The organism is Pseudomonas sp. Irchel s3f10 (assembly GCF_900187515.1).
GTDB classification, from domain to species: domain Bacteria; phylum Pseudomonadota; class Gammaproteobacteria; order Pseudomonadales; family Pseudomonadaceae; genus Aquipseudomonas; species Aquipseudomonas tensinigenes.
The window spans coordinates 115344-171650 of record NZ_FYDZ01000008.1; the positions used below are offsets into that span (position 1 = coordinate 115344).

General features: G+C 57.5%; 55 protein-coding genes and 2 pseudogenes (2 of these 57 running past the window's edge). 34 read left to right on the forward strand and 23 right to left on the reverse strand.

Going from position 1 to position 56307, the window contains the following annotated elements; all coding sequences use genetic code 11:
- From CKW17_RS18240 to CKW17_RS18260, 5 genes are all read left to right on the forward strand, one after another.
- Positions 1-1787, forward strand: partial view of a toxin VasX gene (locus tag CKW17_RS18240; RefSeq protein ID WP_256586255.1) — the 3' portion only. It extends 928 nt beyond the left edge of the window; the window shows 1787 of its 2715 coding nt (coding positions 929-2715); its start codon lies beyond the left edge, outside the window; the stop codon is at positions 1785-1787.
- On the forward strand, positions 1778-2734 hold the full coding sequence (locus CKW17_RS30400) for a hypothetical protein (protein WP_176470088.1): 957 nt from the start codon (positions 1778-1780) through the stop codon (positions 2732-2734). Before CKW17_RS18240 ends, CKW17_RS30400 begins: the two co-directional genes overlap by 10 nt.
- A 115-nt stretch (positions 2735-2849) precedes the next feature.
- Positions 2850-3776, forward strand: a complete 927-nt coding sequence (locus CKW17_RS30595; RefSeq protein WP_256586256.1) for a hypothetical protein — start codon at positions 2850-2852, stop codon at positions 3774-3776.
- A 344-nt stretch (positions 3777-4120) separates the two neighbouring features.
- Positions 4121-4459 (forward strand): DUF3304 domain-containing protein, encoded by a 339-nt coding sequence (locus tag CKW17_RS18255; protein WP_256586258.1) that lies wholly within the window; start codon positions 4121-4123, stop codon positions 4457-4459.
- Positions 4460-4484: 25 nt separating this feature from the next.
- A complete protein-coding gene (locus tag CKW17_RS18260) occupies positions 4485-4904 on the forward strand; it encodes a DUF3304 domain-containing protein (protein ID WP_256586257.1) in 420 nt (139 codons plus the stop codon).
- A gap of 52 nt (positions 4905-4956) precedes the next feature.
- Here the strand turns inward: CKW17_RS18260 and CKW17_RS18265 are convergent, their stop codons facing one another.
- A complete protein-coding gene (locus tag CKW17_RS18265; protein ID WP_007912147.1) occupies positions 4957-5253 on the reverse strand; it encodes a hypothetical protein in 297 nt (98 codons plus the stop codon).
- 497 nt (positions 5254-5750) lie between these two features.
- On the opposite strand from CKW17_RS18265, the gene CKW17_RS18275 reads away from it, so the two are divergent.
- Both CKW17_RS18275 and CKW17_RS18280 read left to right on the forward strand, forming a co-directional pair.
- Entirely contained in the window at positions 5751-6020 is a 270-nt protein-coding gene (locus tag CKW17_RS18275) for a DUF2790 domain-containing protein (protein ID WP_016985200.1), read from the forward strand.
- Positions 6021-6109: 89 nt separating this feature from the next.
- Positions 6110-6508 (forward strand): hypothetical protein, encoded by a 399-nt coding sequence (locus CKW17_RS18280; RefSeq protein ID WP_095120898.1) that lies wholly within the window; start codon positions 6110-6112, stop codon positions 6506-6508.
- On the opposite strand, the gene CKW17_RS18285 is transcribed toward CKW17_RS18280, so the two are convergent.
- Entirely contained in the window at positions 6505-6774 is a 270-nt protein-coding gene (locus tag CKW17_RS18285; RefSeq protein WP_007912157.1) for a DUF1652 domain-containing protein, read from the reverse strand. The genes CKW17_RS18280 and CKW17_RS18285 overlap by 4 nt on opposite strands.
- A 367-nt stretch (positions 6775-7141) precedes the next feature.
- On the opposite strand from CKW17_RS18285, the gene eco reads away from it, so the two are divergent.
- Together eco and CKW17_RS18295 are read left to right on the forward strand one after the other, a co-directional pair.
- Positions 7142-7627, forward strand: a complete 486-nt coding sequence (gene eco / locus CKW17_RS18290) for a serine protease inhibitor ecotin (RefSeq protein WP_095120899.1) — start codon at positions 7142-7144, stop codon at positions 7625-7627.
- Positions 7628-7648: 21 nt separating this feature from the next.
- A complete protein-coding gene (locus tag CKW17_RS18295) occupies positions 7649-7954 on the forward strand; it encodes an NIPSNAP family protein (RefSeq protein WP_095120900.1) in 306 nt (101 codons plus the stop codon).
- 30 nt (positions 7955-7984) lie between these two features.
- Here the strand turns inward: CKW17_RS18295 and ilvA are convergent.
- Positions 7985-8974 (reverse strand): annotated as a pseudogene (ilvA, locus tag CKW17_RS18300) (threonine ammonia-lyase, biosynthetic); the annotation flags it as partial.
- A gap of 249 nt (positions 8975-9223) precedes the next feature.
- Between ilvA and CKW17_RS18305 the strand changes: the two are divergent.
- A complete protein-coding gene (locus CKW17_RS18305) occupies positions 9224-9562 on the forward strand; it encodes a DUF2834 domain-containing protein (protein ID WP_095120902.1) in 339 nt (112 codons plus the stop codon).
- A gap of 120 nt (positions 9563-9682) precedes the next feature.
- On the opposite strand, the gene CKW17_RS18310 is transcribed toward CKW17_RS18305, so the two are convergent.
- Positions 9683-10456, reverse strand: coding sequence for a class I SAM-dependent methyltransferase (locus CKW17_RS18310; protein WP_095120903.1), 774 nt, complete (start codon positions 10454-10456; stop codon positions 9683-9685).
- Between the two features lie 159 nt (positions 10457-10615).
- Between CKW17_RS18310 and CKW17_RS18315 the strand changes: the two genes are divergently transcribed.
- The 3 genes from CKW17_RS18315 to CKW17_RS18325 are packed head-to-tail and all read left to right on the forward strand — an operon-like array spanning position 10616 to position 12457.
- Positions 10616-11149, forward strand: a complete 534-nt coding sequence (locus CKW17_RS18315) for a tetratricopeptide repeat protein (RefSeq protein WP_095120904.1) — start codon at positions 10616-10618, stop codon at positions 11147-11149.
- Positions 11150-11168: 19 nt separating this feature from the next.
- A complete protein-coding gene (locus tag CKW17_RS18320) occupies positions 11169-11699 on the forward strand; it encodes a sigma-70 family RNA polymerase sigma factor (RefSeq protein WP_342212676.1) in 531 nt (176 codons plus the stop codon).
- Positions 11696-12457 carry an anti-sigma factor gene (locus CKW17_RS18325; RefSeq protein WP_095120906.1) on the forward strand — a complete coding sequence of 254 codons (762 nt, stop codon included), beginning with the start codon at positions 11696-11698 and terminating at the stop codon, positions 12455-12457. The genes CKW17_RS18320 and CKW17_RS18325 overlap by 4 nt, the downstream gene beginning before the upstream one ends.
- 321 nt (positions 12458-12778) lie before the next feature.
- On the opposite strand, the gene CKW17_RS18330 is transcribed toward CKW17_RS18325, so the two are convergent.
- Both CKW17_RS18330 and CKW17_RS18335 read right to left on the reverse strand, forming a co-directional pair.
- Entirely contained in the window at positions 12779-12958 is a 180-nt protein-coding gene (locus CKW17_RS18330; RefSeq protein ID WP_095120907.1) for a hypothetical protein, read from the reverse strand.
- Between the two features lie 251 nt (positions 12959-13209).
- Entirely contained in the window at positions 13210-15477 is a 2268-nt protein-coding gene (locus CKW17_RS18335) for a hypothetical protein (protein ID WP_095120908.1), read from the reverse strand.
- 298 nt (positions 15478-15775) lie between these two features.
- On the opposite strand from CKW17_RS18335, the gene pncA reads away from it, so the two are divergent.
- Positions 15776-16402: a bifunctional nicotinamidase/pyrazinamidase gene (gene pncA, locus CKW17_RS18340; protein WP_095120909.1), complete on the forward strand. Its 627-nt coding sequence runs from the start codon at positions 15776-15778 to the stop codon at positions 16400-16402.
- 67 nt (positions 16403-16469) lie between these two features.
- Here the strand turns inward: pncA and CKW17_RS18345 are convergent, their stop codons facing one another.
- Positions 16470-17771, reverse strand: a complete 1302-nt coding sequence (locus CKW17_RS18345; RefSeq protein ID WP_095120910.1) for an ATP-binding protein — start codon at positions 17769-17771, stop codon at positions 16470-16472.
- 4 nt (positions 17772-17775) lie between these two features.
- Positions 17776-18477 carry a response regulator transcription factor gene (locus CKW17_RS18350; protein WP_016984459.1) on the reverse strand — a complete coding sequence of 234 codons (702 nt, stop codon included), beginning with the start codon at positions 18475-18477 and terminating at the stop codon, positions 17776-17778.
- A gap of 266 nt (positions 18478-18743) precedes the next feature.
- On the opposite strand from CKW17_RS18350, the gene CKW17_RS18355 reads away from it, so the two are divergent.
- From CKW17_RS18355 to CKW17_RS18390, 8 genes are all read left to right on the forward strand, one after another.
- Positions 18744-19901 (forward strand): efflux RND transporter periplasmic adaptor subunit, encoded by a 1158-nt coding sequence (locus tag CKW17_RS18355; protein ID WP_095120911.1) that lies wholly within the window; start codon positions 18744-18746, stop codon positions 19899-19901.
- Between the two features lie 15 nt (positions 19902-19916).
- Positions 19917-23015 (forward strand): efflux RND transporter permease subunit, encoded by a 3099-nt coding sequence (locus CKW17_RS18360; protein WP_095120912.1) that lies wholly within the window; start codon positions 19917-19919, stop codon positions 23013-23015.
- Positions 23016-23156: 141 nt separating this feature from the next.
- Positions 23157-23798 carry a DUF1345 domain-containing protein gene (locus tag CKW17_RS18365; protein ID WP_007912177.1) on the forward strand — a complete coding sequence of 214 codons (642 nt, stop codon included), beginning with the start codon at positions 23157-23159 and terminating at the stop codon, positions 23796-23798.
- A 141-nt stretch (positions 23799-23939) separates the two neighbouring features.
- Positions 23940-24968 (forward strand): LacI family DNA-binding transcriptional regulator, encoded by a 1029-nt coding sequence (locus CKW17_RS18370; protein WP_095120913.1) that lies wholly within the window; start codon positions 23940-23942, stop codon positions 24966-24968.
- A gap of 151 nt (positions 24969-25119) precedes the next feature.
- Complete coding sequence (locus CKW17_RS18375) at positions 25120-25902, forward strand: sugar phosphate isomerase/epimerase (protein ID WP_095120914.1); 783 nt, start codon at positions 25120-25122, stop codon at positions 25900-25902.
- On the forward strand, positions 25895-26893 hold the full coding sequence (locus tag CKW17_RS18380) for a sugar kinase (protein ID WP_095120915.1): 999 nt from the start codon (positions 25895-25897) through the stop codon (positions 26891-26893). The genes CKW17_RS18375 and CKW17_RS18380 overlap by 8 nt, the downstream gene beginning before the upstream one ends.
- An 81-nt stretch (positions 26894-26974) precedes the next feature.
- Entirely contained in the window at positions 26975-28273 is a 1299-nt protein-coding gene (locus CKW17_RS18385) for an MFS transporter (RefSeq protein WP_095120916.1), read from the forward strand.
- A gap of 13 nt (positions 28274-28286) precedes the next feature.
- Complete coding sequence (locus CKW17_RS18390; protein ID WP_095120917.1) at positions 28287-29264, forward strand: D-glycerate dehydrogenase; 978 nt, start codon at positions 28287-28289, stop codon at positions 29262-29264.
- Positions 29265-29395: 131 nt separating this feature from the next.
- On the opposite strand, the gene CKW17_RS18395 is transcribed toward CKW17_RS18390, so the two are convergent.
- Positions 29396-30583 (reverse strand): pyridoxal phosphate-dependent aminotransferase, encoded by a 1188-nt coding sequence (locus tag CKW17_RS18395; protein WP_095120918.1) that lies wholly within the window; start codon positions 30581-30583, stop codon positions 29396-29398.
- 232 nt (positions 30584-30815) lie between these two features.
- On the opposite strand from CKW17_RS18395, the gene CKW17_RS18400 reads away from it, so the two are divergent.
- Positions 30816-31547 (forward strand): hypothetical protein, encoded by a 732-nt coding sequence (locus CKW17_RS18400; RefSeq protein WP_095120919.1) that lies wholly within the window; start codon positions 30816-30818, stop codon positions 31545-31547.
- 69 nt (positions 31548-31616) lie between these two features.
- Here the strand turns inward: CKW17_RS18400 and CKW17_RS18405 are convergent, their stop codons facing one another.
- The 3 genes from CKW17_RS18405 to CKW17_RS18415 form a co-directional block, all read right to left on the reverse strand.
- On the reverse strand, positions 31617-33242 hold the full coding sequence (locus CKW17_RS18405; RefSeq protein ID WP_095120920.1) for a methyl-accepting chemotaxis protein: 1626 nt from the start codon (positions 33240-33242) through the stop codon (positions 31617-31619).
- 201 nt (positions 33243-33443) lie between these two features.
- Positions 33444-34586 carry a glycerate kinase gene (locus CKW17_RS18410; protein WP_095120921.1) on the reverse strand — a complete coding sequence of 381 codons (1143 nt, stop codon included), beginning with the start codon at positions 34584-34586 and terminating at the stop codon, positions 33444-33446.
- Positions 34587-34800: 214 nt separating this feature from the next.
- Complete coding sequence (locus tag CKW17_RS18415) at positions 34801-35922, reverse strand: sugar diacid recognition domain-containing protein (protein ID WP_095120922.1); 1122 nt, start codon at positions 35920-35922, stop codon at positions 34801-34803.
- A gap of 171 nt (positions 35923-36093) precedes the next feature.
- On the opposite strand from CKW17_RS18415, the gene CKW17_RS18420 reads away from it, so the two are divergent.
- Complete coding sequence (locus tag CKW17_RS18420) at positions 36094-37404, forward strand: MFS transporter (RefSeq protein ID WP_095120923.1); 1311 nt, start codon at positions 36094-36096, stop codon at positions 37402-37404.
- A gap of 237 nt (positions 37405-37641) precedes the next feature.
- On the opposite strand, the gene CKW17_RS18425 is transcribed toward CKW17_RS18420, so the two are convergent.
- On the reverse strand, positions 37642-38010 hold the full coding sequence (locus CKW17_RS18425; protein ID WP_095120924.1) for a hypothetical protein: 369 nt from the start codon (positions 38008-38010) through the stop codon (positions 37642-37644).
- Positions 38011-38144: 134 nt separating this feature from the next.
- On the opposite strand from CKW17_RS18425, the pseudogene CKW17_RS18430 reads away from it, so the two are divergent.
- The 3 genes and pseudogenes from CKW17_RS18430 to rarD all read left to right on the forward strand — a co-directional run.
- Positions 38145-38545 (forward strand): annotated as a pseudogene (locus CKW17_RS18430) (substrate binding domain-containing protein); the annotation flags it as partial.
- A 68-nt stretch (positions 38546-38613) separates the two neighbouring features.
- The gene (locus CKW17_RS18435) at positions 38614-39627 is read left to right on the forward strand and encodes an aldo/keto reductase (protein ID WP_095120925.1); all 1014 of its coding nucleotides are present in this window, start codon (positions 38614-38616) and stop codon (positions 39625-39627) included.
- 281 nt (positions 39628-39908) lie between these two features.
- Positions 39909-40790, forward strand: a complete 882-nt coding sequence (gene rarD, locus CKW17_RS18440) for an EamA family transporter RarD (RefSeq protein WP_095120926.1) — start codon at positions 39909-39911, stop codon at positions 40788-40790.
- Positions 40791-40969: 179 nt separating this feature from the next.
- Here the strand turns inward: rarD and hppD are convergent, their stop codons facing one another.
- Together hppD and CKW17_RS18450 are read right to left on the reverse strand one after the other, a co-directional pair.
- Positions 40970-42046 (reverse strand): 4-hydroxyphenylpyruvate dioxygenase, encoded by a 1077-nt coding sequence (hppD, locus tag CKW17_RS18445; RefSeq protein ID WP_016984437.1) that lies wholly within the window; start codon positions 42044-42046, stop codon positions 40970-40972.
- 244 nt (positions 42047-42290) lie between these two features.
- On the reverse strand, positions 42291-43238 hold the full coding sequence (locus tag CKW17_RS18450) for a DMT family transporter (RefSeq protein WP_095120927.1): 948 nt from the start codon (positions 43236-43238) through the stop codon (positions 42291-42293).
- A gap of 78 nt (positions 43239-43316) precedes the next feature.
- Between CKW17_RS18450 and CKW17_RS18455 the strand changes: the two genes are divergently transcribed.
- The 3 genes from CKW17_RS18455 (at position 43317) to CKW17_RS18465 (ending at position 46440) form a co-directional block, all read left to right on the forward strand.
- On the forward strand, positions 43317-44186 hold the full coding sequence (locus CKW17_RS18455) for a LysR family transcriptional regulator (RefSeq protein WP_095120928.1): 870 nt from the start codon (positions 43317-43319) through the stop codon (positions 44184-44186).
- Positions 44187-44304: 118 nt separating this feature from the next.
- A complete protein-coding gene (locus CKW17_RS18460; protein WP_095120929.1) occupies positions 44305-45840 on the forward strand; it encodes a cyclic diguanylate phosphodiesterase in 1536 nt (511 codons plus the stop codon).
- Between the two features lie 234 nt (positions 45841-46074).
- Entirely contained in the window at positions 46075-46440 is a 366-nt protein-coding gene (locus CKW17_RS18465) for a histone-like nucleoid-structuring protein, MvaT/MvaU family (protein WP_077573093.1), read from the forward strand.
- A gap of 218 nt (positions 46441-46658) precedes the next feature.
- Here the strand turns inward: CKW17_RS18465 and CKW17_RS18470 are convergent, their stop codons facing one another.
- Positions 46659-47177 carry a DUF4946 domain-containing protein gene (locus CKW17_RS18470; RefSeq protein WP_095120930.1) on the reverse strand — a complete coding sequence of 173 codons (519 nt, stop codon included), beginning with the start codon at positions 47175-47177 and terminating at the stop codon, positions 46659-46661.
- Positions 47178-47316: 139 nt separating this feature from the next.
- Here CKW17_RS18470 and gloA point away from each other — a divergent pair, with 139 nt between their 5' ends.
- The gene (gloA, locus tag CKW17_RS18475; RefSeq protein ID WP_038368197.1) at positions 47317-47838 is read left to right on the forward strand and encodes a lactoylglutathione lyase; all 522 of its coding nucleotides are present in this window, start codon (positions 47317-47319) and stop codon (positions 47836-47838) included.
- A gap of 253 nt (positions 47839-48091) precedes the next feature.
- Here the strand turns inward: gloA and ahpF are convergent, their stop codons facing one another.
- From ahpF to CKW17_RS18490, 3 genes are all read right to left on the reverse strand, one after another.
- Positions 48092-49654: an alkyl hydroperoxide reductase subunit F gene (ahpF, locus tag CKW17_RS18480; protein ID WP_095120931.1), complete on the reverse strand. Its 1563-nt coding sequence runs from the start codon at positions 49652-49654 to the stop codon at positions 48092-48094.
- Positions 49655-49778: 124 nt separating this feature from the next.
- Positions 49779-50342: an alkyl hydroperoxide reductase subunit C gene (gene ahpC / locus CKW17_RS18485; protein WP_007912224.1), complete on the reverse strand. Its 564-nt coding sequence runs from the start codon at positions 50340-50342 to the stop codon at positions 49779-49781.
- Between the two features lie 137 nt (positions 50343-50479).
- Positions 50480-51418, reverse strand: a complete 939-nt coding sequence (locus tag CKW17_RS18490; protein WP_095120932.1) for a site-specific integrase — start codon at positions 51416-51418, stop codon at positions 50480-50482.
- Between the two features lie 177 nt (positions 51419-51595).
- Between CKW17_RS18490 and CKW17_RS18495 the strand changes: the two genes are divergently transcribed.
- The gene (locus tag CKW17_RS18495; protein WP_095120933.1) at positions 51596-52612 is read left to right on the forward strand and encodes a DNA-binding protein; all 1017 of its coding nucleotides are present in this window, start codon (positions 51596-51598) and stop codon (positions 52610-52612) included.
- On the opposite strand, the gene gorA is transcribed toward CKW17_RS18495, so the two are convergent.
- Both gorA and galU read right to left on the reverse strand, forming a co-directional pair.
- Positions 52609-53967, reverse strand: a complete 1359-nt coding sequence (gene gorA, locus CKW17_RS18500; RefSeq protein ID WP_095120934.1) for a glutathione-disulfide reductase — start codon at positions 53965-53967, stop codon at positions 52609-52611. The two genes, CKW17_RS18495 and gorA, sit on opposite strands and share 4 nt — an antisense overlap.
- A gap of 128 nt (positions 53968-54095) precedes the next feature.
- Positions 54096-54935, reverse strand: a complete 840-nt coding sequence (gene galU / locus CKW17_RS18505; protein ID WP_053120371.1) for a UTP--glucose-1-phosphate uridylyltransferase GalU — start codon at positions 54933-54935, stop codon at positions 54096-54098.
- 258 nt (positions 54936-55193) lie between these two features.
- Between galU and CKW17_RS18510 the strand changes: the two genes are divergently transcribed.
- Both CKW17_RS18510 and CKW17_RS18515 read left to right on the forward strand, forming a co-directional pair.
- Entirely contained in the window at positions 55194-55379 is a 186-nt protein-coding gene (locus CKW17_RS18510; protein WP_090283267.1) for a hypothetical protein, read from the forward strand.
- A 137-nt stretch (positions 55380-55516) separates the two neighbouring features.
- Complete coding sequence (locus tag CKW17_RS18515; RefSeq protein WP_095120935.1) at positions 55517-55804, forward strand: hypothetical protein; 288 nt, start codon at positions 55517-55519, stop codon at positions 55802-55804.
- A gap of 3 nt (positions 55805-55807) precedes the next feature.
- Here CKW17_RS18515 and CKW17_RS18520 read toward each other — a convergent pair whose 3' ends face one another.
- Positions 55808-56038 carry a hypothetical protein gene (locus tag CKW17_RS18520; RefSeq protein WP_008082673.1) on the reverse strand — a complete coding sequence of 77 codons (231 nt, stop codon included), beginning with the start codon at positions 56036-56038 and terminating at the stop codon, positions 55808-55810.
- A 71-nt stretch (positions 56039-56109) separates the two neighbouring features.
- Positions 56110-56307 carry the 3' portion of a hypothetical protein gene (locus CKW17_RS18525; protein ID WP_095120936.1) on the reverse strand. 159 nt of this gene lie beyond the right edge of the window, so only the last 198 of its 357 coding nucleotides appear in the window; its start codon lies beyond the right edge, outside the window; it ends in the stop codon at positions 56110-56112.

Sequence of the window (56307 nt, forward strand, 5' to 3'; positions counted from 1 at the left end):
ACACGGCAGCTGGTCACTTCGACATCACCACTCCAGACTCGCGAACAACTCTTGAGATAAATTTCGCTTCTGCATGCCTTGGCCCCTCTAGTTGCAGTCTTAGCGCAAAAGCATTGAGTGAAGCGCTTGATCCTGATAAACAAGGGGCAGGGAAGCCTTGGTTGCTGTGGGCGTTACTGGGACTGAGTCAGCGCTTAACAATTGCGGAAATTAAATCTATCGTAGATCTCGCAGATGCAGCTAGAGATAATATACCTGGCCTTGCCAGCGCTTCAGTAAAAACAAGCAAAGCGATAGCTCTTGCAGCCGCAATCAATAACGCCGCAAAAAACTTAACAACGCACAACCCTGCAAAGTCACAAGAAGCTTTACTACTAGCACTTTCACCAATACTAGGTTCAAACTTACAAAACCCTGCGCCAGCAGAACAAAAAATATCAAAAATTTATTTGAGCGCTGCACTTGGCCGCAGCCAACAAAAATTAAATATCGAACAGGTTAATTCAAGACAAATCGGGAAGTGGATTAGCGACCTACTCGAAACAACGCCCTCCCACTCCCTAGATAAAAGTGTATCCTCCTCTTCAATGGCATTAGAAGATAGACTTCCATTTTACTCTTTAGCGCCAACTGCTAGCACTGACGCATCAAAAGTCAAGCTTCCTTCTGTTTCCAACATAGTTAAAAGTGAAACAAACTTAACAAACCTATTAAGCCTAAGCAAAGCCTCACTAGATAAAGCGCCAATCAAATGCCTCGTTGCAATTTTTGCAGCACTAAATCTCAGATCAGCTGCTAATGATGCTTGGAATACACCTTCTGCGAAAACAATTCTCAGCTCTATAGGTGGAGCTTTTGGTATGGCGGCCGCGTCTGCCGCGATTTGGCAAAAAGTCGCGGAAACTAACTGGGAGGCAGCACTAACCGCATCAGGCAAAGAATCTTCTGTAGCACGTGTCGCACTGGCTGACGCATTAGGTTTTGGCTGGAAAGCCGCAGGACTACAGACTCTTACGGCGGCCGTGGACGTACTCGCATATGGATTAGACACTTTTGAGGCATATCAGGCGGGTGATTATGACACTGCAAGCGTCAATGCAGGACTAACTGCTGCCTCGTCAGCAAATATCTCTCTTTATGTAAAAACATTCCGTGCAGTACGTGCCGCTCGGGCGGCAGTTATTGCTGGAGACGCTGCCGCGATTGGACGAGGCGTGACACAGGTCCCTCATATCGGCTTTAAAGCATTAGGGCTCAGCATATTAATTGTCGGCGGCATTGTCGCAAGACTATACACACAAGACACTCCCTTGGAAAAATGGATAAAGGGAACTAAATTTGGAATTAGCCCCGCTGACTGGTCCGGGGACTATAAAAAAACAATGAATGAATTTTATAAAATTGTTTTCCCAATTAGTTTTGATGCTTATCGTTTAAATGAAATGAACCCATACAAGGGCGTGATTGAGAGCACATATCTCCTACTGAAATTACCAGGCAAAGAAAAACTCACGCCCAATATGGTTAAATTTGAGGGAGAGGAGATTTGGGGCGGAATATTTGGTCTTGGTGGAAAGCGTGAAAAAGTTATCTGGACGAGTAGTGATTTTGACGTCCACTCGGGCACGCGAATTTCAAAAGAATCCGAAACGGCAGTCTATAGACGCGTATATCACGTAGATCGCGAAGGTCGGGCATTGAATAGCATATCCGGAAAACTGACTTATTCACCTCTAGAGGGTTTGAACCTCCCCCCTATTGATATCAAGGAAATAGCATGGATCTAAAAAACCTTATCGCCCAAGCAGCGTCGAAGTACGGCAACACGTCGAACGTCGTATTGAAAGCCAGCGAGAGCACCGGACAACCTCCATGCGAACTATTTATCACCGATGAACATACAGAGAATTACTTAACGTTACAGATGGCAGGAGATGCAGATAGAGGAGGTATAACAGGTATAGCGGCAGGCGTAGGATCTCTCGCAAGTATTGCATTGGCATTTATGATGATCATAAAAGGCCGTTGGGATCTTGTAGGCCTTTGTATTTTCCTTGCCGCGGCCATGTTCCTTATTCCGTTTTATTTTGAAACGCGAAAACCACTGCCTTTACCTGTATTATTTAATCGCAGAACAAAAGAAGTTTATTTTGATCAAAATGGTGATTTGTATCATACGCCATGGGACAACATTCAAGCTATCGCGTGTGAATTTCAAATGACAAGCATTTATACGGGCGGTATAAATAACGCTTCTCTCGAAATACTAGTAAAACGTCTAGGCGACCCTGAAAATGCTCTTATGGTTAGTTTGGGCTCCCCAATGGGCAAGACACTTGATATGCAAAAAGGGTTTTGGGAATACATTCGCAGCTACATGAATAATGGGCCATGGTTTGATGAAAATGGCAACCACGCAGAATCCGATGAATTCATAAAGAAAACGCTTTCGAGCAATATTAGACCGTCAGACTTTTTGGGATACTGGAAAAAAACGATCACAGATAAAAAAGTCAAATCCGGACACTCTAACTACTTAACTGCACCTGACGCTTTTATGTTTATTGGACATTTAATTTTTTTTCCAACCAATGCTATACAAGACTTCACATACAATTATGTACAGAGAAAAACACGAAACTTATGGCCAGAAATAGTTACAGAACGCTTACATCAAGACGGCCCCACACTTAGACTCATAGACTTAGAACGCGAGCGCGGTTTTTCTGTTTGACTTATGATCACGAAACCGAAAGGTAATAGCTTACTACTCCTTACTTGAAGGCACGCACTACCGCCCATCGAAGTCAAGGAAATGGCATGGCTTTAAGAACGGCAATGAAAAAATCATGGCGAAATATGGTGATGCTCCTACCGCAGTTCTTAGTGACGACGAGTCTACGGGAGAGCACCCTCTTGAGCTTTTTATAACTGATGAACACACAGAACACTATCTTTCACTAAAAATTGGCAGTGATCGAAACCGTGGCTTGCTTAGTGGGCTTCTCGGGGGAGTTCCAGCTCTAATCGCACTCATCATTGGCGTTTGGATGGCTTTACTGGGCAAGTGGGACGGAGTGGGCTGGATGTTACTTTTCGGGATACCGTTGTTCATTGTTCCAATCATCATCGAAACAAGACGCGCTTTACCACTTTCCATAATTTTCAATCGACGAACACAGGAAGTCTATTTCGACAACGAAGGAGAGCTCTATCATACTCCTTGGAAGGGAATAGAGGCTGTAGCTTGTGAGTTCGACATGGCTGGCCTTTATTCTGGGAGCATCCGAAACGCCTCGCTTGAAGTATTAATGAAGCGCCTGGGAGAACCTGAAAACGAAATTATGGTGAGCATTGGTACGCCGGCGGGAAAGTCTTTAGAAATGCAGAAAGGATTTTGGGAATACATTCGCTCTTATATGAACAACGGCCCATGGTTCGACCACACTGGAGCTCATAGCGAATCGGATGACTTTGTAAAAAGCCAGTTTGACCTAAACTTAAAACAATCTGAATACTTAGGTGCATGGAGAAAAATCATTCGTGAAAAAAAAGAAACTGGAGATGGAAGCAATTACTTAACTGGCACTGATCTTTTAATGCTACTAAACAATATAGTCTTCTATCCATCAAACAAGATTCAAGACTTTGTTTATGAAAGAGCAAAGCGTCGTTCGCGTAACCGTTGGCCCACTGTCGTGACTGAACGACTGGAAGCGGATGGTCCAACGACAAGATTGATTGATTTGGAACGAGAGCGTGGTCTCGCTGTTTGATTAAATGTTGGAGATCCTCAGCTTGGTAGCGGCATGTGCAGCCTCCTCATAAGCTTACTATATCCAAGTTAAAGCAACCCTCTTGATTCTAATCCAGGAAAATTTGAAGTGTGACTCATCGGTTCGCGATCGGTAAAGTCCTCTCCAGGCATAAGCCGGAATGTAACCTATTACCTTGGAATTTTAGTCATTTGATAGATATTGCTGCGGACGCACGTCGAAAACGAACATGGCGAAGAAGGCGAATAGCCCTAGCTGTACTGGTATTGCTGCTTAGCTACGCCACCCCCAAAATCCTTGCACTGTTCCGCACGCCAGGTGCAATGATGACTTCGGAAAACCACATGGAGCGACCGATTTTCAGTTTCTGGGTCAATGGATTTTGGGGTGGGAACCTTTTTGCCAAAGGTGGCGGTGGAATAATGTGCTGCTCCAAATTTGAGGGAGACACAGTCAAAGTCACCTGGATATTGGACATGACCAAACAGCAGCAAATACAGGGCGCGGTAGAAGAGCGCCATGAAGTTCAGCTTTCGCTTCCCCAGCGTGGCCCACACGATCAGTACCTGCATGTGCGCTTTGATCCGGGTAATAAAGTACGGCTCGGATGGAGTCCTGACTTGTTTAGCCCATTTGAACCCCGACCAACCAAAGCTGTTTCGGAAAACAGTGAGGCGCAGTAAGAATATGCGATTGAGTCAGACGCCCATGTCCAGTCGCTCGAAGATATTGATCTGCGCTTCAGTGCTGCTGGCCGCTTTTGTGACATCTCTAATTCATGACCGTGTTCGTACGCCCGGGGCTGCCCTTACATCCCACAACTACACTGATCGTCCCATCGGCAGCTATTGGGTAAATGATCACTGGGGCGGTAACGGAGGCGTGACCTGCTGTTGGAGCATCGATGGCAACACCGCTAAGGTTGCGTGGGTTCTGAGCATGTCTAAAGCTCAAGAGGATCTGGGAATGAAGATCGAAAGACACGAAGTGCAAGTGCACTTGCCTTCACGCAACCGTGGCGATGACACGTTGCATGTCTATTTTCTGCCGAACAATCGTATCGAGTTGATGTGGGCATCGACGGTGCTGGATCCGCGTCCTCACTCAACGGAATCCTTGCCACGCTGAAACACGGGTCGTTTCTCACTCCTTCCCGTGGTTGCGTCCTTTCAATTTCTCATTAAACCGGCGCCTTCCAACTCAACATCTGCTGCTGCGCCACCTGCAGCAAATCATTGCCATCCTGCGTCAGCAGGTAAAGCGCATGGGTAATGTGTGGAATGTCCTGCACGTCGGCGTGCTTGAAGCACAGGCAATGCAGGGTTTCGAGCAGGTCGGCGGCGGCGCGGATGCGCTGGACGGCGGCTTCGAGGATGTCTTTCGGGTTGGCTTGGGTGTCGATGAGCAGTGTCGGGGTTTCGGTGACATTGCTGCTGAGGGGGAGATAGCGGTTTTGTAGCAGTTTGATTATCGGCATAGGTGATTACTCAATTGGGGCGAAAGTAACCGCCAGCACTGTGACCAAACAGTGGGAGGCGGACTGTGTGCAGGCTTGGTCAACCGAGAACAACCCCAACTCAGCTCGCCCGAAGGCGTCCTGCACACAGCCGCCACAGCTATGCACCGCACGGACATAGATGTCCGCAGCGCAAATGATGGCACATCTGCAATAAGGGAAGTTATCAGGTGACCAAACCCGAACCACTGATTTTGCAGCGGCAACCGACAATAACCGCCCCGCTCCAGCCGCCGAAAGCAGACAAGGCACCAGCCTTTGTAGGAATTCGCCAAACCTTCCTGAGAAAACCGCCGCACTCCCTGACAGCCGGCGTTCAGCCCGGTTAACCATCTCTTAACGCCGAGGTCAAAAACTCTACTGAACCGCACGCCCTTAGCCATTCTGGCTGTTGCCCCAGTGCGGCAGGTTCGGGTGCATCACGCCGAACTCTAGAACCGCCACACGGGAGTACTTTCATGAACATTCGTCCTTTATTGCTCACTGCTGCCCTCGCCTGCACCGCGTTTGCCGGGCTGGCCCAGGCCAATGACACTTCCGCCACGTCCAAAGCCGTGCCGTATGAGTACGGCATGCCGCTGCATGTGGCCAAAGTGGTGTCGTTGACCGAGCCGCCAACGCAACTGTGCAAAGTGGTCACGGCCGACATGAAGTACATCGACAACGCCGGTAAGCCTGAGGAAATCAGCTACCGGAAATTGTCTGACGCGTGCAACTTCCAGAACTGACAGAAACGTCTGATTTGCGGGTTTGCGGTAGGCGTGGGGTGTTTCGACGGTTATGCTCGGAGCCCTCCTCACTGCCGCAAGGATTCGCCATGCAGTTGTCGTTTCGCACGTTATCGGGCTTCACTTGTTCGTTGTGTTTTTTGCTGGCGTTGGCCTGGGGCGTTTTCCCGGAGAGGCTACTGGCGATCTGGAGCATTGAATATTCCGAAGCGGCCGGGTTTGTCGCGCGGCGCAGTGCGGTGCTGTTTGCGGCGTTGGGGGTGATGTTTTATCTGGTGCGCAATGCACCGCCGTCGCTGGGGCGCAATGCGCTGAGCAACGGCTTTATCGTCGGTTGTTTTGGTTTGGCGGTGTTGGGGTTTGCGGAATGGCTGAACGGTCATGCCGGCCCCGGGATTTTGCTCGCGGTGCTGGTCGAGTTCGCGCTGGGCCTTGGTTTTGTGCAGGCCCGGCGCGTGACGGTCGAACTGGGTGAAACGGTGCGTTAGACGACTCTGGAGCGTGGGCTGTAGTGATGTTGCACAGTTTGCTGGTTCAGATCGGATCGCAGCCCGGCGATCAGTTCGTTGATTTCACGACAGCCATTGAGATGGCTGGCGTCGATGCCACTGACCAGCAGATCGACCTGATCGGTCTGGTGATCGCCGAAAACCTTGACGGTCATCGACAAGTCCGGCGACAGCGTGCACTGGCAGCGTTTCGGCAGAAAACTGCTTTCAATGATATTGCGTAGTTCCAAGGCAGACAGAAACATGGCGAAACCCTCTCCTTACTTTGAGATGCCAATCAAGTATTCACGCTGACCGTTGCTGCCCCTGCACGGGTGTGTCCCCGCTGTTTCCCTGGCGCGACAAGCGGTGGTACTGCGAAATGCCCATTGGAGTGTAGGCGCCCAAGGCCGGTGCGCCGCACTGAAAAGACGCATAAAGCGTGCCTTTCATCGGTTCATTTTCACCCTCATGAAATCAAGCACTTGGCGGCGGTGCCAGTATTTGGCTACTTGCAAATTGCAAGAATGGCCTCGACGGGTACTGCAATTTGCAACTCGACGCTGGTTTGCAATCACGGCCCATGACGGTAAGAATGCCCGTTATCCACCCTACACCCGCACGGAGGCTTCCATGGGTTCTTTACGCGTCTACGCGACCACCGGCTTGTTCATCGCCTGCCTGTCTACACTCGCCCACGCCGCCAAGCTTGAAGACGTCGCGCCGTACCCGAAGGCTGAAGCCGGGTTCACCCGTCAGGTCATTCACTTGCCCAAGCAAGAGCAGGAAGAGAACTTCCAGGTTGAAATCCTCGCCGGCAAAACTTTGGAAGTGGACTGCAACCGCCAGCGTTTGGGCGGTGTTCTCGATGAGAAGAATCTTGAAGGTTGGGGTTATCCGTTCTATCGACTGGAAAAGGTCATTGGGCCGATGAGTACGATGATGGCCTGCCCGCCCGGCAGCCAGAAGAAACGCGCGTTCGTGCCTGTCGTCGGTGACGGCTTCATGCTGCGGTACAACAGCAAGTTGCCGGTCGTGGTGTACGCACCGTCGGAGGTCGAAGTGCGCTATCGCATCTGGTCGGCGTCGGACAAAGTCGGTACAGCCCTGCAGGAATAACCCGAACAAGGAGTTCGCTGCTTGATTACTTGCCACGTCAGATATGTCATTGATCCGTACCAATTGCCTGAGTTCGAGGCCTACGCCAAGGCCTGGCTCGGCATCGTCGAGCGCTTGGGCGGCACTCATCACGGCTACTTCCTGCCGTCCGAAGGCGCGAACAATATCGCTTATTGCCTGTTCAGTTTTCCGTCGCTGACGGATTACGAAAGCTATCGGCACATCGCGCTGACCGATACGGAGAGCACCGCACTGGTGGCCAGCCTGGTCGAGAAGAAGTTTATCGTCAGCTACGAGCGCAGCTTCCTGCGCCCCTTGCTGCCGTAAGCCTGATCATGCCGAGACACCGCACACCGCGGCGCGCTCGGCGACATGGCGCAGGCTGTCGAAGTTGATATTGGCGCCCGAGTCGATCGCCACGAATGTCTGCTCGCGCACCCCGGTTCGCGCTACATACTGCTTGATCCCGGCAACGGCCAAGGCGCCGGAAGGTTCGGTGATCGAGCGAGTATCGTCGTAAATGTTCTTGATCGCCGCGCAGAGGTCGTCGTTGCTGACGGTGATTACCTCGTCGACGCAAAAGCGGCAAACCTCAAACCCGAACGCGCCGATCTGCGCTACCGCCACGCCATCGGCGAACGTACCGACATTAGGCAGCACGACACGCTGATCGGCTTCCAGCGCAGCCTTCAGGCACGCGGAGTGTTCGGATTCGACGCCGATGATCCGCACTTCCGGCCGCAGGTATTTGACGTAGGCTGCGATGCCGGCGATCAGACCTCCACCGCCCACCGGGATGAAGATCGCATCCAGTGTGCCCTGATGCTGACGAAGGATTTCCATCGCCACGGTGCCCTGCCCCGCGATCACTTCCGGGTCATCGAACGGAGACACGAAGGTGCGTCCAGTCTGTTCCGCCAGTTGCAGCGCGTGGGCCAGCGCGAACGGGAAACTCTCGCCGTGCAGCAACGCTTCAGCGCCGCGACTGCGCACACCTAGCACTTTCAATTCTGGCGTCGTCGCCGGCATGACGATGGTCGCCGCAATCCCGAGTTCGCGAGCTGCCAGCGCCACACCTTGCGCGTGATTGCCGGCCGATGCGGTGATTACTCCGCGCGCTTTTTGCTCGTCACTGAGTTGCACCAGTTTGTTGTAGGCACCACGGATCTTGAAGGAGAACGTCGGTTGCAGGTCTTCACGCTTGAGCAGAATCCGGTTGCCCAGCGCCTCCGACAGCGCCGGCGCCGCTTGCAACGGCGTGCGCACCGCGAGGTCGTACACCGGCGCGGCGAGGATCTTTTTCACGTAGTGCTCAAGCAGGGTTTGCTGATCGGGGCTGTGCGGCATGGTCGTCTCCTGACATTTTTCAAAACCCCGGAGACAGAAAGTAAAAACCCGCCTCTAGGGCGGGTTGGGTGCTGCAATCGTGAGCTAGCCCGCCAAATAAGGAATGGCGGTAATAATGCTTGGCTGGCAGCGCGATACAGTCGAAGTCATGGGCTGGAAATTAGCCTGCGCGCCAGTGGCAAGTCAATGGCCAATTTTGCGCGGCGGCGTTAGTCTGGCGACTCTCTCATCACACCACGGAAGGAATGCATGATGTCGATCGCCCTGCCCCTCGCCGCTTTGCTCGCGTTTAGCGGTTACACCGTTTCGGTGATGCTCCAGGCTGAACAGTCGTTGATCGACTTCGGCATCAGCCTGATGTCGCGGCCCGATACCGCGCAGGTGGTGATTGATCTGTATCTGTTGGCCACACTGGCCGGGATCTGGATGGTCAAGGATGCCCGGTCGCACGGGCAGTCGGTCTGGTCGGTGCTGCCTTATTTGTTGCTGACGGCGGTTTTTGTGTCGAGCGGGCCGTTGTTGTATCTGGTGGTGCGTGGGTTTCGCGAGCGTCGGAAGGCGGTGGCAAAGTGCAGCCAGATACTATGAACACCTGAAACCCCTGTAGGAGTGAGCCTGCTCGCGATAGCGGAGTGTCAGCCAAAGATGAGGTGACTGACACTCCGCTATCGCGAGCAGGCTCACTCCTACACTGGAATGTCGTGGCATTCAGCCCTTTTTTACGGCGACGAACGCGGCGGTTTCGTAAGGCACCGTCACCACGTCCCTGCCGCGTAACCCAGGCTCGGCGGCAATCAGCGCACGAATCTGCTCATCGACCTTTGCCCGCTGCGACTCCGGCAGTGCGGCGATGAAACTGGTGGAGCGCACGCGGTTGAAGATCACATCTTCCGGTGAGCCGGTATGACCATGATGAAACTGTTCAACCTGCAATTTCTCAAATGCCGGGTGCGGAAATGCTGTGCGCCAGGTGCCGGTGTAATAGCGCGGCGTGTCCCCTTCCAGCGCATTGACGATGGCATCCAGTTTCGGCACCCAACTGACTGCGGTATCACGCAAGTTCCAGATCAGCCCCAACTTGCCACCCGGCTTGAGTACTCGAGCGATTTCGCTCAGCGCCTCGGTACTGGCGAACCAGTGAAACGCCTGCGCGCAAATCACCACATCCACTGAAGCGTCCGGCAACGGCAGATCAGTCGCCGTACCGCTCACCGCGAGCACATCGGGCCAGGCGTCAGACAGTTTTTCCAGCATCTGCGCCACCGGTTCAACGGCGATCACTTGCGCCCCCGTCGCCACCAGACGTCCGGTGAACTTGCCGGTGCCGGCGCCCAGATCGATCACCGTTTTATGCCCATCCAGGCCCAGCGTCGCAGTCAACCACTCACTGACCTGCGGCGGATAGTCCGGCCGCCCTTTGACGTAGGTGTCGGCGGCGGTTTTGTAGCCGGCAGCGGCTGAATGATGGACGTGATCGGTCATGGCAACGCTCCTTACGGCAAAACATCGGATCGACGGCAGACGCTCCCGAGCATAGCGCTTGAATTTACGCTGAACTTGAACAGTCACTGATAAAGCAATGAATAAAAATTCACCCTGTGGTGTTCAAAGTGAAACATAAGCCCCTGTGGAGCCTTGCCCATGACTATCCGTTCCGTTATGTTCGCCGCCCCGTTGCTGCTGGTCGCCGCGATGTCCAGCCAATTGGCCTTGGCCAATGGTGATGAAGAAGAACCGGTGCAGAAGCCCGAATGCCCGAAAGGTCAGGTCTGGGACAGCAAAACGCAGAAGTGTGTGCTGCAAACCAGCAGTCTGCTGCCGGACGCTGACCGTACCGATTACGCCTATCGCCTCGCCAAGGCCGGTCGCTACGAAGAAGCCCTGGCGCTGCTCGATACGCTCAAGCAACCGAACACCGCCAAGGCCCTCAACTATCGCGGATACGCCACGCGCAAACTGGGACGCACCGACGAGGGCATCGGTTATTACCTGCAATCGGTGAAACTCGATCCGCAATACGCACAGGTCCGTGAATACCTCGGCGAGGCCTATGTGATCAAAGGCCGCGTCGACCTGGCACAGGAGCAGTTGCAGCAGATCAGATCGATTTGCGGCACGTCGTGCGAGGAATACCGAGACCTGGCTGAAGCCATCAACGATTCATCGAAAACCTGAGCATTTAAAAAGGACAGCCATCATCGTCAGCGATCAGGCATTCAGAGCAGAACTCGGGCAGCATCTGGCGCGACTGTGGCGCTACGGTCTGCTGCTGTCGCGCAACCGGCACGTGGCCGAGGATCTGGTACAAGCCACGTGTGTGCGAGCGCTGGAGCGCGCCAATCAGTACATCGCCGGTACGCGCATGGATCGCTGGTTGCTGAGCATTCTGCATTCGATCTGGCTCAATGAAGTGCGCGCTCGGCGCGTGCGTCAGGGGACGGGACAGGTCGATGCCGATGGTCAACTGGCGTTCGATGGTGAATACGCGGCGCAGACGCACGTGATGGCGGCGCAAGTGATTCGCCGCGTCGATGCGCTGCCTGAAATCCAGCGGGAAACGGTCTATCTCGCCTACGTCGAAGGTTTGTCCTACCGCGAAGTCGCGGAGATCCTGCAAGTGCCGATCGGCACTGTGATGAGCCGTCTGGCCACCGCCCGCCTGAAACTCGCCGAATACCCGCCGTTGCAGGCTGTGCCGAAAACCACCGAAGGAGACCGCTCATGAACACACCTTCGGATGAACAACTGGTCGCCTACCTCGACGGCGAACTGGACGGCGACTATCGCCATCAACTGGACAATGCCATTGCCGAAGACCCGCTGCTCAGCCTGCGCGTGCAATGGCTGAGCCGCAGTAATCTGCCGTACAAGAACGCCTATGACGAGCTGGCGCAACAGGCGCCACTGGATCGACTGCAAGCGCGGCTGGATGCCATTCCTTCGCCAGAAAAGCCTGGGCTGAGTCGCCGCTGGTTTATCGGTGGCGCGGCCGCAGCGCTGTTGGCCGGAGGCGTGTTGGCCGACCGGTTATTCCTCGGCTGGCACGCCGCGCAATCGAACAACTGGCGCGCATTGGTGGCCGATTACATGGCGCTGTATGTGCCGCAAACGCTTGATCACCTGCCCACCGACGAAGCCTCCCAACGCGCGCAACTGCGCACGGTTGATGCGCGTCTGGGCCTGAACCTTTCACCAGCGAATCTGAAGCTTCCGGGTGCTGAATTCAAACGGGCGCAAATGCTTGAGTACGACGGCGTGCCCATTGCGCAGATCATTTATCTGGATGCGAAACATGGGCCGCTGGCGCTGTGCGTGACCCGCTCGAACAGCGGCAGTCAGCCATTAGCCCATGAGCGTCGGCGTGAGATGAATGTGGTGTATTGGACTGAACGTGAGCATGCGTGGATGTTGATCGGACGTAATTCTGCGCCGGAACTGAATCAGCATGCGGGACTGCTGCGCTCACACCTACAGAAAGCGTAAGAAAGCTGCAGGCCTTCGCCGTCTCGATATCGCGTACATCCAGCGCTGAATATGGCGGCTGACCCAGCGCTTTCGCGAGCAGGCTCGCTCCCACAATGTCCGTGTCGCAAACGAAACTTGTGAAAACCACTTAACCTGTGGGAGCGGGCTTGCCCGCGACAGCGTCGGTAAAGGCGAAAACCATCGTTGACCATGAGCTGTTCGCCACAGAGTCATGCCCGCAAATTAGTGAGTAACCACTATGAAATGCCTTCTCCAAGACGCAGCAAAGTGGACGGTGCTGCCTCAGAGGGCGTAAGGCAGCATATCCTTCCTTCAGATTTACTTGCGTTCAGGCGCCCCCCAAATGATGTCGTCCCTTGGTTCTTGGACGGTTACTTCCTTGGGCTCTTCTGGTACCGCGCCCTCCTTTGGTGAATCTTTCACTTTCATATCGTCGTAGGGCTTGATTACGACTTTGACACCTTCGCTGTTCGATTCATCGACCAATTCTTCGTTCATTTCTTTCTCCTTGAGAACGGTTCAGCGCCGACCTGAAAACATATGGCACTGAAGCACCATTGAACCTCATGAAAACCTCAGCGACTACTGTCATTCCTGACAGGTAACAGGCATATTTTTTACCGCTAATCGGAATTTCACAGTCACGTCAGCCTGCGATGAACGTGGCGTGCTGGACCGTACGCGAGCATGCCTGGATGCTGATTGGTAACACCCCCCATCAATGCTGCAAGGCATGACCCAGACGTTGATCAGTATTCAACTTTGATGCAGTCCACGGAGAACCAGTCGGCAGAGGGGCAGTTGATCCTGATGGATTTGATTGCAGGCGCGGCAAATAGCACACTCATCGGCACTCCGTAGGACGAGCCCAGCTTTTTGCTGCCGAGCAATGTCTTGTCGGCAGAAAAATACTCTACAACGCTGTTCTCATAGTTGACACTCACCTGCCAGAAGCTGATTCGCGCACAGGCTTTCTTGAGTTCCAACTCAACCACGACCGGTTCTGTGCCGAATGCATCGCGACCAATGCTCAATACCTGGCCGTCAATCCGCCCCGGAAACGACGCACCGATTTCGTCCCGGGGCATGATTGCGCATTCACCGTCGCCTGATACGAACGTGAACTGCAGGCTCGCGGTTTCCATCACGCCACCCTTTTTCACGGCTTGCGCCGGGGCAAGAGTGAAATCTTCCAACAGCGTGGCAGGTAGGTTCAGAACCTCGTACTCAACCCTTTGGAACAGCACTGCGTCGCTGTCGTCCTTGTTCCCCGCAAACGCAACCATCAACTCTACCGATAGCATGCTGCCCGGTTTGAACTTCAGCAGCAGTTCTCGAGGAAGGGTATTGTCCAGGCCGGCATTGACTTCGGGCTCCGTCACCGGGGCTTCGCGGGCGATCGGAATTTCATAGGGCAAATCATCGTGACCGATGCCATACACGCGAAACCAGCGCAATTGCCCGACAGCCATTGCCGGCCAAGGTTTGCAGGTCGCCTGACCGGGGCCAGTAAATGCGCCCAGATCAAGCGTATTGCCCAGACTTTGAGGAATATTGGGGCTTGGCAGACGCGTGTCGGCGGGTTCAATGCGCCGCACGATGACATCGCGTACGGCTGACATTCGAGTACCTCCCGCCTGAATCAACTCCCACGACAGCTTCAGCGTTTTACCGTGATTAGCCGCCAACACCTGCGGTTTGATCAGGAAGTTGGCCCGTTGATTATTGTTGAACCTGACCGGTTGAAAAAGCGGCGAACCAAGCCCTGGAACGCCATCAAGCACAAGCCTGGCCATATCGCCCTCGCGCGCATCCTTAAACTCGACGCGCGCATAGACGCCCTCTGAAAAACCGAGCGGATCCAGCTCGTAGCCACTGCCGACCAATGTCGGCGGCGGCAGGTCTGATGTCGCGGCACCCACAATACTGACGGTGATTGCCTCTGAACGGTCCAGTGAAGTACCGCCGCTCATCCGCGTGAAATAGAAAACTGCCGTGCCACCAGCGGCGACAGCAAAATACTTGTTTGGCACGGGAATCGAGTACATGAACGGTGCATTCTTCACTTTTTCGGTCAGCGTCAAATGTTCCAGTAACGCTCCGTCCTTAGCATAGAAGCGCCCCGTCAAACGGATTTCATCGTCTCTGAGCCAACTGCGCGATACATAGATTTGTGCAATTGCCGGTTCGCCAGCCAGTTTTTCCAGTTCGACGCTGCTGGCGTCATCGTCAGGATCATCGGGGTCCTCGCTGAGGATCGGCGGGTCATACCAGGTGCCATTCAGGTTGACGTACAGATACTGGCTGGCCGAGTTCGGACTGTTGACATCCGGACTGTTACCCACACGATCAAATACCGTGTAACGCACTTCAAAGTGCGCACTGTCCCCGGCCGCGCGAAAGGTCGCCTCATCGATGGTCATCTGGATGGGCCGCTGCTGATCCGCCGCTTCCTCACTGACCACATGACTGAAGGTTTTACCATTGCAATACACCACGATGGTGTCGGACGCTCTCATTATCGGGTAGGTAACGCTGATGCTTACGCCTGTACGCGCACGCTCGGCGTCTACACCTTCATCCAGCGCATCCGGAGCCACATCAAACACCAGTTCGGAATGGCCTTCCTCCTCAGGAAAACGGTCCACGTTACCCGGACGCTTGTCGTGATAAATAACCGTCAACGGCGCCGAAGCTTCGAGCTCCACGCCATCTCGCTCTATCCCGTAATCAAGAACATTCAGCGGACTCTTCCATTTGTCCGCAGCCACATAGACGATTACCCGTTGAGAGGCCTCGCCGGTGGCGATGGGTTTCGCCGCAACCCGTTCTCCGTTCAAACGCACGGCATAGACGTCATTGTCCTGCGCGGTAGTGGCGGGTTCGATGAACACCTTCACCCCTTCCGGGTACAGATAAGTCAGTGCCAGAGGCAGCCCTGCATCTGCATTTTCTGGCCCGGGGACCGGCTGACTCATGCCGGCAATTCGCGGTTTTTCAAGGGTCTTGACGTCCATAGTGATCATCCTTTGGGAACAGGGTCCGATACGATCGGAAGCAGGGGTTCTTGTCCTGCGCATGAAACACCCATCGCCCGCGGTTGCCTACTGTCAGATCTGACAGGTGAACCCTGTAAAACCGGTAAAAACGCTACCATTGGTCGGAGTAACCGCAAAAGGCGAACGAAAGCCGGCGCCATTCGCAGCAATCGTAGAGCGGCTTATCCCACGCCTGAATTCGTTGAGCAGTCGTTTTGTGCCAAGAGAAACGTTACTTCCACGCCGAAGAAAGTCATATTCCAGGAGTACTCCCCCGATGGCGATTTCGTCTCGCACTGCCTTACTGGTGATCGACGTTCAAAACGACTTCACCCCCGGCGGCCAATTAGCGGTACCGGAAGGTGATCTGATCGTGCCGCTGATCAACCGGCTCGCCCGCCAGTTCACCCAGGTCGTCGTTGCACAGGATTGGCACCCCACCGGCCATGCCTCATTCGCCTCCAGTCATCCCGGTCACCAGCCCTACGATGTCATTCAATTGCCTTACGGCGAGCAGACACTCTGGCCCGACCATTGTGTGCAATCGACAGCGGGGGCCGAGTTTCACCGGGAACTCGACTTGCCTCATGCCCAGTTGATCATTCGCAAGGGCTGCAATCCTGATATCGACAGCTACTCGGCCTTTCTGGAAGCCGATCGCCAAACCACCACGGGGCTGGCCGGCTACCTGAAAGAGCGCGGGATCGATACGGTCTACATGGTGGGGCTGGCACTGGATTTCTGCGTGATGTATTCAGCGCTGGATGCACGGGCGGCGGGATTCAATGCTTATTTGGTGCTGGATGCGTGCCGGGCGATCGATCTGAACGGATCACTGACGGCAGCGATTGAGCGTATGCAAAGTGCCGGGGTCGGGTTGATTCAATCCACAGAGCTGGTCTGAACAACGCAATTCCCATGTGGGAGCGAGCCTGCTCGCTCCCACAGAGATATGTTCAAAGGCATGAAGTTCAGGCGTTAGTGGGCAACCACAGCCGAAACCGCGCACCGCCCAACGGCGAAGACTCAACCGTCAACGTGCCACCCTGCGCTTCCAGTGCACGGCGACTGATCGCCAGGCCCAGGCCAAAACCACCGGTCGCCCGATCCCGGCTGCGATCCAGTCGATAGAAAGGCTCGAAAATCCGCTCACGCTCGTCATCGGGAATCCCGATGCCGTCATCATCGACCCAGATCTCACAGCCCTCGGCATTGACCTGCACGCCAATCTGAATGCGTTTCTCGCAATAGCGCATGGCGTTGCGCAGCAGATTCTGGATCGCCCGCGCGGTCAGGCGTGGATCGAGCGAAAACCGCTCCAATTGACCGTGGAGCAACACGTCGATGACGATCTCCGGCGATTCCAGCTCTTCATCGACACTGCCCAGAATGCTGTCGATGAACTCATCCAGCGATACCTCGACCTGCTCTGGCATTTGCGCCGGGTTCTGCAAGCGACTGTATGACAACAGCTCCAACACCAACTCATCGAGTTCGCGGATATGCGCGACCAGTCCCAGCAAGCGCTCGCGACTGGCAGCCGGCAAATCGTCCGAGAGCGCCAGCGCCAGACCGAAATCCAGCCGCGTCAACGGCGTGCGCAGTTCGTGGGAGACCGCATTGAGCAAGTCACGTTGCTGATTGAGCAGATTTTCGATATCGCCGGCCATGGTGTCGAAGACGTTGGCAAGGCTGCCGATGTTGGAACTCGGGGCAATTTCCGTGCGTTCGCTCAAATGGCCCTTGCCGAAGCGTTCGGCGGTACCTTTGAGCCGTTCCAGATCACGCCAGTGCGGGCGCAGCCACATCAGCAGGCAAGCGAGCAGCGTGGCGCCGACCAATACGTTGATGCTCCAGTACAACAGATTGACGTCCATCGGGTCCGGCGGCACGACCATTTGCACCGCCGAGATGTCGTCCAGCGGCGTCACCGCCAGCGTGCGCCAGCCCCAATCGCCAATGCGCACGACGTTTTCACCGCGCCGTAGGCGCTCCTGCTCGATCGCGGTGAACTGGGCATCGTCGATCCGCGCGAGAACGATGTGCAGCGGCTGGAAATCCTTGTCCATCGACGCCGCCAGCGCCGGCCACTGCGCTTGCGGCACCGCGTGAAACTGCCGGGTGATCAGCGATTGCAGTCCGCGCGAATAGTCCAGGTTGTAAGTGACGAAGCGCTCGCGGAACGCCATGACCACCAGATCCGGCACCAGATAGATCGCCGCACTGTAGGAGACGATCGTCACCAGATACAGGCGAAACAGGATGCGAAACATCAGCTCAGCATTCCCACTCGGAACGGCTGAACAGATAGCCCTTGCCCCACACGGTCTTGATCTTGCGTGCCTCGCCAGCGTGGTCATCGAACTTGCGACGCAGCTTGGAAATCGCCACGTCCACCGAGCGGTCGGTGCCGTTGAACTCGATACCGCGCAGGCGTTGCAGAATCTGGTCGCGGCTCAACACTTCACCGGCGTGTCGCGCCAGCACCACGAGCAAGTTGTATTCGCCACTGGACAACTCGACCGGTTGATCGCGCCACGTCACGGTGCGTTCGGACAGGTCGATGCACAGATTACCCATGACGATGCGGTCGTTGACGGTCAACGGTTCACCGAGGCTGCTGCGGCGCAACAAGGTGCGCACACGCGCCAGCAAGACCCGAGGCTCGCAAGGTTTGGTGACGTAATCGTCGGCGCCCATTTCCAGACCCAGCACTTGATCGTGGCTATCGTCGCGGGCGGTGAGCATCAGGATTGGCAATGTTGCCGAATCGGCGCGCAGTAAACGACAGACTTGCAGACCATCAAGCCCTGGCAGCATCAAGTCGAGAATCACCAGATCCGGCGGATTGACTCGCGCCCGCTCGCGCACATGGTCGCCACGGCCGATCACGCTGACGGAATAACCGTTGCGTTCCAGGTAGCTGGAAATCAGTTCGGCGAGGGCGGTGTCGTCTTCGACCAGGAGGATGTTGGGCATGGGGTGATCCAGAAAGTGCTGTGGCGACCGATACGGCCCATTCGCGAGCAGGCTCGCTCCCACACTGGGAATGCGATTCCTTGTGGGAGCGAGCCTGCTCGCGAAAGCTATCTATCTGTCGCAATAAATTTCAAGACCTGAAGGATATACGCCCTCGCCCATCCCTGAGCAAAACCCTTACACAATTTCACACAGCGCCTACAAAGCTTCACCGCTAATCTCGGCGTCTGCCCGTAGGATGCGGACATCAATATTGGGGGTTGTACATGTCGAACAAACTGCTGGCCGGGCTCGGCCTGATCGCGATGGCGCTGACGCTGAGCGCCTGTGATTCGTCCTCGAAGGCAGAGGATCAGACGCCACCGGCCACGGTGCGCATCGAGACGATCGAAGCGCATCCCCTGACGATCAGCAGCGAACTCAGCGGCCGCATCGCTGCGCCACGCATCGCCGAAGTGAGGGCACGGGTTGCCGGCGTGGTCTTGCAGCGCACCTTCCGCGAAGGCAGCGACGTGAAAAAGGGCGACGTGCTGTTCCGCATCGACCCGGCGCCATTCAAGGCTGACCTCGACAGCGCCGAAGCCGCGTTGCGCAAGGCAGAAGCCAATGCCTTCCAGGCCAAACTGCAAGAGCAGCGCTATGCCCAGTTGATCGATGACCAGGCCATTAGCGGCCAGGACTACGACAACGCCCGCGCCAATGCCCGGCAAACTGCCGCTGACGTTGCGGCCAACAAGGCTGCCGTCGAACGCGCAAAACTGAACCTCGGTTACGCCACCGTCACCGCGCCGATTTCCGGGCGTGTTGGCCGCGCACTGGTGACCGAAGGCGCACTGGTCGGGCAGAACGAAACTACGCCGCTGACACTGATTCAGCAGCTCAACCCGATCCACGCCGACCTCACCCAGTCGACCCGTGAACTCAACGAATTGCGCCGCGCGTTCCGCTCCGGGCAGTTGCAGGAAGTCGGCCAGGATCAGGTCAAAGCCACGCTGATTCAGGATGACGGCAGCCTGTATCCGCTGCCGGGCAAGCTGCTGTTCAGCGACATCACTGTCGACCCGGGCACTGGCCAGATCATCCTGCGCAGCGAATTCCCCAACCCGGATCTCGACTTGCTGCCAGGCAGTTTCATCCGTGTGCGCCTCGAGCAGGCAACTATCCAGAACGGCATCACCGTACCGCAACGTGCCGTGCAGCGTGACAGCGCCGGCATTGCTCAGGTGCTGACCGTCGATGAGCAGATGCGCGTCGCCGAGCAACCGGTGCAACTGGGCGCGGTGCAGAACAATCGCTGGATCGTCACCGGCGGCCTCAAGCCCGGCGACCGCATCGTCATCGAAGGCCTGCAACACGCCCGCCCCGGCGAAACCGTGCAGATCGATGACACCCCTCTTCCACTTGCCCAGACCTCTGGTCAGTAAGCAGGACGCTTTTCTATGCCGCAGTTCTTTATCGACCGCCCGGTGTTTGCCTGGGTCGTCGCATTGTTCATCCTGTTGGCCGGTGCGCTGGCCATCCCGCAGTTGCCGGTGGCGCAATACCCCGACGTCGCCCCGCCGCAGATCGAAATCTACGCCGTGTATCCCGGCGCCTCGGCGCAGACCGTCGATGAAAGCGTTGTCAGCCTGATCGAGGAAGAGCTCAACGGCGCCGATCACCTGCTGTATTTCGAATCGCAAAGCAGCCTCGGCAGCGCGACGATCAAAGCCACGTTCCAGCCGGGCACCAACCCGGAACTGGCGCAGGTCGACGTGCAAAACCGCCTCAAGGTGGTCGAGTCGCGCCTGCCGCAAGCGGTCAATCAGCAAGGTTTGCAGGTCGAAAAAGTCTCGTCCGGCTTCCTCTTGCTGATCACCCTGACCTCCAGCGACGGCAAGCTCGATGACGTAGCGCTCAGTGATTATCTGGCGCGTAATGTGATGAACGAGATCAAGCGTCTGGACGGTGTCGGCAAGGCGCAGTTGTATGGCGCCGAGCGGGCCATGCGCATCTGGATCGATCCGCAGAAGCTGATCGCGTTCAACCTGACACCGGCTGACGTCAATGAAGCCATCGTCGCGCAGAACGCTCAGGTGTCTGCCGGCAGCATCGGTGATCTGCCCAATCCGTCGAGCCAGGAAATCACCGCGACCATTCTGGTGAAAGGTCAGTTATCGACGCCGCAAGAGTTTGCCGACATTGTCCTCAAAGCCAATCGCGACGGATCTACCGTGCGCATCGGTGATGTGGCGCGGGTCGAGATTGGCAGTCAGGAATACCAGTTCGGTACGCGCCTAAACGGTAAGCCGTCCACCGCCGTCGGCGTGCAGTTGTCGCCGGGTGCCAACGCACTGAACACCGCAACCCTGGTGCGGGCGAAGATGGATGAGCTGTCGCGCTACTTCCCGGTGGGCGTGGAATACAAGATCCCGTACGACACTTCGCCGTTCGTCAAAGTCTCGATCACCAAAGTGATTTACACCCTGGGCGAGGCGATGTTGCTGGTGTTCGCGGTGATGTTCCTGTTCCTGCAGAACGTGCGCTACACGCTGATCCCGACACTGGTGGTGCCGGTGGCGTTGATGGGTACGTTCGCGACCATGCTCGCGCTGGGCTTCTCGATCAACGTGCTGACCATGTTCGGCATGGTGCTGGCCATCGGCATTCTGGTCGACGACGCGATTGTCGTGGTCGAGAACGTCGAGCGGATCATGGCCACCGAGGGTCTGTCGCCCAAGGAAGCCACGCGCAAGGCCATGACGCAGATCACCGGCGCAATCATCGGCATCACCCTGGTGCTGGTCGCGGTGTTTATTCCGATGGCGTTCATGCAAGGTTCGGTCGGGGAGATTTACCAGCAGTTCTCGCTGTCGATGGCGACGTCGATTCTGTTCTCGGCGTTCCTCGCGCTGACCCTGACACCGGCATTGTGCGCGACGCTGCTCAAGCCTATCGCCAAAGGTGAGCATCACGAGAAGTCCGGGTTCTTCGGCTGGTTCAACCGCCGCTTCGAGCACCTGACCGATCGCTATCAGGGCTGGGTCGGCTATGCGCTGAAACGCAGTGGTCGTTACCTGCTGATCTACGTTGTGCTGTTGGTAGGACTGGGGCTGTGCTTCGCGCGTCTGCCCTCCTCGTTCCTGCCGGTGGAAGATCAGGGTTACACCATCACTGACATTCAGTTGCCGCCCGGTGCGACCAAGAATCGTACGGTGGCCGTGGCTGAACAGCTCGAAGCGCATAACGCCGGCGAGCCGGGGATCAGTGACACGGTGGTGATTCTCGGTTTCAGCTTCTCCGGTAGCGGCCAGAACGCGGCACTGACGTTCTCGACACTGAAGGACTGGTCGCAGCGCAGCAGTGATGATGCGGCCAGCTCGATTGCCGATCGCGCCAATATCGCCCTGAGTGAAATCAAGGACGCCATGGCGTTCTCGGTGTTGCCTCCGCCCGTGGACGGCCTCGGCACGTCGAGCGGCTTCGAGTTCCGTTTGCAGGATCGCGGCGGCCTCGGCCATGCGACCTTGATGCAGGCACGTACTGAGTTGCTGGCTGCCGCCGAGAAAAGCCCGGTGCTGATGAACGTGCGTGAAAGCGCGTTGGCCGAAGCGCCGCAAGTGCAACTGATCGTGGATCGTAAACAGGCGAATGCCTTGGGCGTCTCGTTTGCCGATATTGGCAACGTGCTGTCCACTGCCGTCGGTTCCAGCTACATCAACGATTTTCCCAATCAGGGGCGCATGCAACGCGTTGTCGTGCAAGCCGAAGGCGATCAACGCAGCCAGGTCGCCGATCTGCTGAAAATGCATGTGCGCAACAACGCCGGGCACATGGTGCCGCTGTCGGCGTTCGTCCAGGCCAACTGGATTCAGGGCCCGGCGCAATTGACCCGTTACAACGGTTATCCGGCAATCGCGATTTCCGGCGAACCATCACCGGGGCACAGTACCGGTGAAGCCATGGCGGAAATTGAACGTCTGGTGGCGCAGGGGCCGAAAGGTCTGGGCCAGGAATGGACCGGTCTGTCGTTGCAGGAACGCTTGTCCGGCAATCAGGCACCGATCCTGCTCGGTTTGTCGCTATTGGTGGTGTTCCTGTGTCTGGCGGCGCTGTACGAGAGTTGGTCGATTCCGACCTCGGTGTTGCTGGTGGTGCCGCTGGGCGTGCTCGGCGCGGTGCTGGCCGTGACGCTGCGCGGAATGCCCAACGATGTGTTCTTCAAGGTTGGCCTGATCACCATCATCGGTCTGTCGGCGAAGAACGCGATCCTGATCATCGAGTTCGCCAAGAGCCTGTATGACGAAGGTCACGATCTGATCGATGCGACGTTGCAGGCAGCACGTTTGCGTCTGCGGCCGATTGTAATGACCTCGCTGGCGTTCATTCTTGGCGTTGTGCCGCTTGCGATTGCCACTGGAGCAAGCTCGGCGAGCCAACAGGCGATCGGTACTGGCGTGATCGGCGGGATGATTACCGCAACGCTGGCAGTCATCTTCGTACCTGTCTTCTTCGTGGTGGTCATGAAGCTCGTACAACGATTCACCAAACCCCGCTGATCCAAACTGTAGGAGCTGCCGCAGGCTGCGATCTTTTGACTTTGCTTTTAGAAGATCAAAAGATCGCAGCCTTCGGCAGCTCCTACAAAACCAGGGTTGCGTACGCTATGGTGCAGAGACAGTTCACCAACGTGAGTCCCCATGCGCTTCCTCGCCCGCACCCACCCTCGCCTGTCTGCCGCCGCCCTCCTCGGCCTTGCCACCGGTCTCCTGGTCCCCGCCGATTCCATCGTCAGCAAAATCCTCATCGGCTGGAACGCTGGCGTCTGGACTTACCTGATCCTGATGTTCTGGCTGACCGTGCGCGCCAAGGCTCCGGACGTCAAACGCATCGCTGAAGTCGAAGACGAAAATGCCGGGCTGGTGCTGTTCGTGGTGTGCATCGCCGCACTGGCGAGTTTGGCGACCATCACCTTCGAGCTGGCTGGCAGCAAGGACCTGGAAACCACGCGCAAATTGCTGCACTACGGTTTCACCGCGCTGACGGTGATCGGCTCGTGGCTGCTGATCGGGGTGATTTTCTGCGTGCACTACGCCAGGTTGTATTACACCTGGAATGGCAAAGAGCCGGCGTTGCGCTTCGCCGAGGGGCTGACGACCCCCAACTATTGGGACTTCTTGTACTTCTCCTTCACCATCGGCGTGGCCGTACAGACTGCAGATGTCGGCGTGGCCACCCGCGATATCCGCAAAATCGTCTTGGCGCAATCGTTGATCGGATTCGTGTTCAACACCGCGATTCTGGGATTTTCGATCAATATCGCCGCGGGTTTGTTCGGCTGACGCGACCCCGCCCGTCGGCGGCACAAAGATCGCTGGTGATCATTCACTTGACGGAAGATTTGTTTTTGGTGTTTCCTGAAACCGGTTTCAGCGCTGCATTCAGACGTTGAGCCTATAAATCCAATAACAAGGTTTCAGACCGTGAACGACTTCTCCGCCGCCCAGCGCAGCCGCGTGACCATGCTCGATGTCGCCGAGCGCGCTGGGGTGTCCAAGGCCAGCGTTTCGCGCTTTATCGGCGATGACCGCGCCCTGCTCTCCGATACCATTGCCCTGCGCATCGAGCAGGCCATCGCGGAACTCGGCTATCGCCCCAACCAGATGGCTCGCGGTCTGAAACGCGGTCGCACGCGCCTGATCGGCATGCTGGTGGCCGATATCCGCAACCCTTATTCGATTGCCGTGATGCACGGGGTGGAAACCGCCTGCCGTGCGCACGGCTACAGCCTGGTGGTGTGCAACACCGACCGCGATGACGAGCAGGAACGCCAGCACTTGGCGCTGTTGCGCTCGTACAACATCGAGGGGCTGATCGTGAACACGCTGGGGCATCATCGCGACGAGTTGCACGAGTTGCGCCGCGAGATGCCGCTGGTGCTGGTGGATCGCAAGGTCGACGGGCTGGACAGCGACATGGTTGGGCTGAATAACCCGCAAGCGGTGCAGATGGCCCTCGCGCACCTTGAACAACGTGGCTATCGGGATCTGCTGTTGGTGACCGAACTGTACGACGGCACCAGTTCGCGGATTGAGCGGGTCAGCAGTTTTCAGGCGCAGATTGCGCAGCGCTCGGGGCTGACCGGGGCGGTGCTGGAAACCGGCGATGATCTGAACGCGCAACTTCAAACCTTTTTAAACACACCCGGTAATGGTCCGAAAGCGCTGTTTTGCGCCAATGGCGTAGCGGCGCTGGCTGCGACGACTGCGTTACGCCAAATGGGTTGCCGATTGTTCGAGGACGTCGGGCTGATCGCCCTGGATGATCTGGATTGGTATCCGCTGGTGGGCAGCGGGATTACCGCGCTGGCTCAGCCGACGGCAGAGATTGGTGCGCGGGCGTTTGAGTGTCTGCTCAAGCGCTTGCGTGGGGATGATGAGGTAGCGCGGGTGGTGGATTTTGCGCCGGTGCTGGTTGAGCGTGGGTCGACCCGTGAGGTTGGTGGTGTTTGATCTGACGCCTTCGCGAGCAGGCTCGCTCCCACAGGTGACCGCGTTCCAAATGTGGGAGCGAGCCTGCTCGCGAAGGCGCCCTAAAGGACAACACAGAAACACCTGATATTTTTTTGAACAAAAATGAAACCGGTTTCAGAGGTCAATAACAATGAATAAACCCGCCGTTTCCATCAGTCTGTCCAGCTACGGCGCCGAGCTTGTGCGCCAGCGCGGGCAGGATGCTTTCATCGATGTTCTGGCAGCGGCCGGGGCGAATCGCATTGAGTGGCGTGAAGAGCTGCTGACGCGTGAAGACCCTACGCAACTGGCTCAGGCCACGCTAGCGCAGGGTCTGCAAAGCATCTATTCCTCGCCCACCGAACTCTGGCTGGCCGGCCAGTCACGCCCCAATCCCGAGCTGATCACCGCGCTGCAACAGGCCGAAGCGTTCGGATCGAAATGGTTGAAGGTTTCTCTCGGCTACTTCACCGATAACAATGATCTGCAAGCCCTGGGCGAACGCTTGAAACTCAGCCCGGTGCAGTTGCTGGTGGAGAACGACCAGACCTTGCATGGCGGTCGGATCGAGCCGTTTCAGCGCTTCTTCGCCGCCGTCGAGCAGCACAGCTTGCCGATCAAGATGACCTTCGACATCGGCAACTGGCAGTGGCAGGACCAGTCCGCCGCCAGCGCCGCGCGCTTGCTTGGCCGGCATGTCGGTTATGTCCACTGTAAAGCCGTGGCCCGCCGCCCCGACGGCAAACTGGTGGCGGTGCCGCCGGCGGTCAGTGACCTGCATCTGTGGGAACAACTGTTGCGACACATGGCCCAAGGCGTTATGCGCGCCGCCGAATACCCATTGCAGGGCGAAGATCTGGTGCAACTGACCACCGAGCACGTTGCCGCCCTCGCCCGCCTCGGCCAATCCCGCCTGGAGCCTGCGCATGTCTGAGATCGATATTCTTTCGTTCGGCGAAACCATGGCGATGCTGGTCGCCGAGCAGACCGGTGATCTGGCGGCGGTCGAGCACTTCCACAAACGTATTGCCGGAGCGGACAGTAATGTCGCGATCGGGCTATCGCGGCTGGGTTTCAACGTCGCGTGGCTGAGCCGGGTCGGCAATGATTCGCTCGGGCGCTTTGTGGTGCAGACCTTGATCAAGGAAGGTCTGGATTGCAGCCACGTCGACGTCGATAAACAGCACCCGACCGGGTTCCAGTTCAAATCGCGCAACGACGATGGCAGCGACCCGCAGGTCGAGTATTTCCGACGCGGTTCGGCGGCCAGTCATCTGTCGCCACAGTCGATCACGGCCAGTTTGCTGAGCGCTCGGCATCTGCACGCCACCGGCATTCCTCCAGCGCTCTCTGCTTCGGCGCGGGAGATGTCTTTCGAACTGATGACGCGCATGCGCAATGCCGGGCGCAGCGTCTCGTTCGACCCCAATCTGCGCCCGAGCCTGTGGGCCAGCGAGCGCGAAATGATCAGCGCGATCAACCGCCTCGCCGCCCTCGCCCATTGGGTGTTGCCGGGGTTGAGCGAAGGTCGCTTGCTGACTGGTTTTGACGATCCGGCGGACATTGCGGCGTTTTATCTCGATCAAGGTGCGGAAGCGGTGGCGATCAAACTCGGGCCGGAAGGCGCTTATTACCGAACGCATCTGGCGTCGGGATTTGTCGCCGGTGTGCCGGTGGCCAATGTCGTCGACACAGTCGGTGCCGGTGATGGTTTTGCAGTGGGGATGATCAGCGCCCTGCTCGAACAGCAGAGTTTTGCCGAGGCGGTGCAGCGCGCGAACTGGATTGGCAGTCGGGCGGTGCAGAGTCGCGGGGATATGGAAGGGTTGCCGACCCGGGCAGAACTTGATCGATCGTTCCCACGCTCCAGCGTGGGAATGCATACCGTGACGCTCCGCGTCACAGAGGACGCGGAGCGTCCTTAGAGGCGTTCCCACGCAGAGCGTGGGAACGAGAAGTTGTTTGAACCTGCTGCGACAAAAACAACAAGCTCAGGAGCAAGACCCATGAAAACCGCAACTCTCGCCACCCGCCGCTGGTGGTACATCATGCCGATTGTGTTCATCACCTATAGCCTGGCGTATCTGGATCGCGCCAACTACGGTTTCGCCGCTGCATCGGGCATGGCCGAAGACCTGATGATCACCCCGGGCCTGTCATCACTGCTCGGTGCACTGTTCTTTCTCGGTTACTTCTTCTTCCAGGTACCCGGTGCGATCTACGCGCAAAAACACAGCGTGAAGAAGCTGATTTTTGTCAGCCTGATTCTCTGGGGCGGTCTCGCCACGTTGACCGGCGTGGTCTCCAATGCCTATTGGCTGATCGTCATTCGCTTCATGCTCGGCGTCGTCGAAGCGGCAGTGATGCCGGCGATGCTGGTCTATCTGTGTCATTGGTTCACCCGCGCCGAACGCTCGCGGGCCAACACTTTTCTGATTCTCGGCAACCCAGTGACGATGCTGTGGATGTCAGTGGTTTCGGGCTATCTGGTGCAGCATTTCAGCTGGCGCTGGATGTTCATCATCGAAGGCCTGCCGGCGGTGCTGTGGGCGTTTATCTGGTGGCGTCTGGCCGATGATCGTCCGTCCGAGGCCAAGTGGCTCAACGACCAGGAAAAGCAGGATCTGGAAAGCGCACTCGCCGCTGAACAGGTCGGCATCAAAGCGGTGAAGAACTACGCCGAGGCGTTCCGTTCACCGAAGGTGATCATTCTCGCGCTGCAGTTTTTCTGCTGGAGCATCGGTGTTTACGGCTTTGTGCTGTGGCTGCCGTCGATCCTCAAGGCCGGCGCGCAAATGGACATGATCGAAGCCGGCTGGCTGTCGGCGCTGCCGTATCTGGCGGCGGTGATCGGCATGCTCGTGGTGTCGTGGGGTTCGGACAAGTTGCAGAAGCGCAAACGCTTTGTCTGGCCGCCGCTGCTGATCGCGTCCATTGCGTTTTACGGTTCTTACGCACTGGGTGCCGAACACTTCTGGTGGTCGTACACGCTGCTGGTGATTGCCGGCGCGTGCATGTACGCACCTTACGGGCCGTTCTTTGCCATCGTCCCGGAGATTCTGCCCGCCAACGTTGCCGGTGGCGCGATGGCGCTGATCAACAGCATGGGCGCGCTCGGTTCGTTCGGCGGTTCGTATCTGGTCGGTTATTTGAACAGCTCCACCGGTTCGCCCGGTGCTTCGTATCTGCTGATGAGCGGCGCGTTGCTGTTGTCGGTGGTGCTGACGATTTTTCTCAAGCCCGGCGCCAGTGATCGCGTCGTCGCCAAAGCCGTTGCCACGCGTGCCGTGCCAGCGCATTCCTGAAGAGACTTTTGCCATGAAAAAACAGGTCGTGTTGTACAAGAAACTTTCGCCTGCGCTGATGGCGCGTTTGCAAGAACAGTGCGAAGTGACGCTGATCAATAGCCTCGACGCCGACGGTCTGATGCAACTGCGCGATGCCCTGCCCCGTGCCCATGGTTTGCTCGGCGCCAGCCTGAAGCTCGATGCCGCGTTGCTCGATCTGGCGCCGCAGCTTGAAGCTATCGCCAGTGTTTCGGTGGGTGTCGACAACTACGACATCGATTACCTGAGCCAACGCAGGATCCTGCTGAGCAACACCCCGGACGTGCTCACCGAAACCACCGCCGACACCGGTTTCGCCTTGATCCTCGCCGCCGCCCGGCGCGTGGTCGAACTGGCGAACATGGTGCGCAGCGGGCAATGGAGCCGCAATATCGGCCCGGCGCATTTCGGCACCGATGTGCATGGCAAGACGCTGGGCATCATCGGCATGGGCCGCATCGGCGAAGCATTGGCGCAGCGCGGGCATTTCGGGTTTGGAATGCCGGTGATCTATCACAGCCAGTCGCGTAAACCGGCGGTCGAGGCGCGTTTCGATGCGCAGTATCGCAGCCTTGAAGACTTGCTCAAGCAGGCCGATTTTATTTGCCTGACCTTGCCGCTGACGGCGCAGACCGAAGGCTTGATCGGCGCCGAGCAGTTCGCGCTGATGCGCCCGGACAGCATCTTCATCAATATCTCGCGGGGCAAGGTGGTCGATGAGGCGGCGATGGTCGATGCGCTGCGTCATCAGCGGATTCGTGCGGCGGGGCTGGATGTGTTTGAGCGTGAACCGTTGAATCATGATTCGCCGCTGTTGCAGCTGAATAATGTGGTGGCGACACCGCACATGGGCTCGGCGACGCATGAGACGCGTGAGGCGATGGCGCGGTGTGCGGTGGAGAATCTGTTGGCGGCGTTGAGTGGGGAGAAACCGGCGAATCTGGTGAATCCATCGGCCTGGCAGGGCTGAGACCTGATCGTTCCCACGCTCTGCGTGGGAATGCAGCCCGGGACGCTCTGCGTCCCTTCTGGAAGCTGGAACGCGGAGCGTCCCTTGAGGCATTCCTTTGCTGCGCGTGGGAACGATCAATCGGTGAAGTGTCAGGCACTACGCGCCTGCAGAAGCTGCGCCGCACACAGCGCAATCCGCGCACAGGCATCCGCCAGTTTCACCCGGTCCAGCACCAGCCCGATGCGAATATGCCCCGCCGCACTCGGCCCGAACGCTTCACCGGCAAGCACCGACACGCCATAGCCCTCCAGCAACCGTTCGGCAAACGCCTGTGCGCCGAGACCGGTCTGGCGCACATCAACCATCACAAACATGCCGCCATCCGGACGGATCGGGTACAGCCCCGGACAACCGCTTAGACGTTCGCAAACCAGATCCCGACGCAGGCGATACTCCTCGCGCATCTGCGTCACCTCCGGCAAATCGCTTTCCAACGCAATCTCTGCGGCTTTCTGCACAAAATCCGGCAGCCCGAACAACATGCTCAGCGACAAATTGACCAAATGCTCGGCCAGCGATTTCGGCCCGATCATCCAGCCGATGCGCCACCCGGTCATGGCGTGGGATTTCGACAGGCTGTTGATCGTCGCCGTGCGTTCAGCCATGCCCGGCAGACTCGCCGGGCTGACGTGCTGACCTTCATAAAGCAGCTCGCTGTAAACCTCGTCGCTGATCAGCCACAAATCATGGCGCACGCACAGTGCCGCCAGTTCTTGCCAGATCAGCAGTGACAGGCTCGCGCCAGACGGATTGTTCGGACTGTTCAACAGCATGGCGCGGGTTTTCGGCGTGATGCGCGCAGCGACATCGACCGGGTCGACGCGAAAACCGTTTTCCGGGCGTACCGGCACCGGCACCACCGTCGCGCCGCAAGCGCCAAACACGCCTTCGTAGGTGACATACATCGGTTCGGCAACAATCACTTCATCGCCCGGATCCAGCAAGCATTGCGCCACCGAATACACCGCGCATTGCGCGCCGGGCATGACGATCACATGGTCGGCATCCACCGCTTGGCCGCTGCGTCGACGATGGCGTTCGGCAATCAGCGTGCGCAGCGCCAAACGGCCACGTACTTCGGAATAATGGGTATCGCCAGCGAGCAAGCTGTCGATCGCGCCGTGGACAATCGGCAGGGGTGTGTCGAAATCCGGATCGCCAATGCTCAGCAGCAGGATATCGACACCCTCGGCGCGCAACTCCAGCGCTCGGTCGTGAATCTGCCAGGCGGCGGCTCCTTCTCCGGCGATTCGTTGGGTCAAGGCTGAATAGCGCATGTACGTCTCCTGATTGCGCGGTCTCCAGCCTTCACCGTATCTCAAATCACGAAACGCGCCAGCCGTTTTGTCCGCAAGATGGATTTGAAGAAAAACTTCGTACTGTGCTCGATTTCCGGTCGGATGCCTACCTGTCAGAGTTGACAGTAGACCAATTTCAAGAACGCCCTCTTAATTAACCTGCGAAAACATTTGCAGGTCTTTCTTATCGAAACAACGGAGCGTTAAAACGATGACAAATCTTAATGAAGAAATTCTCGAACTGGCCCCACCGGCAATCCCCGCCGCGTTAGTAAACTTTCCTGACAGTCAAGTTAACTTGTTGCCATTGAGTGCGTTGGCAGCCCCCCTGCAATTATTGATTCAGAAATGGCCAGGTTCAGATAATCCACTAAACGTACCCGTAACATTGATACTGCTCTTAAACGGGAAGAGAGTGGCAAACTTTAATTTCGTGACGCCTATTGATCCAGCGCTTTTCCCATTTGCAGTCCATATCCCCGAGCACTACCTGCAAAATGAAGGTGTACACCAGGTTTCATACATAGTGAATACAGCAGGGAATCCAGAGACGTCAGAGAGCACGCCTTTTACGATCGATGTAACAGCTCCAAACTACGGCAGTCCTGGAGAAATTGTACGGTTTCCGCAAGAGGTCATCAGTGACGGGATTACACAGAAGTATCTAGACGAACACGGTGATGAAGTTTTGGTAACCATTCCCCGCTATCTGCAGCAACGAGCCTGCGACAGTATCGAATTTCACTATGACTCACTTACGAATAGTCCTATCATCATTACAACGGTGCATGACTCGAGCTCACCTACTGTTATCAAACTGAGTGGCGAAATTATCCGTGCATATGGCTCCGGCGATAAACTTGCTTTTTACAGGCTTGTAGATCGTGCAGGAAATAAAGGACCGTTCTCAGCTTACGAAAGTATTAAAGTAAACCTTTCTTGAAACAACGATTTGTCAAAACGGGCTGAAGCAATAACCTGTTTCAGCCCACTTCAGACAATTCCGTATTTCTCAAATCACGAAACGCGCCACCATGGCGTTCAAATCCACCGCCAGGCGCGACAATTCGTGGGTCGCAGCGCTGGTCTGATTGGCCCCGGCGGCCGATTGCGTGGCCAGGTCGCGGATGTTGACCAGGTTGCGGTCGACCTCGCGCGAGACTTGCGCCTGTTCTTCCGAGGCGCTGGCGATGACCAGGTTGCGCTCGTTGATCTGGTGGATCGACTGGGTGATCTGCTCCAGCGCAACACCGGCCGCGCGGGCCATTTCCAGAGTGGTCTGGGTGCGCTGGTTGCTTTGCTGCATCGACGAAACCGCTTCGCCGGTACCGTTCTGGATGCCGGCGACCATTTTTTCGATTTCCTGGGTCGACTGCGCGGTGCGATGGGCCAGTGCCCGCACTTCGTCTGCGACCACGGCAAAACCACGTCCGGCTTCACCGGCGCGCGCGGCTTCGATCGCGGCGTTGAGCGCCAGCAGGTTGGTCTGTTCGGCGATGGCACGGATTACGTCGAGCACTTTGCCGATGTCGCGGCCCTGCGCGGCGAGACCTTCGATCATCTGCGCGGTGTTCTGCACGTCGTGGGTCATGGTCTGGATCGCGTCGACGGTTTTCACCACTTGGTCGCGACCTTCACGGGCGGCATGGGTCGACTGGTTCGAGGCTTCCGAAGTCGACACGGCGTTGCGCGCCACTTCCTCGACGGCGGCGGTCATCTCGTTGACGGCGGTGGCGGCTTGTTCGATTTCGTTGTTCTGCTGCTGCAGGCCACGGGAGGCTTCTTCGGTCACCGCGCTGAGCTCTTCGGCAGCAGCGCCCAGTTGCGTGGCGGAACCGGCGATCTGCTCGATGGTTTTGCGCAGGTTGGTTTGCATGGTGGCGAGCGCCTGCAGTAACTGCGTCGCTTCGTCCTTTCCATCGACTTCGATGACCTTGGTGAGGTTGCCGTCAGCAATGGTTTGCGCGGCCTGCACCGCACGGTTCAGCGGCGTAACGATGCTGCGGGTCAGCAACCAGGCCAGTAGCACCGTGGCAATGGCCGCGAAAACGGCGACGATAATGATGCCGGTGATGGCGCTGTCATAATATTGGCCGGCCTGAATCGAAGCGGTTTTCGCGTCGGAAGCATTCATGACGATCAGTTTATTGAGCTGCTCGCCCATCTGGTCGGTACCGTCCTTGATCCGCGTGTTGATCAGGCTGCGCATCTCGTCGAGTTTGTCCTGGCGCGACAGCTCCATCATCTGATTCTGCGCTTGCAGGTAGTTGTCCAGCGTGGTCGCGAAGGTCTGGTACAACGCCCGTTCTTCCGGACTTGCCGGCAGTGCGGCGTAACTGGCCTGCGCGGCGCGAACCTTGTCGACCAGAACGCCGATGCGGGTCTGCGCCTCCTGCAAACCGGCCGCTTCGCGGTTGACCAGCACGCGGAACGACAGAATGCGCAGACGCAGGACGTTTTCTGTCACTACGGCAAGTTGCGTCACGCTGGGAAGTTGCGTCGAATTCATCTCGACGGACGCCTGCCGGATGATCGACATACGGTTGACGGCGAACACGCCGAGCACGATCACCAGCAAGGCGATAAAGGCAAAACCGAGGAAGGCACGGGGCGCGATATTCAGGTTACGCAGGGACATAGTTGAGCTCTCGAAAGATAGAAACTACGAGCGTCCATGCGTCATCACTGGCCCGAGGGGGGCGGGCTCAGTCCGGCGTCACTGTTTTAGGAAGTTATGTGCGCGCCTGTTAGCTGTATCGGCCAGGCTTTAGGAAGATTGCGGGTCAGGGGTAACTATTTTTCAGGGTGTTACAAGATTGAAACACCCTGTAGACCTGTTTCACACGTTGTGTTTCGCCATCTGCCAGACGCGGGCAATATCGGTAGCGCGTTCGCGCAACAAACGTGGTGCTTCGGCGCAGGCCTGCTCCAGCGTCATCGGCCCGCTGGTCACGGCGAACGCCGCATCGATGCCATGATCGTAAAGTTCTTGGTAACCCTCGCCCAAGGTGCCGGCGATGACAATCACCGGTACATCGTGTTGCTTGGCAATCCGCGCCACGCCGAACGGCGTCTTGCCGCGCAAGGTCTGGGCATCGAAGCGCCCTTCCCCGGTGATCACCAGATCGGCACCTTCAACGGCTTCGGCGAGGCCGACCAGTTCGGCAACCACTTCCACCCCGGCTTGAAACTGCGCCCCGAGAAAGGCCTTGGCGGCAAAGCCCAAACCGCCCGCCGCGCCACTGCCCGGTTCGTCGCGAACGTCTTTGCCCAATGCTTGCGCGCACAGTTCGGCGAAGTGGCCCAACGCCTGATCGAGTTGCTGCACCTGCGCCGGCGAGGCGCCTTTCTGCGGGCCGAAAATCGCCGAGGCACCGTGCGGGCCGCACAGCGGGTTGTTCACATCAGCAGCGATGTCGAAGCGCACCTTTGCCAGACGCGGGTCGAGTTCGCTCAGGTCCAGTTGTGCCAGTTGCGCCAACGCCAGGCCGCCAGGTACCAGCGATTGACTCTGCGCATCAAGCAACTTCACGCCCAACGCTTGCATCGCCCCTGCGCCGCCATCGTTGGTCGCACTGCCGCCAATCGCCAGAATTACCCGCTGCGCGCCGGCATCCAGTGCTGCGCGAATCAGTTCGCCGGTGCCGAAAGTGCTGCTGATGCAGGCATCGCGTTGCCCCAGCGGCACCAGTTGCAAGCCGCTGGCCTCGGCCATTTCAATGATTGCGGTGTGGTTGTGCGGCAACCAGCCCCATGCAGCGTCGACAGCTGTGCCCAGCGGGCCGCGCACGCGGGTGCGGCGCAGTTCGCCTTCGCAGGCGGCGAGGATCGATTCGACCGTGCCTTCGCCGCCATCGGCCATCGGGCATTTGACCAGTGTGGCCTGCGGCCAGACCTGGGCCAGGCCAAGGGCAATGGCTTCAGCGACGCCTTGGGCACTCAGGCTGTCCTTGAACGAGTCGGGGGCGATGACGATCTTCATGCGAATTCTCCGGTTGCAATGCCCCTCATGCTGCCAGTCGGCCTGCGTATTGACGCCGGTCCGCTGCACAAGTGGCGGGGGCGTTTATTGTTCATTTTCACAAAAGGCTCTGCGGTGAATGTACCGCCGCCATCGCGAGCAGGCTCACTCCTACAGGGGAATGCATTCCAAATGTAGGAGTGAGCCTGCTCGCGATGGCGTCCAGAAGAACGCCTCATGCCGACAGGTCGGTCTGCGGCAGCAGCTGCACCCCAAGATACAGCGCCAACATCCCGTCCAGCCTAAGCGGATCAACCCCACTCAACTCGGCAATCCGCTCCATCCGATAACGCAAACTGTTGCGATGAATCCCCAATGCATCGGCACAGGCCTGACTCTGGCCATCGTGCTCGCACCAACTGCGCAACGTCGCCAGCAACTGGCCGTTGCCGTCCTTGGCGATCACCTTGCGTAGCGGTTTGAGCAATTCGTCCAGCGCATCATCGTTGCGATGCCGCCACAGCATCACTGGCAACCGATAGCGGTTCAGCGTCAGCAGCCGCGAGTGCGGCAACACTTCCCGGCCATAGGCGAGCAAGTCGCCCACGCGCCGATAACAACGACGCAGACCGGCGAGTCCATCGGCCTGCCCGCCCACGGCAATGCGCAGAACTTTCCAGCCGAGACCGTCGAGTTTTTCCAGCAAGCGATCATGCTCGACGTGCTGGCTCGCCGGCCGACACCACAGCAGCGATGACTTCGCCGAACTCACGCACCAGCTATCGGGATAACGCGACATCAGCCAGGCACTCAGCGCCTCAACGGTTTGCCCCGGCCCATGTTCAAGGCCCAGTTCGAATAGATACGGCACCCGCGTCAATTGCGGTTTTAGTCCAAGCTGCTGCGCCTCATCGACCAATCGCGGCGAGTCCCCTGCCTCGCTCAACAGCAACGCCAGCAGATCATCGCAACGCTGGCGCCGCCATTGCTGCTCGGCCTGCTGATTGCGCTGGCCGACGAGCATCTCGGCGGTCATGCGTACCAGTTCGGCGTACGTGCGCAACTGCTCCGGCTCACCGGTGATGCCGAGCACACCGATCAAGCGCTGATCGAGCAACAGCGGCAGGTTGATCCCCGGTTGCACGCCCTTCAGATGCACGGCCGTTTGCGCATCGATCTCCACCACGCGACCGTTGGCCAGCACCAGTTGCGCCCCCTCGTGACGGGTGTTGATGCGCTCCGGTTCACCGCTGCCGAGGATCAGCCCCTGGCTGTCCATGACGTTGACGTTGTACGGCAAAATGGCCATGGCCCGGTCGACGATGTCCTGGGCGAGGTCGTGATCGAGTTCAAACATGATGGGCAAGATCCTTGAAAAACGCGGCAGTCGGTTGTTCACCCGCACAGGGTCTGGCGGCAAACCCTGTGCTCAGGCACAAAGACAATCCGGCCAAAGGTGACCGAGACTCTCGGGGCGATCAACGTTACCCTTTGCATCGCAAAAAATCATAATAAAGAGAGAGCCGCTATGTCGCAGAGCGCCGCAGCTACCCAGACCATCGATGACGATAAAAACGCCGTCTACAAACGCATCACCCTGCGTTTGATCCCCTTCATTTTCATCTGCTACTTGTTCAACTACCTCGACCGGGTCAACGTTGGATTTGCCAAACTGCAGATGCTCGACGCCCTGAAATTCAGCGAAACCGTGTACGGCCTCGGTGCCGGTATTTTCTTCATCGGCTACGTGCTGTGCGGCGTGCCGAGCAACCTCGCATTGACCCGATTCGGCCCACGGCGCTGGATCGCCGTGATGATGATCACCTGGGGCACGCTGTCGACCTGCCTGTTGTTCGTCACCACCCCGACCGAGTTCTACACCCTGCGGCTGTTCACCGGTGCGGCCGAAGCCGGGTTCTTCCCAGGTGTCGTGCTGTACCTCTCGCAGTGGTTCCCAACCTTCCGCCGTGGCCGGATCATGGCGCTGTTCATGTCGGCGATCCCGGTGTCCGGTTTGCTCGGCAGCCCGTTCTCTGGCTGGATTCTCAATCACTTCGCGGCGGGCCAGGGTGGTTTGGCCGGCTGGCAGTGGATGTTCCTGCTGCAGGGTATTCCGACGGTGATCCTCGGCGCCCTCGCCTATTTCCTGCTGAGCGACAGCTTCGCCAACGCCAAATGGTTGAGCCCGCATGAGCGCGCGGTGCTGGAGGCGGATCAGGCTGAAGACCTGGCGAACAAGCCGAAAACCACTTCCGACTCGCTGCTGGCGGTGTTCAAGAACCCGGCGATCTGGGCGTTTGGTCTGATCTACTTCTGCATCCAGAGCGGCGTGTACGCGATCAACTTCTGGTTGCCGTCGATCATCAAGAACCTCGGCTTCAGCGATAACCTGGTGATCGGTTGGCTGAGTGCGATTCCGTATCTGCTCGCGGCGGTGTTCATGCTGGTGGTCGGGCGTTCGGCGGACCTTCGTAAAGAACGTCGCTGGCATTTGGTGGTACCGATGCTGATGGGCGCGATCGGTCTGGTGATTGCGGTGAACTTCGCAGCTAACCCGGCGATTGCGATTCTCGGTCTGACCATTGCCACGATGGGTGCGCTGACTGGCCTGCCGATGTTCTGGCCGGTGCCGACGGCCATGTTGAGCGCGGGTGCGGCAGCGGGTGGTCTGGCGTTGATCAACTCGATGGGGCAGATGGCCGGGTTCCTCAGTCCGTACCTGGTGGGTTGGGTCAAGGACAGCACGGGGTCGACGGATGCGGCGTTGTATCTGCTGGCGGGGGTGATTGTCGGCGGGAGTTTGCTGGCGTTGCGCATGACGCGAACGTTGCGGGCTTGAGTTTTTGATGGATGGAAGAACGGCCCTTTTCAGGGCCGTTTTTTATTGGGGTTTCGACTTGGGTTTTGTGGTGTTCTGGAGATCTTTTCCCCCTCACCCCAGCCCTCTCCCCCAGGGGGGCGAGGGGGAAAGGGAGCCGATTTTGGTGCTTTTCAAGACTTGAGTTCGACTCGGTATTGCACGTCGGCGTATCTCGCTCAAACACCTCGGTCAGTCCCCTCTCCCTATGGGAGAGGGTTAGGGTGAGGGCTGTGCTTTGGCGTCCAGCTCAATCACCAGACCACCCGGCATCTGCACGAAAATCTGCGCAATCCCCTCGCCCGGCACCTGCGCCAGTTGATACGGCAATCCACTGTCACGCACCCGCTGCAACACCGTTTCCGCCGGCTCATCGGTACGAAACGCGATGTGGCTCAATTCCGTGTCATCCGGCAACGGCCGCTCGATCACATGCACCACCGCGTGCTCATCCTGATACAGCCAGCGACCGGGAAACGGAAACGGCGGCCGACGGCCCGGCTTCAACCCGAGCAACTTGGCGAAATCTTCCTGCAAGGTCTGCCCGTCAGCGGTATTGAACGCCAGATGATCGAATGTCCAGCTCATGCGCCTCTCCTGCGATAGTGATTGATTGCAGTATCCAACCTTGCCAATCACGAAAAAATCCCGAAAAAACGCAAAGATCTTTAAAGGATTTTTAACAATGAGCTCGATTCTCGATCTGGAGATCTTCGTCCGTGTCGCCGATTCTACCGCAACACCGCCGCGTCGCCTGCGCCAGCCCTGACTATCTGGCGCGCCATGGCACCCCGCAACATCCCGGTGAATTGTCCGGCCCTACAACAGCTGGCGTTTCAGTCGCGGCGATGAAACGCAGGAAGTGGAAGTCCACGGCGACTACCTCAGCGACGACGGTGAAGTTGCCCGCCGCTGGGCGCTGGCCGGGCATGGCATCGCCTACAAGGCTTGGCTCGACATTGCCAAAGACGTCCGTGCCGGGCGCTTGGTAACGTTGTTCGATGATTGGCAAGGTGAAAGCGTGCCGTTCAATTTGCTGTGTCCGCATCGGGTTCAAGTGTCTGAACGGGTCAGGGTGTTGCAGGGGTTTCTGCAAGAACGTTGCGCAGAATTGAGCCAATAATTCACTTTGCCGCATCGCACCCTTCTGGTATTTGATTAACCCTTTCCCACCGACAAAAGGATTTCGGCATGAGCTTTCGCACACTCGGTCACTCAGGGTTACAGGTGTCCACCCTCACCCTCGGCACGATGATGTTTGGCGAGCAGACCAGCGCCGAGGATTCGCTGCGCATCATCAACAAGGCCTGGGATCAGGGAATCAATTTCATCGACACCGCCGACGTCTACACCAACGGCCGTTCCGAAGAGATCGTCGGTGAAGCGATTGCCCGTCATCGACATGAGTGGGTGCTGGCGACCAAGGTCGGTTTCGGCCCGGTGGACGGCGTGCCGAATCGCAGCGGTTTGAGCCGCAAACATATCTTCAATGGCATCGATGCCAGTCTGACCCGGCTCGGTACTGACTATCTCGACATCTATTACCTGCACCGCGAAGACCACAACACGCCGCTTGAAGTGAGTGTGTCGGCGATTGGCGATCTGATTCGTCAGGGCAAGATCCGCTATTGGGGTTTGTCGAACTATCGCGGCTGGCGGATTGCCGAGGTGATACGAATCGCCGATAAACTCGGCGTTGACCGTCCGGTGATCAGTCAGCCGCTTTACAACATCGTCAACCGTCAGGCCGAGACCGAACAGATCACGGCCGCGCAAACCTATGGCCTTGGCGTGGTGCCCTACAGTCCGCTGGCCCGTGGCGTGCTCAGTGGCAAGTACGCGCCGGACGCGACACCGGACGCGAACAGCCGCGCCGGGCGTCAGGACAAGCGCATTCTGGAAACCGAGTGGCGCGTGGAATCGTTGCGCATTGCCCAACAGATTCAGCAGTACACTGAGCAACGCGGGGTCGGCATGGTCGAGTTTGCGATTGCGTGGGTGTTGAACAACGGCGCGGTCACATCGGCGATTGTCGGGCCGCGCACTGAGGCGCAATGGGATGCGTACACCCTGGCGCAGACGGTGAAGATTACGGCTGAGGATGAGGCGTTTATCGATTCGCTGGTGACACCGGGGCATTCATCGACACCGGGGTTCAACGATGTGAGTCATTTTGTGTCTGGGCGTAAACCGCGTTCGGTTTGAGATCCCTGCCCTCACCCTAGCCCTCTCCCAGAGGGAGAGGGAACCGATTGGGGGATATTGAGGCTACGCTTTTGCCTGAAACTGTCGTAGTGAATCCATAATCGACTCGATATTTCACACGTCGCTGAATATCGTGAAGCATCCCAGGTCAGTCCCCTCTCCCTCAGGGAGAGGGTTAGGGTGAGGGGCTTGTGTGGGGAATATTGACCACTTGGCCAATATTCAACACAAAAACCACGTATCCTTCGCGCCCCGTTTGACCATCAACCCGCGAGGACAGTTTGTCTAAAGGTATCGCTCTATCGGTTTCAGCCTCGGTGCTGTTTGCCGTCATGTATTACTACACTTCGTTGCTCACGCCGTTGAGTGGCGTGGAGATCTTTGGCTGGCGGATGCTACTGACCGTTCCGTGCATGACCGTGTTCATGCTGGTGTCCGGGGAATGGCGGCGGGTGCTGGAGCTGGTTCGGCTGATGGCGGCAAAGCCGAAATTGATCGCAGGCCTGATCGTTTCGGCGGCTCTGCTCGGTGTGCAATTGTGGCTGTTCATGTGGGCGCCGCTCAACGGCTACAGCCTCGATGTTTCGCTGGGCTACTTCCTGCTGCCACTGGCGATGGTGCTGACCGGGCGGATTGCCTACGGTGAGAGCCTGTCGCATCTGCAAAAAGTCGCGGTGTTTTTCGCCAGCCTGGGCGTGCTCAATGAGCTGTATCAGGTCGGCGGCTTTTCCTGGGCGACGCTGGTGGTCGTGGTCGGCTATCCGCTGTATTTCGTGCTGCGCAAATACCTGAAGACTGACAATCTGGGCGGCCTTTGGGTCGACATGACCCTGATGTTGCCGGTCGCGTACTGGTTCGTGCAGGGCGGCGAACAAGGCATGGCCGTGTTCGAACAATATCCGGGGCTGATGTGGCTGATTCCATTGCTTGGATTGATCAGTGCGTCGGCGTTGGTGGTGTACATCATTGCCAGCCGTTTGCTGCCGTTCAGTCTGTTTGGCCTGTTGAGTTATGTTGAGCCGGTGTTGCTGCTCGGTGTGGCGTTGTTGCTCGGTGAGAGCATCAAGTCCGGGGAATGGCTGACATACATTCCGATCTGGCTGGCGGTTGTGGTGCTAGTCTTTGAAGGCTTCAAACATCTGATGCGGCAACGCCGCCCCTGACTGCGACTACAAAAATGTGGGAGCGAGCCTGCTCGCGAATGCGATCTTTCATTCAACATCGTTGCTGATTGAACGGACGTATTCGCGAGCAGGCTCGCTCCCACAGGTTTTGTATGAAGCAAAAAAAAATCCCGGCACTGCATCTCTGCAGGCCGGGATTTTTTCAGTTCAGTGGCGGATTACTCGGTTGCGAGTACACCGCGACGCACCTGGTCACGCTCGATCGATTCGAACAAGGCCTTGAAGTTGCCTTCGCCGAAACCATCATCGCCTTTACGCTGGATGAACTCGAAGAACACCGGGCCCATCAGGGTTTCCGAAAAAATCTGCAGCAGCAGACGCTTGTCGCCCTGCTCCGAGGCGCCGTCGAGCAGGATGCCGCGCGATTGCAGCTGATCAACTGGCTCGCCGTGATTCGGCAGACGGCCTTCGAGCATTTCGTAGTAGGTGTCTGGCGGCGCGGTCATGAAGCGCATGCCGATCTTCTTCAACTGATCCCAGGTCTTGATCAGGTCGTCGGTGAGGAACGCAACGTGCTGGATGCCCTCGCCGTTGAACTGCATCAGGAACTCTTCGATCTGCCCGGCGCCTTTGGACGACTCTTCGTTCAACGGGATGCGGATCATGCCGTCCGGTGCGGTCATCGCTTTCGAGGTCAGGCCGGTGTATTCGCCCTTGATATCGAAGTAACGGATCTCGCGGAAGTTGAACAGCTTCTCGTAGAAGTTCGCCCAGTAGGCCATGCGACCGCGATACACGTTGTGCGTCAGGTGGTCGATGATCTTCAGGCCGGCACCGACCGGGTTGCGATCAACGCCTTCGATAAACACGAAGTCGATGTCGTAGATCGAGCTGCCTTCGCCGAAACGGTCGATCAGGTACAGCGGCGCGCCGCCGATGCCTTTGATTGCCGGCAGGTTCAGCTCCATCGGACCGGTTTCGATATGAATCGGCTGAGCGCCGAGTTCCAGTGCGCGATTGTAGGCTTTTTGTGAATCCTTGACGCGGAACGCCATGCCGCACACCGAAGGGCCGTGCTCGGCAGCGAAGTACGAGGCGACGCTGTTCGGTTCGTTGTTGAGGATCAGGTTGATTGCGCCCTGACGGTACAGGTGCACGTTCTTGGAGCGGTGGGTGGCGACTTTGGTGAAGCCCATGATCTCGAAGATCGGCTCCAGGGTGCCCGGCACCGGCGATGCGAGCTCGATGAATTCAAAGCCCATCAGGCCCATTGGGTTTTCGTATAAATCTGTCATGGTGACGCCTCATCATTCTTATCAAATTAACCTGGGTTATTTGTCAGTCTGCGAGGTCGGTGGGTGGCGCACAGGAGATGCCACGCACACTGCGGGCGAGGAAGTCACCGTAGATCAGTTGAAACCCGAATATCTTCATTGTCGACCCAAGGCTCTTGCGGGCGAGGCTTCTGCTGCCAGAAGACGATTATTATTGTATGCGTAAACCGATTCTACACAGCGTAAATAGGCTTGTCTGCTCTCTCTATAAAATCCGCTTTTTTGCGCCCGCTGCAAGGGGTTTGTTGCACAGGTAGATGCCGCTCAGGATCAACGCTCCGCCCATGCACATGGCCGCCGTGAGTTGCTCGCCCAGTAACAGCGCGCCAAGGATGACTGCCGTCAACGGGTTCAAAGCGATAAAAACGCCGCTGCGCGTCGCGCCGATTTTACGAATGCCATCGTAGTAGCCGATGTAGGCCAGCGCCGAGCCGAGGACACCGAGGTAGATCAAGCTCAGCCATTGCGGCAGGGCGAGGTTATTCAGCGCACCCCAGCTCAGCTCGCCGCGTACGGCCGCCAGAATCCACAACATCAGCGTGCCGATCAGGATCGAGTACGTCACGGTCTGCACTGGCCCCAGCGTCTGATTCAGCTCTCGGGAAAACAACGAATAAACGCCCCATCCCAGCACACAGCCGAGAATCAACAGATCACCGATCCATGCATCGGGCGTTGCAGCCAGTAATTGCGGATTGCGGCTGACGATCACCAGACCGGCCCCGACAATACAGGTCGCGATGCCGGCGACTTTCATCCGGCCCAGGCGTTCTTTGAACAACCACCACGAGGCCAGACCGATCACTGCCGGGTTCAACGCGACGATCAACGAGGCGCGCGAGGCGTTGATGTATTGCAGGCCGTAAAAGAAGCACAGGTTGTAGAAGAAAATCCCGAAGAACCCCAGCAGTGCCAGTTGCAGCCACTGCCGTGGGGTCGGCCGCGTCAAGGGGATCTGCGCCAGCCACAAAAAGCCGAGCAACGCCGCACTGGCCAGCAAAAAGCGCAGGCTGGCGGCGAACACCGGGCTCAGGCTATCGGCCAGAAAACGCCCGGCGACAAAGGTCCCGCCCCAGATCATGGTGACCGCCGCCAGTGTCAGGTAAACGGGTATGTCGGATGAAGATGTGTGCAGCTGCTCGGCGTTGCGCATGACGCTCCAGACCTAGGAAGTTGAGGAATGCCGTATCATTCACCTCATTCCCCATCATCGTAAAATGAGCAAATACTCATGACCCTCACGCAACTGGAGATCTTCTCGCTGGTCGCCCAACTGCGCGGCTTTACCCTCGCGGCCCATCGGTTGGGGATTTCACAGTCGGCGGTGTCCCACGCGATGAAATCGCTGGAGCAGGAACTGGGGGTCGAGCTGCTGCGTCGGCACCAGTCGGCAGTGGAACTCAGCGATATCGGCGAACAATTGTTGCTGCGTGCCCGCGCCATGCTCGGCCTGGCCAACACTCTGCGCCAGGAGGCCGCCGATGCTCGCGGGATGAAAAGCGGCACCTTGCGCATCGGCTCGTTCGGGCCAACTTCGTCGATCAAACTGTTGCCCAATATTCTGCGACGCTATCGAGAAGCGCATCCGGGCATCGAAGTGCACATCGATGAAGGCCCGGACCGTCAAGTGACTCAATGGTTGGAAGAACGGCGGATCGACATCGGCTTCGTAGTACTGCCCGAAGAGCGTTTCGACACGTTTGCCCTGATCGAAGACCAGATGGTTGCCCTGCTCCCAGTGAGCCATCCGCTGACAGCGCGGTCGGCGTTGAGCCTCAAGGACTTGTGCGACACCCCGTTCGTGCTGACCGAGGCCGGTTCAGCGGAACTGGTGTCGCGATTGTTCACGGCCGCGCGTTTGCAACCGAACATTCGCTATCGCTGCTCGCAACTGCTCAGCACCCTCGACACGGTCAGCCGTGGCGATGCCATCACGATTGTTGCCGAAGGGTCTTTGCCGGACGATGCCTCACCTCGCTACGTGAAGAGGCCGTTGTTGCCCGCCGTGCAGCGTCAGATCGGACTTGCCGTCCTCGATCAGCGTCAGGCGTCACCCGCTACGCTGGCCTTTATCGAGCTGGCAACGCGGATGCAGCACTGATGAGCGGCGCGAGCGCCTTCTGCCATCTATCATCCCCTCTGGCTGATGTGTTTTTCAGCGGCGCGCCGTTATCCGGCCTGCATTCGAGAGCCCCACTCCATCGCGACAGGATGCGCCCATGCCGTTGACCGTCAGACCCCGCCGCAAGCGCAGCACCCGCATCGTTTTTACACTGCTCAGCGGTTTGCTTCCGGTGCTGCTGGGTAGCGCGATTCTTTATATGCAAGCCGAACGCACGCTGGAGCAAGGTTCAAGACAGACTGCCGAAGAGGCGTTGCGCCAATTCGAGTTGATGCTCGACAACACCGCCCAGGCCGCCCATCAATTGCTGCCACTGGCCGGCCAGACGTGTGAGAACGTCAAACTCGCTTTACGCGAGCAAGTCACTCGCCGCCCGTTCGTGCGCTCGACCAATCTGGTGTGGGACGACAATCTCTATTGCAGCTCGTTGTTTGGCGACTATAAAGAAGCCGTCAACGCGGGCGACTACAACCAGGGCAAGTTGTGGCTGATGAATGGCAATCCGGTGACACCCAACACCGCTCTGCTGGTCTATCGGCTCAGCGAAGGTCGCGGCGGCGCCCTGACAACACTGGACGGTTATCATCTAAGCAACATGTTGCGTCTGATTGGCCGGCACATGCTGCTGGTGTTGCAAGTGGGCGACAACTGGCTGTCGGCCGACGGCAAAGTGCACAGTGGCGCCCTGCCCGCGTTGCCGATAGCGCAAAACAGCTTGGACTCCTCCCGTTATGCGTTCAGCGTTTCTGCGGGTTTTCCCGAGGGCGAAACCTGGCGCTACATGGCCGATGAGTATCCGCCGCTGTTCAGTCTGTTGATCTTTTTTGGCGTGGTATCGGGGGCCATCGGCCATGTCTTGCAGAAGCGCTCTGCGTCTCCGAGCCACGAGATGCTTCGGGCGCTCGAGGCAGGCGAGTTCATTCCTTACTTTCAGCCCGTGGTGCACGGCGACAGCAAGGCATGGTCGGGGGCCGAAGTGTTGATGCGCTGGGCTCATCCCAAAGAAGGTCTGGTGCGCCCGGATCTGTTTATTCCGTTCGCCGAGCATTCGGGGTTGATCGTGCCGATGACTCGCGCACTGATGCAACAAACCGCAGCGCTGTTAGGCCCATTGTCACCGACGTTCACCCCGCCGTTTCATATCGGCATCAATATCACCGCGAGCCACTGCAAAAACCTGGAGTTGGTGGACGACTGCCGAACGTTCCTCGCCGCGTTCGCGCCCGACAGCATCAGCCTGGTATTGGAGTTGACCGAACGCGAATTGATCGAGCCGACCGACATCACCCGGCAATTGTTCGAGCAACTGCACGCGCTGGGTGTGAAGATCGCGATTGACGACTTCGGCACCGGCCACTCGAGCCTCGGCTACTTGCGCAAATTCAATGTGGACTTCCTCAAGATCGATCAGAGTTTCGTCGCCATGATTGGCATCGATGCGCTGTCCCGACACATTCTCGACACCATTATCGAACTGTCGGCCAAGCTTGATTTGGGTATTGTGGCCGAAGGTGTCGAAACTCAGGCGCAGGCCGATTATCTGACCGCACATCACGTCAACTTTCTGCAAGGCTACCTGTTCGGCAAACCGATGCCGGCAGCGGACTTCATCAGCGCATTAACTCACCATTAACTAAGCCGGATTAAGACGAGCGTACCGACCAGACGCACCAAATTGATACAAAAGACCGCTGTTGTTACATGAAGACAACATCAGGATTTACTCTTGGCGCATTAACTACTACAATTTTTTCAACCTGAGCAAGATTGGCAGGTGAGCCATTTATCACCGAGTCGCTTCAAGGCTCTTGGCTTACAGCTTTGTTTGCGGTTGGTATCAGCCAAATACACTATTGGAGTAAAGATATTGTCCAGACTCGCTGAATTTCGTGCAGCTGAAAAGGCCCTTCAGGAACAGCTCAAGCAGCTGGAATCGCTGAAGAACGATGCCGGGCTCAAGAAAGAAATCGAATTCGAAGAAAAGCTCCAGGGGCTGATGAAACACTACGGCAAAGGCCTGAAAGACATCATCGCCATTCTCGATCCGAACCCGGCAAAATCCGGCCTGCAGACCTCTGCAGCACCTAAAACCCGCCGCGCTCGCGTGGTCAAGGTTTATCACAACCCGCACACCGGTGAACTGATCGAAACCAAGGGCGGCAACCATCGCGGCCTGAAAGCCTGGAAGGAACAATACGGTGCAGCTACCGTTGATTCCTGGTTGCGCGGTTAATCCGACGCCAACAAAAAAGCCCTGCATGATGCAGGGCTTTTTTATTGACAATATCTAACAAATGAAATGAATTTCATCTAACAATTTCGACTTTTCTGTAACGTGGCTGAGTCAGACAGCTAAACATTTTGCTGCGCAATGTTGCGATCGCAGCCCTGCGTTAAACTTTGTGCTTAATCCCTTCGGGTATCTAATCAAGCCATGAAGAGTACAGCGACTTAAAGTTTCAAGCTGTTTCTCACCGCCACTATCTCGTCTGCGCTCGCCTTATAAACCTCTGCCTGCCCAGCGTAGGAAAGAACATAAGCCTTGTCCGCCTCGACCGCCGCGACCAAGGTTTGCGACAACACATGCCGACCGTTTTCGGTGATCGTGCAAGTGGTTTCCAGTGCCGACAAAGTGCCCAGCGTGGCCGGATGCACTTTGTTGCAGACACTTTGGTAGCCACCCTGGAAGAAGTGCTTCTGTATCGACTTGCGCATCTCCAGCAGCACGCCTTGCAGGTTGACCTGATGCCCCTTCTCAACCTGAGTCATGGTCAATTCCATCACCATCACCTGATTGCCATCGGCGTCGTTTTTGACCCCACGCTGGCGGAAAACCTGCGCAGTCGCCTCAGGCAGCGCCTCGACTTGCCAACCGGCCGGCCAAGTGATGCTCGGTTCGTCCGCTGACGCGCACACCGCCACAAGCGACAATAAAGAAAAAACAAACACGGATTTGAACAGTCGGATCATTGCCGGACGCACTCGCAGATTGAGCGGTAAAGTCTGAGGCTCGCCCGCACGCAGGGCAAGTCTGCCCTTTCATTTGGCGATGCCGACAGGCATGCGTATCATTGCGCCCATTCACTCGCCCATAGTTATTGGAGGGCCCATGAGCCTGCACGAACTCAACACTTTCCCCGGCGTCACCGCCACGCCAGACAGCGCAACCCGAAACTTCGTTTTCAACCACACCATGTTGCGTGTCAAAGACATCAGCAAATCCTTGGACTTTTACACCCGCGTACTGGGTTTCTCGCTGGTTGAGAAGCGTGACTTCCCGGAAGCGGAATTCAGCCTGTATTTCCTCGCGCTGGTCGACAAAGCACAGATCCCGGCCGACGCCGCTGCGCGCACCGAGTGGATGAAGTCGATTCCCGGCATTCTGGAATTGACTCACAACCACGGCACCGAGAATGACGCCGATTTCGCCTATCACAACGGCAATACCGATCCGCGTGGTTTTGGCCATATCTGCATTTCGGTTCCGGATATCGTCGCGGCGTGTGCACGCTTTGAAGAGCTGGGTTGCGATTTTCAGAAGCGCCTGACCGACGGCCGCATGAAAAGCCTGGCCTTCATCAAGGATCCGGATGGTTACTGGGTCGAGATTATTCAGCCTGCGCCGCTGTAAAAGCTGAAAAGCCCCTCACCCTAACCCTCTCCCATAGGGAGAGGGGACTGATTGGGGGATATTCAAGAATTCCGCCGACGTGAAAGATCTTTACCGAATCCATAATCGGCTCGGTCATTCAGGTCGATGGAAAACGCCAGACACCTCGGTCGGCTCCCTCTCCTTCGGGAGAGGGCTGGGGTGAGGGGCAGCTTTTCACGCGCAATAAAAAACCCGTGATCGCTCACGGGTTTTTTCATTTCTGGCTGAACGTTTAAGCCGGTGCCGAAGTGCGGATCAAGTGATCAAAAGCACTCAGCGAAGCCTTGGCACCCTCGCCCACCGCAATCACGATCTGCTTGTAGGGCACAGTCGTCACGTCACCGGCAGCGAAGATCCCCGGGATCGAAGTCTCACCACGGTTATCGACAATGATCTCACCACGCGGCGACAGCTCGATGGTGCCCTTCAGCCAGTCGGTGTTCGGCAGCAAACCGATCTGCACGAAAATCCCTTCCAGCTCGACAGTGCGCAACTCATCAGTATTGCGATCCTTGTAACGCAAACCGTTGACCTTCTCGCCATTACCGGTGACTTCAGTGGTTTGCGCACTGGTGATCACGGTGACGTTCGGCAGACTGTGCAGTTTGCGTTGCAATACGGCGTCGGCACGCAGTTGTACGTCGAACTCCAGCAGTGTTACGTGCGACACGATCCCGGCCAGGTCGATGGCTGCTTCAACGCCGGAGTTACCGCCGCCAATCACCGCCACACGCTTGCCTTTGAACAGCGGACCGTCGCAGTGCGGGCAGTACGCCACGCCTTTGTTGCGGTATTCCTGCTCGCCCGGCACGTTCATTTCACGCCAGCGCGCACCGGTCGCCAGAATCACGCTCTTGGCTTTAAGGGTGGCGCCGCTGGCGAAGTGAACTTCGTGCAACTCGCCGTTCTTGCCCGGGATCAGCTTGTCGGCGCGTTGCAGGTTCATGATGTCGACGTCGTACTGCTTGACGTGCTCTTCCAGCGCCGTGGCCAGTTTCGGCCCTTCGGTTTCCTGTACGGAAATGAAGTTCTCGATGGCCATGGTGTCGAGCACCTGCCCGCCGAAACGCTCAGCCGCGACACCGGTGCGGATGCCTTTACGTGCAGCGTAAATTGCGGCCGAAGCACCCGCCGGGCCACCGCCGACGACCAACACATCAAAGGCTTCTTTGGCGCTGATCTTCTCGGCCTGACGCTCGATCGCGCCGGTGTCGAGTTTGGCGAGAATCTCCTCCAGGCCCATGCGGCCCTGACCGAAGTTTTCACCGTTCAAGTAGATGCTCGGCACGGCCATGATCTTGCGATCGTTGACTTCGTCCTGGAACAGCGCGCCGTCGATGGCGACGTGGCGGATGTTCGGGTTGAGCACGGCCATCAGGTTCAGCGCCTGGACCACGTCCGGGCAGTTCTGGCAGGACAGCGAGAAGTAGGTCTCGAAGCTGAACTGGCCTTTGAGCGAACGGATCTGCTCGATCACTTCAACGCTGGCTTTCGATGGGTGGCCGCCGACTTGCAGCAAGGCCAGCACCAGCGAAGTGAATTCGTGGCCCATCGGGATGCCGGCGAAACGCAGACTGATGTCGGCGCCCGGGCGGTTGATCGAGAACGATGGCTTGCGAGCATCGTCACCGCTGTCGATCAAGGTAATTTGGCTCGAAAGACTGGCAACGTCTTTCAGCAGTTCGAGCATTTCACGGGATTTCGCACCGTCGTCGAGGGAGGCAACGATCTCGATCGGCTGGGTGACCCGTTCCAGGTACGATTTCAACTGGGCTTTAAGATTGGCGTCCAACATACGGGCGATTTCCTTTATTTGAGGCGAAAAAAAGCCCGAGCGAATCTCGCCCGGGCATTTTTATTGGGCGGTGCAGCGTACTTAAGAAGGTGCGGCGTACCGCCCTGAGTTGCGTGTCACAGACTTAGATCTTGCCGACCAGGTCCAGGGACGGTGCCAGAGTGGCCTCGCCTTCTTTCCACTTGGCTGGGCAAACTTCGCCTGGGTGAGCAGCGACGTACTGAGCAGCCTTGATCTTGCGCAGCAGCTCGGAAGCGTCACGGCCTACGCCGCCATCGTTCAGTTCAACGATTTTGATCTGGCCTTCAGGGTTGATCACGAAGGTGCCACGGTCAGCCAGGCCAACTTCTTCGATCAGCACGTCGAAGTTGCGGGAGATGGCGTGGGTCGGGTCGCCGATCATGGTGTATTCGATTTTGCCGATGGCTGGCGAAGTGTTGTGCCAGGCAGCGTGGGCAAAGTGGGTGTCGGTGGAAACGCTGTAGATCTCTACGCCGAGTTTCTGGAAGGCAGCGTAGTTGTCAGCCAGGTCTTCCAGCTCGGTTGGGCAAACGAAGGTGAAGTCGGCTGGGTAGAAGAACACGACCGACCACTTGCCTTTCAGGTCAGCGTCCGAGACTTGAACGAAGTCGCCGTTTTTGAACGCGGTAGCTTTGAACGGTTTTACTTGGCTGTTGATGATAGGCATTGATGACTCTCCGTCAGGGGTTATGAAGTTGATGGGTGAATCCTACCCACTCACTCGACGGATGGCTCATTGGCAAACCTGATGCTGCTGATTTGTTTTCGCTATTAGCCGACTGTATTAATAGAAGAAAACGATATCTACGACGAAGCCGGGTTATCCGTAATCCGAGCCATCCCTTGGAATGGGCTGGCTTCAACATAGCGCATGGCGGACTTCATATCCTTCCAGCCGACGTAACTCATCAGGGATTTCAGATCCCAGCCACTTTGGTGTGCCCACGTAGCGAAGCCACGGCGCAGGGAGTGGCTGGTGTAGTTTTCGGCGGCAATGCCGGCGCGCTGCAATGCCTGACGCAGTAGAGGAATGATGCTGTTGGCATGCAGGCCCTCTTCGTTCAGATTGCCCCAGCGGTCGATACTGCGAAAAACCGGGCCACGCACCAGTGCCGCTTCGGTGATCCAGTCGATATAGGCCTGCACCGGGCACAGCTTGAGCAGCGCCGGCGCTTGATAGGTCTGCCCGAGGTTTTCCCGATCGCCCTTGCTGCGTGACAGATACAGGGTGATGCCCTTGCCGGCATGCGCCTGCACATGCTCGATCTGCAAACGGCACAGCTCATCGCTGCGGAAGCCACGCCAGAATCCCAGCAGAATCAAGGCACGATCGCGGTAAGCCTTGAGTAGTAGCGGGCGGTCCTGCTGTTCTCGCGCGGTTTGTACTTCATGCTCAAGCCAGTCGATGACACGCTGCAGATCCTGCAGCTGCAACGGCTCGGCCTGTTTCTCCTGCGCCGGGTGCAACGCGCGAATGCCTTTGAATACCTTGCGCACCACCGGCGCCTTCGTCGGATCGGCGAACCCTTGGCTGTTGTGCCACTGCGCCAGCGCCGACAGACGCAGCTTCAACGTATTGATCGACAACTCCTCAGCGTGCGCCACCAAATACCGCGCAACGCTGTCTGCGGTTGCCGGCAAGAACCCGCCCCACTTCACTTCGAAATGCTCGATGGCCGCGCGATAGCTGCGGCGAGTGTTGTCACGGGTGGCGGCTTGCAGATAGCGATCCAGATCGCTCATGGGCTGTTTTCTCGCTGGCGTACTGAGACAGGGATGCAGAAGCGCATTTTGCCGCCTGACACTGGGTAATACCAGTATATCCCGTGTCTTTATTATCAAAGGTTTACCTTTATTTTCTGAATGGTACACTGCGTACTTTAGTGGCATGTACCACAGTACGTAACCGTAGGAGTTCACATGGCCCGTGGCGGCATTACCAAAGCACTGGTGCAGATCGCGCGCACAGCGATCCTCGCCCGTGGCGAACACCCGAGCATCGATGCAGTACGCATTGAAATGGGCAACACCGGCTCGAAAACCACGATCCATCGCTATTTGAAAGAGCTGGATGACGGTGCTCAGCCCGTAGAAGCTTCGGCGGAACCCATCGATGACGAGCTGACCGCCCTCGTCTCGCGCCTCGCCCAGCGCCTCAAAGAACAGGCGCAAGAGCCTATCGAGCAGGCCCGTGAGCAGTTCGAGGAACAGCGCGAAGCGCTGGAGTCGGAGCTGAAACAGACTCGTCAGGCACTGGAAAAGCTCGAACAGGCGCACGACATTCAAGGCGCAGCGCTGGAGCGCGAGTCCGAAGCCCTGAACAACACCCGATCGATGCTGCAAACCGAGCAAACCCGCAATGCCGGGCTGAATCAGGCATTGGCCGACTTTGAATTGCGCCTGCAGGACAAGGACGAGCAGATCCGCTCGCTGGAAGAAAAACACCTGCACGCCCGTGACGCACTAGAGCACTATCGCAACGCCAGCAAAGAGCAGCGCGAGCAGGAACAGAGCCGTCACGAAGCACAGATGCAGCAGATTCAGGCCGAGTTGCGTCAGGCGCAGCAAAGTGCGCTGGTCCGCCAGGACGAGATCACGCAACTGCACCGCGACAACGAACGCCTGCTCACGGAAAACCGTGGCACGCAGCGCGAACTGAGCCTGATGCAGGATCAGCTCAAGCAGAGCAATCAGCGTCAGGATCAACTGCTCGAGCAAGCGACCCGCGTCGACAGCGAGCGCACCCTCCTCCAGGAACGCCTGCGCGTTGCGACACTGGAAAGCCAGACGCTCAAACAGAACGTCGAGGAGCAGACGCTGCTCAACCAGTCACTGGAAAAGGAATTGAACAAGGCTCACGCAAGCCTGGAAGAAAGCCAGCGTCTGGCGGCTACCGTTGCGGCAGCGCCAGACTCAGCCAAACCGAAAGACGCCTAAGCGCCGACCGGCGTACGCATGGTGACAAACTCTTCGGCGGCCGTCGGGTGCACCCCGATCGTGTCGTCGAAGTCGCGCTTGGTCGCGCCAGCCTTCAACGCAATCGCCAACCCCTGAACGATCTCGCCTGCGTCCGGGCCGACCATGTGGCAGCCGAGGACTTTGTCAGTCTTGCCGTCGACTACGAGCTTCATCAGCGTCTTTTCCTGGCACTCGGTCAGGGTCAGCTTCATAGGCCGGAAACGGCTTTCGAAGATCACTACATCGTGGCCAGCTTCCCGCGCTTCTTCTTCGGTCAAACCGACCGTGCCAATGTTCGGCAGGCTGAACACCGCCGTCGGGATCATCTTGTAATCCACCGGACGGTATTGCTCTGGCTTGAACAGACGCCGCGCTACCGCCATGCCCTCAGCCAAAGCCACCGGCGTCAGTTGCACACGACCGATGACATCGCCCAGCGCCAGAATTGACGGCTCGCTGGTCTGGTACTGCTCATCGACTTTGATGAAGCCTTTGTCGGTGAGTTGCACATCGGTGTTTTCCAGGCCCAGATTGTCCAGCATCGGACGCCGACCCGTGGCGTAGAAAATGCAATCCGCCTCCAGCTCACGACCATCTTTAAGCGTGGCTTTCAAACTGCCGTCAGCCTGCTTGTCGATACGTGCGATGTCGGCATTGAACTGCAGATCCAGACCGCGCTTGGTCAGTTCCTCCTGCAAATGCTTGCGCACCGAACCATCGAAACCGCGCAGGAACAGATCGCCGCGATACAGCAGCGTGGTGTTCGCGCCAAGACCATGGAAAATCCCGGCAAACTCGACCGCGATATAACCGCCGCCCACTACCAGCACACGCTTTGGCAGCTCTTTTAGGAAGAACGCTTCATTGGAACCGATCGCGTGTTCGCGCCCCGGAATCTCCGGAATCTGCGGCCAGCCACCGGTGGCGATCAGAATGTTATTCGCGGTAAAGCGCTCGCCATTCACCTCAACCTCATGCGGGCCAACGATCTTCGCGTGCGCCTCGTGCAAGGTCACGCCGCTGTTGACCAGCAGATTGCGGTAAATGCCGTTGAGGCGATTGATCTCGCGATCCTTGTTGGCGATCAGCGTCGCCCAATCGAAATTCGCTTCGCCCAGGCTCCAGCCGAAACCGGACGCCTGCTCGAAGTCTTCGGCGAAATGCGCGCCGTACACCAGCAACTTTTTCGGCACACAGCCAACGTTGACACAGGTCCCGCCCAGATAACGGCTCTCCGCCACCGCCACTTTCGCACCGAAACCAGCCGCAAAACGCGCAGCACGCACGCCGCCGGAACCGGCACCAATTACATAAAGGTCAAAATCGTAGGCCATTTCTATCTCCTCGGCAGGGGATCAGCATACCTGCAGACACCTATTGGGCAAGCACTGCCAGTCATATGGGGGCGTAAAATGAAAAAACCCGCCGAAGCGGGTTTTTATTGCAAACCAATCAAGCGCTCTTAATAAGCCTTGCCAGTCTTGTAGAAGTTCTCGAAGCAGAAGTTGGTCGCTTCGATGTAGCCTTCAGCGCCACCGCAGTCGAAACGCTTGCCTTTGAACTTGTAGGCCATGACGCAGCCGTTCTGGGCTTGTTTCATCAGGGCGTCGGTGATCTGGATTTCACCGCCCTTGCCTGGCTCGGTTTGTTCGATCAGGTCGAAGATGTCCGGGGTCAGGATGTAACGGCCGATGATCGCCAGGTTCGATGGCGCGTCTTCCGGTTTTGGTTTCTCGACCATGCTGTGAACGCGGTAGATGTCATCGCGGATCATCTCGCCAGCGATAACGCCGTACTTGCTGGTTTCCTGCGGATCGACTTCCTGGATGGCGATGATCGAGCAGCGGAACTGCTTGTACAGTTTGACCATCTGGGTCAGTACGCCGTCGCCGTCGAGGTTGACGCACAGGTCGTCCGCCAGGACCACGGCGAACGGTTCGTCACCGATCAGCGGGCGACCGGTCAGGATCGCGTGGCCCAGACCTTTCATTTCGGTCTGGCGAGTATAGGAGAACGAGCACTCGTCGAGCAGTTTGCGGATGCCGACCAGGTATTTCTCTTTGTCGGTGCCTTTGATCTGGTTTTCCAGCTCGTAGCTGATGTCGAAGTGGTCTTCCAGAGCACGCTTGCCACGACCGGTGACGATGGAGATTTCCGTCAGGCCAGCGTCCAGAGCTTCTTCAACGCCGTACTGGATCAGTGGCTTGTTTACCACCGGCAGCATTTCTTTAGGCATGGCTTTAGTCGCTGGCAGGAAGCGAGTACCGTAACCGGCTGCTGGGAACAAGCATTTCTTGATCATATAAGTCCTTGAAAGGGCTGTGTGTACGAGTTTCGGCGCAGTCTAATCAGGCGGCGTGCACCTTACAATGCCCCGCACTGGCTAACCGATGCCAACATAGAGAAATATTCTCGCCGATAGTTCCATCGACATCCTGGCGCAGCCAGATCAGCGTAGCTCAAAGCTGTCGACAATCCGGATTACCATACGCTCATCGCCCCCCAATGCCAGCATTTGCCGGTATCATGGCGCCTTTGAACCAGCGAACGAGACAAATAGATGGCTGCGGTAAAAATTGTCAACGGGTATGTGATCGACAAGAAAGACGGCAAGTGGACGCTGACCACCACCAATGGCGAACACATCGCCGGGCCTTTCGACAGCGAACAAATGGCGACGGATGTAGCGGCAGTGTTCACCGACACTCCGGCATCGGCCAAGCGCCGCGGCAAAGATCAGGACTGATCTGCTGCGATACGCCCCAAGCCCTGCCTTTGAGCAGGGCTTTTTTGTGCCCACCTACAAACAAGTGGCCAAACGCTATAACCTTTTCACAGCGGCGCTGTCAGAGCGTCTAGTCCCCCTTGCTGAAGACCACGAACATGACCTTGAAAAAATGGCTGCCCCTGATTGCGGTATTGGCTCTGGCCGGCTGCGCCACCTCCCAACCTACCTACCTGAATAACGGTGAACAGGGGCTGTCCATCGATTGCTCCGGCGAAGCCAACTCCTGGGCGACCTGCTATGAAAAAGCCGATGCCTCTTGCGCGGGCACTGGCTATCGCATCGTTGGCACTAACGGCACGCCTGCGCCCAAAGAAAGCGACAAGACCCTCGGCGTCGATGTCGGCAACTACAAAAACCGCAGCGTCGTCGTGGTCTGCAAATAGACCTTACATATGAATTTCGGCGAACTTGATTCCGAGTCCGCGCACCACCTCGATCAGATCGTCGAGTCGATTGAAAGACTCGACCTCGTCGTTATCGTCCACCAGGAAATAACTGCGGCCAGCGCTTTTCTTGAAAAACACAATCCATTCTCCCGGATTCGCCGGGTTCTGGATGACGTGGGTGGCAGAGATCAGCCCCTCTACGTGGCGTTCCCGTACTTGCTCTCGCTTCATCGCGGCTCCATAAATGAAAATGCCGTCACAGCATGACTGCGACGGCATCGGTGCTGATGACTGTCAGTCTATCAGCCGGAAATACATGCATTGGCAGCGTTTCGCACGTCACGCGGACGCACTGGCACATTCGACATGCGCTCATGCAGCTTGATGCTGCTGCCGCCGGAGCGATCTTCAATATCAAATACCGCTGCCGCGCCGGTGGAAAATTTCCCCGGGACGATGACCCGAACACCGTCCTTGTGTGGCTGCATTTGCAGCGCGCC

Coding starts and splice junctions, on each gene's coding strand:
- CKW17_RS30400 (WP_176470088.1), top strand. CDS start 1,778: ATGGATCTAAAAAACCTTATCGCCCAAGCAGCGTCGAAGTACGGCAAC.
- CKW17_RS30595 (WP_256586256.1), top strand. CDS start 2,850: ATGGCGAAATATGGTGATGCTCCTACCGCAGTTCTTAGTGACGACGAG.
- CKW17_RS18255 (WP_256586258.1), top strand. CDS start 4,121: ATGGAGCGACCGATTTTCAGTTTCTGGGTCAATGGATTTTGGGGTGGG.
- CKW17_RS18260 (WP_256586257.1), top strand. CDS start 4,485: ATGTCCAGTCGCTCGAAGATATTGATCTGCGCTTCAGTGCTGCTGGCC.
- CKW17_RS18265 (WP_007912147.1), bottom strand. CDS start 5,253: ATGCCGATAATCAAACTGCTACAAAACCGCTATCTCCCCCTCAGCAGC.
- CKW17_RS18275 (WP_016985200.1), top strand. CDS start 5,751: ATGAACATTCGTCCTTTATTGCTCACTGCTGCCCTCGCCTGCACCGCG.
- CKW17_RS18280 (WP_095120898.1), top strand. CDS start 6,110: ATGCAGTTGTCGTTTCGCACGTTATCGGGCTTCACTTGTTCGTTGTGT.
- CKW17_RS18285 (WP_007912157.1), bottom strand. CDS start 6,774: ATGTTTCTGTCTGCCTTGGAACTACGCAATATCATTGAAAGCAGTTTT.
- eco (WP_095120899.1), top strand. CDS start 7,142: ATGGGTTCTTTACGCGTCTACGCGACCACCGGCTTGTTCATCGCCTGC.
- CKW17_RS18305 (WP_095120902.1), top strand. CDS start 9,224: ATGATGTCGATCGCCCTGCCCCTCGCCGCTTTGCTCGCGTTTAGCGGT.
- CKW17_RS18310 (WP_095120903.1), bottom strand. CDS start 10,456: ATGACCGATCACGTCCATCATTCAGCCGCTGCCGGCTACAAAACCGCC.
- CKW17_RS18315 (WP_095120904.1), top strand. CDS start 10,616: ATGACTATCCGTTCCGTTATGTTCGCCGCCCCGTTGCTGCTGGTCGCC.
- CKW17_RS18325 (WP_095120906.1), top strand. CDS start 11,696: ATGAACACACCTTCGGATGAACAACTGGTCGCCTACCTCGACGGCGAA.
- CKW17_RS18330 (WP_095120907.1), bottom strand. CDS start 12,958: ATGAACGAAGAATTGGTCGATGAATCGAACAGCGAAGGTGTCAAAGTC.
- CKW17_RS18335 (WP_095120908.1), bottom strand. CDS start 15,477: ATGGACGTCAAGACCCTTGAAAAACCGCGAATTGCCGGCATGAGTCAG.
- pncA (WP_095120909.1), top strand. CDS start 15,776: ATGGCGATTTCGTCTCGCACTGCCTTACTGGTGATCGACGTTCAAAAC.
- CKW17_RS18345 (WP_095120910.1), bottom strand. CDS start 17,771: ATGTTTCGCATCCTGTTTCGCCTGTATCTGGTGACGATCGTCTCCTAC.
- CKW17_RS18350 (WP_016984459.1), bottom strand. CDS start 18,477: ATGCCCAACATCCTCCTGGTCGAAGACGACACCGCCCTCGCCGAACTG.
- CKW17_RS18355 (WP_095120911.1), top strand. CDS start 18,744: ATGTCGAACAAACTGCTGGCCGGGCTCGGCCTGATCGCGATGGCGCTG.
- CKW17_RS18360 (WP_095120912.1), top strand. CDS start 19,917: ATGCCGCAGTTCTTTATCGACCGCCCGGTGTTTGCCTGGGTCGTCGCA.
- CKW17_RS18365 (WP_007912177.1), top strand. CDS start 23,157: ATGCGCTTCCTCGCCCGCACCCACCCTCGCCTGTCTGCCGCCGCCCTC.
- CKW17_RS18375 (WP_095120914.1), top strand. CDS start 25,120: ATGAATAAACCCGCCGTTTCCATCAGTCTGTCCAGCTACGGCGCCGAG.
- CKW17_RS18380 (WP_095120915.1), top strand. CDS start 25,895: ATGTCTGAGATCGATATTCTTTCGTTCGGCGAAACCATGGCGATGCTG.
- CKW17_RS18385 (WP_095120916.1), top strand. CDS start 26,975: ATGAAAACCGCAACTCTCGCCACCCGCCGCTGGTGGTACATCATGCCG.
- CKW17_RS18390 (WP_095120917.1), top strand. CDS start 28,287: ATGAAAAAACAGGTCGTGTTGTACAAGAAACTTTCGCCTGCGCTGATG.
- CKW17_RS18395 (WP_095120918.1), bottom strand. CDS start 30,583: ATGCGCTATTCAGCCTTGACCCAACGAATCGCCGGAGAAGGAGCCGCC.
- CKW17_RS18400 (WP_095120919.1), top strand. CDS start 30,816: ATGACAAATCTTAATGAAGAAATTCTCGAACTGGCCCCACCGGCAATC.
- CKW17_RS18405 (WP_095120920.1), bottom strand. CDS start 33,242: ATGTCCCTGCGTAACCTGAATATCGCGCCCCGTGCCTTCCTCGGTTTT.
- CKW17_RS18410 (WP_095120921.1), bottom strand. CDS start 34,586: ATGAAGATCGTCATCGCCCCCGACTCGTTCAAGGACAGCCTGAGTGCC.
- CKW17_RS18415 (WP_095120922.1), bottom strand. CDS start 35,922: ATGTTTGAACTCGATCACGACCTCGCCCAGGACATCGTCGACCGGGCC.
- CKW17_RS18420 (WP_095120923.1), top strand. CDS start 36,094: ATGTCGCAGAGCGCCGCAGCTACCCAGACCATCGATGACGATAAAAAC.
- CKW17_RS18425 (WP_095120924.1), bottom strand. CDS start 38,010: ATGAGCTGGACATTCGATCATCTGGCGTTCAATACCGCTGACGGGCAG.
- CKW17_RS18435 (WP_095120925.1), top strand. CDS start 38,614: ATGAGCTTTCGCACACTCGGTCACTCAGGGTTACAGGTGTCCACCCTC.
- hppD (WP_016984437.1), bottom strand. CDS start 42,046: ATGACAGATTTATACGAAAACCCAATGGGCCTGATGGGCTTTGAATTC.
- CKW17_RS18450 (WP_095120927.1), bottom strand. CDS start 43,238: ATGCGCAACGCCGAGCAGCTGCACACATCTTCATCCGACATACCCGTT.
- CKW17_RS18455 (WP_095120928.1), top strand. CDS start 43,317: ATGACCCTCACGCAACTGGAGATCTTCTCGCTGGTCGCCCAACTGCGC.
- CKW17_RS18460 (WP_095120929.1), top strand. CDS start 44,305: ATGCCGTTGACCGTCAGACCCCGCCGCAAGCGCAGCACCCGCATCGTT.
- CKW17_RS18470 (WP_095120930.1), bottom strand. CDS start 47,177: ATGATCCGACTGTTCAAATCCGTGTTTGTTTTTTCTTTATTGTCGCTT.
- gloA (WP_038368197.1), top strand. CDS start 47,317: ATGAGCCTGCACGAACTCAACACTTTCCCCGGCGTCACCGCCACGCCA.
- ahpF (WP_095120931.1), bottom strand. CDS start 49,654: ATGTTGGACGCCAATCTTAAAGCCCAGTTGAAATCGTACCTGGAACGG.
- ahpC (WP_007912224.1), bottom strand. CDS start 50,342: ATGCCTATCATCAACAGCCAAGTAAAACCGTTCAAAGCTACCGCGTTC.
- CKW17_RS18490 (WP_095120932.1), bottom strand. CDS start 51,418: ATGAGCGATCTGGATCGCTATCTGCAAGCCGCCACCCGTGACAACACT.
- CKW17_RS18495 (WP_095120933.1), top strand. CDS start 51,596: ATGGCCCGTGGCGGCATTACCAAAGCACTGGTGCAGATCGCGCGCACA.
- gorA (WP_095120934.1), bottom strand. CDS start 53,967: ATGGCCTACGATTTTGACCTTTATGTAATTGGTGCCGGTTCCGGCGGC.
- galU (WP_053120371.1), bottom strand. CDS start 54,935: ATGATCAAGAAATGCTTGTTCCCAGCAGCCGGTTACGGTACTCGCTTC.
- CKW17_RS18510 (WP_090283267.1), top strand. CDS start 55,194: ATGGCTGCGGTAAAAATTGTCAACGGGTATGTGATCGACAAGAAAGAC.
- CKW17_RS18515 (WP_095120935.1), top strand. CDS start 55,517: ATGACCTTGAAAAAATGGCTGCCCCTGATTGCGGTATTGGCTCTGGCC.
- CKW17_RS18520 (WP_008082673.1), bottom strand. CDS start 56,038: ATGAAGCGAGAGCAAGTACGGGAACGCCACGTAGAGGGGCTGATCTCT.